Below are 55,788 nucleotides of genomic sequence, written 5' to 3'. Positions count from 1 at the left end.
AAGATGGCATCGATGACCTTCTGGTTGAGCACCGATTCTTCTAGAGTGAAGACGCGGTCCTTGCCGCCCTGCGCAGCCCGCGCGAAGGCCTCGACTTCCAGCCGGTATTGCTGCGTGCCGGGAAAGCGGAACACCTGCGCCTCGCTGTGGTTCTGGTTGTGCAGCTCGACGCGGTGATGGTCGTAGAGCCCGGCGTTGAACGGTGAGAACACCTCGATGAAGCCCTTCTCGCCGTGGAAGACCATCACCTGGCGTGCCGCCATTTGCGTCGACAGGTAAAACGACAGCTCGAAGTCGCCGAAATCGGCGCGGATCGAGGAATAGATGTCGGTGCCGAACGTCTTGTCGCGCTCGATCGTCGCCTGGACGCGCAGCGGCTCCTTGCCGGTCGAAAAGCGTGTCGACACTGTCGGGTAGACACCGATGTCGGGCAGCGCGCCGCCGCCGAGATCGAGCTTGTTGCGCATGTTGTTGGGGTCGACATTGTAATAGGAGAACGCGCCCTGGACATGGCGCAGCCGGCCGATGGCGCCGTTGGCGATCAGCTCGCGCACCTTGATCCACTGCGGATGGTAGACGACCATGAAGGCTTCGCAGACCAGCACCTTCCTGGCATCGCGCAGCTTGATCAGCGGCGGAATGTCCCCGGCATCGAGCGCCAGCGGTTTTTCGACCAGAACATGCTTGCCGGCCTCGATCGCCTTGGCCGTCCATTCGACATGCTGCGAGGTCGGCAGCGGAATGTAGACGCCGTCGATGTCGCTGGAGGCGAGCAGCTCCTCATAGGAGCCGAACGCGTGGCGCGCACCGAAGCGTTCGCCCAGCGCCCGCGCTTTCGACAGATCGCGGCTGGCAATCGCGGACAGCACGCCGTTCTCCGCCTCGACGATTGCCGGCAAAAGCTGCTCGCGGCCGATCTTGGCCGTCGACAAAACACCCCATCGGAACATCAAATTTCTCCTCTCGATTGCAGGCCTGGAGGTTTGCCCTAATTCAGGAGAAAAGCCAATGCGGGAGCATGGCGGCGAACAGGGCGATCATCTGCGGCTTGTCCGGATGCCCGCGCTGCCCTGGCGGAACCTGCAAAGGCTATCCCCTTCTACCCGTCAGCGTCATGTCGAAGTCGACGACGTTGGAATAAATCGGCGTGCCGACATCCATGCCGTAGCGCGACCGCAGCACCTTGCCGGTGACGTGGAATTTTATCGTGCCCGCCTTGAGGCCACCGAGATCGGCCGTGAACTTTTCCTGAAAGGTCTTGCCGCGCGCCGTCAGCCTGCCGGTAACCAGGGCTGACGTGTCGCCGGTGCGTTTGACGCTGGTCGAACGGAACTGGATCTCCGGATTGTCGGCGGCGTCGAAGACCGCGTCCGAGCGAAGAAAGGCATCGATGCGGCTTTGGCCGGTGCCGACGCTTTCGGGGAAGATGGTGAAATTGACCTGGGACCGGCCGACATCGCTGTTGTCGATGAGGATACTGCCCTTGAAGCGGGCGAAGGCACCGTCGAGCCCGCCGCCGCCGAGCTTGCCGATGGAGAAGTGGATGCTGGAACTCCCCGGGCGGATGATGTAGCTGCCGGCCGCGTCGCCGAGGGCAACGGCGGCGAAAACAGGCATGGCAATACAAGCGGCGGCGGCCGCAAATCCGAAGATGCGCGCGTACATGGAAATGGTCCTCTTGGCAGGCAACGCTTTCTTGCGTCCTCGCCCCATCAACGAATGAGCCGTCCGCTCTATTCCCTGTCGTGATGTGACGAAGCCGTGATCATGCGCGTCAGCACGGTATCCCTCAGCCAGAAATGATGGCGCAGCGCTGCGGCGAGATGCAAAGCGACAAGTCCGATGCCGGCATAGGCGAGATACCAGTGCGTCGCTGCCCAGAAGCTTTCTGCCGTGTCCGATTCACCGAGCGGCAGATTGGGCATGACGAACAGATTGAACGGCACGGTCGGGATCTCCAGCACCGAGACCGAGACCAGCGCCCAGCCGGACAACGGCAGAGCGAGCTGAAACGCATAAAGCGCGAGATGGACCAGCGGCGCCGCACGGCGCTCGAAAGGCCCGACCGAGCGCGGCAGCGATGGGGCCGGTCTGCCTAGGCGCCAGGCGATGCGCAGGATGACCAGTCCAAGCAGCAGGAAGCCGAAGGATTTATGCAGCTGGATCAGCTCGAAGGCGGTGCGCTGGCTGGACAGCCGCACCATGACGAAGCCGAGCACGAACTGGCCGATAAAGAGCGCCGCGATCAGCCAGTGAAGGATGATCGCCGTCCAGCCGTAGCCGGCCGTCTGGTTTTTGGGCAGTGCTGACATGGTCGGTGAACGAATGCCAGGTCGGCTTTCTTCCACCTCTCCCTTGTGGGGAGGGTTGGCTTACTCGCCGACCTTGAAAAAATCGACAAAGGCCCTGAGCGCCGGCCGCATCTGGCGGCGGCTGGGGTAATAGACGAAGAAGCCGTCGAAGCGCGGGCACCAGTCCTCCAGCACGCGAACGAGCTTGCCGGCGGCGAGCGCGGCGCGGACATAGTCCTCGAACACGAAGGCGAGCCCGGCGCCGTCAACCGCGGCATTGGCAATCAGATGGTCCTCGTCGAGGATCAGCGGCCCTTGCACCGCTATCTCGATCTCCTCGCCGTTTTGCTCGAATTCCCAGCGGTAGAGAATGCCGCTGGAGAAGCGGAAGCGGATGCAGCGGTAAGCGGCGAGATCGCGCGGATGCTGCGGCTTGGGCACGGTCTCGAAGTAGGCTGGCGCGCCGACCACGGCGCCGCGAAGGTCTGGTCCGATGCGCACCGCGATCATGTCGCGCTGCAGGCTCTCGCCCAGTCGCACACCGGCATCGAAGCCGCCCTCGACGACGTCGGTGAAGCGGTCCTCGATGACGATCTCCAGCACGATGTCGGGATAGGCAGCCGCAAAGGCGCTGAGCCTCGGCGTCAGCGCCAGGTGGGCCGCGGTGCGCGGCACGGTCAGCCGGAGATTGCCGGCCGGCCGGTCGCGCGCCTCGATCGCCGATTCCAGCGCCAGGTCGATTTCCGACAGCGCCGGCCTGAGGCGCTCGAGCAGTTGCGCGCCCTCCTCGGTCGGAGCGACGCTGCGCGTGCTGCGCGCCAGCAGGCGAACGCCAAGACACGCTTCCAGGCTGGACACCGCATAGCTGACCGCCGATGGCGCGATCGCCAGCTCCTTGGCGGCGCCGCGAAAACTGCCGCATTGGGCGACCGTTGCCAGTACCGCGAGCTGTGAAAGATGGGTTCGCTTCATTGATCTATTTCTTGGAACAGCCCGTGCAAATGAGAGCCGATTATCGAACGCAGGGCAAGACGCTATCTCTGCGGCATCACAACCATCACAACAAGGAGACACGTGATGCAAACCCGCAAGCTTGGCAATGAACTTGACGTCTACCCGGTCGGCCTCGGCTGCATGGGGATGAGCTTTGCCTATGGTGGCCAGCCGGAGGCGGAGGCGATTGCCACGCTGCGCCATGCCGTCGAGATCGGGGTCAATTTCTTCGACACGGCCGAGGTCTATGGCCCTTACGAGAACGAAATCCTGGTCGGCAAGGCGCTGAAGCCGGTGCGTGACAAGGTGACGATCGCAACCAAATTCGGCTTCAAGATCCTCGAAGAAGGCAGCGGCATGGAGCGCATGGCCGGTGTCGATAGCCGCCCGGAGCATGTCAAGGCGGTGGCCGAAGCGTCATTGAAGCGGTTGGATACGGAGGTGATCGATCTCTATTACCAGCACCGCGTCGACCCCAACGTGCCGATCGAGGATACGGTCGGCGCCATGGCCGAGCTGGTGCGCGAGGGCAAGGTGCGGGCGCTCGGCCTGTCGGAGGCGAGTGCGGCGACCATCCGCCGGGCGCATGCCGTGCACCCGATCGCCGCCGTGCAGAGCGAGTATTCACTGTGGAGCCGCGATCCGGAGGGGGAAGTGTTTGCCGTCTGCCGCGAGCTCGGCATCGGCTTTGTCCCGTATAGCCCGCTCGGCCGCGGCCTGCTCACCGGCACGATCGCCAAGCCCGATGTTCTCGGCGCCGACGACTGGCGCCGCGGGTTGCCGCGCTTCCAGGCCGACGCCATGGCGGCCAATGCGGCGGTCGTCGCCGTGCTGGAAAAGATGGCCGCCGGGAAGGGCGTGACGCCGGCGCAGCTGGCGCTCGCCTGGGTGCTGCATCAGGGCGACTTCATTGTCCCGATCCCTGGTGCCCGCAAGATCCGACATCTCGAACAGAATACGGCGGCAGCCGATATCGTACTGAGCCAGGCCGAGGTGGCATCCATCGGCGACGCCCTGTCGCCGGAAAAGGTGGTCGGCAAGCGCTATACCGAGGAGCTGCTGGCGCTGGTCAACGGGTGAACGGCAATCGACGGCGCAATCGAAACGGGGCGTTTCGGCACCCCTTTTTGACTAATACGGTGCGATGCAAAGCGTTGTGAGACCTCGGCGCGAGGCACCCCCTCTGTCCTGCCGGACATCTCCCCCTCAAGGGGGGAGATTGGCAGTTCCCGCGCCCTCCCCGCCCTTCCGGCGCCGGTGATTGGCGAAAGCCGAGGCGACATCCGATCTCCCCCCTTGAGGGGGAGATGCCCGGCAGGGCAGAGGGGGGGTGCCTCGCGCCGACATTTCCTACCAAGGCACGACACTGATCTCCGGCCAGTTCTCCCTGGCACGCGCGCCCTTCATCTCGTGCGTCTGCCGATTATCCAGTGCACGGTTCGGGGTAACGCGAAACGAGAAGATGTCGTCGAGCCCGAACGGCGCCACGAGCGCGAGTTGCCCATCGATGCCGAATCTAACGCCGACCGCATGGGTTTTCGAAGCGAAATAGGACAGCGCCTCGGCGGACGACGACAGTCTGGGATAGGAACCGCCAAAGCGCGCCTCAAACCACAGATGCACCCGCGCCTGGTTGCGCACTTCGACCGGCAGCGTCAGTCCTTCGAACTGCTTCGCCGCCCGGCGGATGACCGTGTCCTCGGCTTCATAGGACAGATCGCTCTCATCGAAATAGAACAGGTCGACATCCCGGATGCCGTACCCCGAGGGCTTTCCGGTCAGATGATTCCAGACGCTGTTGTAAAGCGCGCCTGAGACGACCAGCCAGTCCGGCAGGCCTAGCACCCGTACCCGCGACAGCGTCTCACCGACCAGCGGATCGGCTGAGACGATATCGAGAAAGACTGCACGCTGTTCCTCGAAGGGCAGCCCTGAATAGCGCAGATGGTCCATCGCCCTTTGGAGGGCGATTCGTCACCTGCCGGCAACCCCTCTAGATCCTCAGCGCGCCATCCGTTGTGCAATTATCGGAAAGGGCGTCGTGACGCCCATTTCTGCAGGCTAGTTTCCCTCTCGCCCAAGGCTCATTGTTCGGTCGGTCTCGGACCAGAAGACTGGCTCCTCGATTGGCGGCCATTCTTCGCCGTACACAAAGCCTTCGATCGCATCTAGCTTTCCTTCAATCTCATCGAAGAACAGCACCATGCCGCAAAGAAGCTGGTCAGGTCCAACGCACGCTACCCGAAGCGAACTGAACACTCGACTCTCAAAGCGCAATTCCGGGGGAACCGATGAGGCAACGATTGTGGTCATGAACCCTACAGGATCGCGGCTGCGGTCTTTGACTTTCAGCGCACGCATCATGTCAGGAGAAACGCCGGCGGAACGGCAGAACTCCTTGACGAAAAACACTTCCAGCGGGGTCAGGTGCATTTAGCTCAGCGGCAGAACGGACAGCGTTTCATTGGCGCTTGTACATCACGTCCGTTCGGATGACGTACTTGCGCCCCGACAGCACCTCGTCGCCGCGATGCTCGATCGGATGGTAGAACGCCAGTGCCATTCCTTTCTTCGGCTTCACCAGAAGACTGCTACCGGCATAGCCCGGCACCTCGCCGCGAAACGAGGTTCCTCCCCCTTCAAATCCATCTGATAGATAAATCATGAACGTGAACTGACTGCGCTCCAAGGCGTGGCGCTCGAAATAGCCGTCATGGTGCCAATCGAACTTCTGGCCCGGCCCATAGCGATAGAAACGGAAACGCTCATTCAGCCCGGTCAAGCGCCAGTCGCCGAGACCACGATAGAGCAGAGGCCGCGCCCGTGCGAAGAGCAAATCCGCAAGGTCCTCGTCATCGAAGACAACCCGGTCGTTATTGCGAAGCTCCTTCAGGACGGTGGCGCCGCCGGAGCTGTTCACCTTGGCCGCCTCGAAACCGTGCCGTTCACTGTCAGCGATCAGATCGGCGCATTCCTGGTCATCCAAGAAGCCGTCGATCGTCCCGATGTGAGTTGCCAGCCAGGTGATGGAGAGTTTGCTGGTGTGAACCATCATCGCATCCGTTCTAGGTTCTGAGCACGCCGCCGGTCTGCTTGCCGACATTCTCGACGATGCGCTTGGCCAGCGCCTCGAAATCGTCGTCGGTCAGCGTCTTTTCGACCGGCTGGATCGACACTTCGATAGCGATCGATTTCTTCGCCGCGCCGAGCGCTGCACCCTCGAAAACATCGAACACCGAGACGCCGGAAATCAGCTTTCGGTCGGCGGCAAGGGCGGCGCGAACGAGTGTGCCGGCTTCGACCGCCTTGTCGACGACGAAGGCGAAATCGCGCTTGACCGCCTGGAAGGCGGACAGATCCAGCCTCGGCTTTGTTCGCGTCGGCTTGGCCTTCGGCTCAGGCACGGTATCGATGAACACTTCGAAGCCGCAGAGCGGGCCGGAGACGTCCAGCCCCTCCAGCGTCTTCGGGTGGAACTCGCCAAACGTGCCAAGGATTACCTTCGGCCCAAGCTTGATCGTGCCGGAGCGGCCGGGATGATACCAGGCCGGGCCGCCAGCCTCGATCTGCAGCCGCTCGACCGGCGCGCCGCAGGCTTCGAGTGCTGCGATCGCATCGGCCTTGGCATCGAAGACGCCGACGGCGCCGGCATTGCCGGCCCAATGGCGGCCGGAGCCCTCGAGCCTGGCGGTGCCGCGCCGCACGCCGGCGGCAACACGCCGCTGCTGGTCGGCGCCGTCGCCCTCGTAAGTGCCCGACACTTCGAACAGCGCGACATCGCCGATGCCCCTGTCGGCATTGCGCTGTGCTGCCGCAATCAGCCCCGGCAGCAGCGACGGCCGCATGTCCGACATATCGGCGGCGATCGGGTTGGCAAGCTTCAGCGCCTGCTGGCCGCCGCCGAACAATTCGGCGTGTTTTGCCGGAACGAACGACCAGGTGACGGCCTCCATCATGCCGCGCACGGCAAGCGCCCGCTTGGCGGCGCGGGTGCGGATCTGCAGCACAGTCAGGATCCTGGCGTTGACCGCATCGTGCGAACCAAGCGGCTGCGGCGCGATATTGTCGACGCCGTGGATGCGCATGACCTCCTCGACCAGGTCGGCCTTGCCGTCGACATCCGGCCGCCAGGACGGGACCGCCACATTGACGACATCGCCCGTGCCCTCCGGCTTGAAGCCGAGGCGGGCTAGAATGTCGAGGCTCGTCGCGCGCGGCACTTCGATGCCGGTCAGCCGCTTCACTTCCGACAATGGGAACGAGACGATCTTCGGCTGATGGCCGGCATAGCCGACGACTTCGGTTTGCGCCGGCGTACCGCCGCAGAAATCGAGCACCAGCTTCGTCGCCAGCTCCAAGCCGGGAACCATCATTTCCGGGTCGACGCCGCGCTCAAACCGATAGCGCGCGTCGGTGATGATGCCGAGCGTGCGGCCGGTGCGGGCGGTGGTGATCGGGTCCCAAAGCGCCGACTCGATCAGCACGTCGGTGGTGTTCTCGTCGCAGCCGGAATGCTCGCCGCCCATGATGCCGGCAATCGATTCGATGCCGTCCTGGTCGGCGATGACGCACATCTCCGGCGTCAGCGTGTATTCGCGGCCGTCGAGCGACAGCACCTTTTCGCCATCACGCGCCCGGCGCACGGCGAGATTGCCGGTGACCTTCGCAGCGTCGAAGACATGCAGCGGCCGGCCGCGGTCGAAGGTGACGTAATTGGTGATATCGACGAGCGCGCTGATCGGCCTCAAGCCGATGGCGAGAAGCCTTTGCTGCAGCCATTTCGGCGACGGTCCGTTCTTGACGCCGCGCACCAGGCGCAGCGCAAAGCCGGGACAGAGCTCCGGCGCTTCGATCGTCACCTTGACCGGCGTCTCGCCCTTGCCGGGGATCGGCTCTATCGGCGCGCTCTTCAGCGTGCCGAGCCCGCTCGCCGCCAGATCGCGGGCGATGCCATGGACACTGGTCGCATCCGGCCGGTTCGGCGTCAGATTGATCTCGATCAGCGGATCATCGAGATGGGCATAGGCGGCGAAGCTGGTGCCGACCGGCGCATCGGCCGGAAGGTCGATGATGCCGTCATGCTCCTCGGACAATTCGAGCTCGCGCTCGGAGCACATCATGCCGTGGCTTTCAACGCCGCGGATCTTGCCGACGGTCAGCGTCACGTCGATGCCGGGAATATAAGTGCCCGGTGCTGCAAAGGCGCCGATCAGGCCCGCGCGGGCGTTCGGCGCTCCACACACGACCTGCACCGGCGGCTTGCCGTCGCCGGTGTCGACGGTCAGCACGCGAAGCCGGTCGGCGTCGGGATGCTGGACCGCCGTCAGCACCTTGGCAATGACGAAGGGGGCCAGGCTCGCCCGGTCGTCGACATGCTCGACCTCGAGGCCGATCGAGGTGAGACGCTCGACGATTTCCGCCAGCGAGGCGTCGGTCTCGAGATGATCCTTGAGCCAGGAGAGGGTGAGTTTCATGACTGTGTTCCGTCTGGTCTGGGCACGCTGCACTTGAAGCTATGCGGCCGCGCGTCGGACATGTGCAGGAAGGCGAGCTGCCCGCGGATTTGCTGCGGCCCGGTCGTCACGCGCTCAAGCCCCCGAACAGCGTCGGCATGTCAAGCGGCCTAAAACCGTAATGCGACAGCCAGCGCACATCGGCGTCGAAGAAGGTGCGCAGATCCGGCATGCCGTATTTCAACATGGCGATGCGGTCGATGCCCATGCCCCAGGCGAAGCCCTGGTATTCGTCGGGATCGAGCCCGCCGTAACGGAGCACATTGGGGTGGACCATGCCGCAGCCGAGGATCTCCATCCAGTCCGAGCCCTCGCCGAAGCGCACCTCGCCGGGCCGCGAACGGTCGCACTGGATGTCGACCTCGAGGCTGGGCTCGGTGAACGGGAAGAAGGACGGCCGGAAGCGCATCTTGACGCTCGGCACTTCGAAGAAGGCCTTGCAGAACTCCTCCAGCACCCATTTCATGTTGGCGACGTTGGCCGATTTGTCGATCACCAGCCCCTCGACCTGATGGAACATCGGCGAGTGGGTGGCATCGGAATCCTGCCGGTAGGTCTTGCCGGGAATGACGATGCGGATCGGCGGCTTCTGCATCTCCATGGTGCGGATCTGCACCGGCGAGGTGTGGGTGCGCAAAAGCTTGCGCTCGCCCTGCGCGTCCGGCTGGAAGAAGAAGGTGTCGTGCATCTCGCGCGCCGGGTGGCCTTCCGGGAAGTTCAGCGAGGTGAAATTGTAATAGTCGGTCTCGATGTCCGGACCTTCGGCGATGGCAAAGCCGAGATCGCCGAAAATCGCCGCGATCTCGTCGATAACCTGGCTGATCGGATGGATGCGGCCGCGCTCGGCCGGCGATTGCCTGACCGGCAAGCTGACGTCGACCTTCTCGGCGGCAAGCCGTGCCGTGATCGCCACATCTTTCAGCTCGGCGCGGCGCGCCGAAAGTGCCTCGGTGACGCGGTTCTTGAGGCCGTTGATTGCCGGGCCTTTGACCTGTCGCTCCTCGGCGCTCATCGAGCCGAGTGTCTTCAGCATCTCGGAAACCGAGCCCTTCTTGCCAAGGGCAGAGACACGCACCGCCTCGATCGCCTGCTCGTCGGCGGCCGAGGCGATCTCGGCCATCAGGGAATTTTCGAGAGTTTCCATGTCACTCATGTTCCAGATCCGATTGGAAGCAAAGAAAAACCCGCGCCAGCCCTGCCAGCGCGGGTTTCCCAAATCAAGTGTCGAATAGCTTGGGAAGCGCTGGTCTTAAGCGACAGCGCTTTCAAAAGCATTCGGCGTGGTATTCTTCAGGTATTCGAGCGCGACCTTGGCCTTGGCCACGAGTGCGGCGAAGGCCTGCGGCTCGTGGATGGCCATGTCCGACAGGATCTTGCGATCGATCTCGATGCCGGCCTTGTTGAGACCGTCGATGAAACGGCCGTAGGTCAGGCCATGCTCATGCGTCGCCGCATTGATGCGCTGGATCCACAGCGCGCGGAACGAGCGCTTGCGGTTCTTGCGGTCGCGATAGGCGTACTGCAGCGACTTTTCCACCGCCTGCTTGGCGATGCGGATGGTGTTCTTGCGACGGCCGTAAAAACCCTTGGCGGCTTTCAGGACCTTCTTGTGCTTGGCGTGCGAGGTGACGCCTCTCTTTACGCGTGCCATGTCATGATCTCCTTAAAAGCAATTCCAGGAAAAGTGCCTGGCGGTTTTCCGTTCGGAATTGCGTAAAACAAATGCGTGCCCAGACCGAATGCTCTTATTTTGGCGCATGATGTTTCCAAAAAGTCTGCAACTTTTTGGCATCATGCCCTAGAGGCCGTTCGGCAGAAAATTCTTGATGACCTTCTTGCCATCCGGTTCAGCCAGAACCATCGTGCCGCGGGCATTTCGAATGAACTTGTTGGAACGCTTGATCATGCCGTGACGCTTGCCGGCCGCAGCCGACAGAACTTTACCCGTACCTGTGATCTTGAACCGCTTCTTGGCGGCCGATTTGGTCTTCATCTTGGGCATTTTGCTACTCCGTTTATATGCGCACCAATGCGCTTTTTGTTCGCTTCAGGCCGACCAAAGCCCGAAAAGCAAATGAAACCGCCACGGCATGCCCTGCCGGGCGGTTTTTTGGGAACGGCGGTCCTATACGTCAAAGCGGGCTGGCGCGCAACACCCCGTGCCGAGCAACACTGTAGTGCTCAGGGGAAACGGAACAGCACCGGCAATATGCCGGACTGCTGGGCGCCGTCGATCAGTTCGAAAGCCGGCAAGGCAACGAGGAACACCAGCCCGTCCAGTAACGTGGTTCGCAGCAGGCGCGGCTTGAAGCTGCCGGTGTCGCCTTCCTGATACAGCGACAGTTTCGGGAAGAAGCGCGGCACTTTCGCCAGGTAGGCCTGGTATGGCGCGCCGAGAGCCTGCTTGAGGAATTTCTCCTCGCGCAGGATAACGATGTAAAAGGCACCCGCGCAGAGCGCTCCAAAGCCGATCGTGGCGGTGATGGAGCCGATCTGTGCGCCGACACCGGCGGCAGCTAAAGTAGAGAAGACATAGAGCGGGTTGCGGGTGATCGAATAGGGTCCGCCGGTCACCACTTCGGAGGATTTGCGACCGCCGATATAGAGCGTCGACCACAAGCGTCCGACGATGCCGAGAAAGATCAGCACGACGCCGACCATCTCGATCGTTTCATGCACAGGCGTATCGGGCGGAAAAACCGACTGCCCGAACAAAAGCATCGCGAACAGGACGACGACGACGACGGCAAGCACCATCCTGCGCGTGTGCTGGTAGCTGCCCAGCCCATATTTGGCTTCCGAATGCTTGACGTCATTGACCATGTCGGGAATCCGATCGTCGAGGGAACCAGAGCGTCTTTGCTCTCGCCGGCGATCGCAGCGTCTGGCCAAGAAAACAGGCGCCCCGCCGATCGCCGGGACGCCTTGCAACATGATTCAGGCGGATTTTATGCACGTCGCCCAACAGTGCGCAGCGGTTTTGCGACAACGACATGCACAAAACAGAACTAAAGCGCAACGCGCTTTAGCGGGGCGCCAGCACCATCATCATCTGACGGCCTTCGAGCTTCGGTTCGGCTTCGACCTTGGCGATGGGCGCCACTTCCTCGCGAACCTTGTTCAGAAGCTGCATGCCGAGTTCCATATGCGCCATCTCGCGACCGCGGAAGCGCAATGTCAGCTTGACCTTGTCGCCTTCCTCGAAAAAGCGCCGGACGGCCTTCATCTTGGTCTCATAGTCGTGGCTGTCGATGTTCGGGCGCATCTTGATCTCCTTGATCTCGATGACCTTCTGGTTCTTGCGCGCCTCGGCCGCCTTCTTCTGGTTGGCGTATTTCAGCTTGCCGAGATCGAGGATCTTTACGACGGGCGGCACTGCATTGGGCGATATCTCGACCAGATCGAGCCCCGCCTCTTCGGCGAGCAGCAATGCATCGTTGATGGAGACATCGCCGCGGTTCTGGCCTTCGGCGTCGATTAGCTGGACCCGGGGAACCCGGATGTCACGGTTGGAGCGCGGGCCTTCCTTGGTGGGCGCCGCTGCTTTGAAAGGTCTGCGAATGGTCGTGGTCTCCTTGAGCCGTTTCGTTAAGGGGTTCTTCAGTTCAGAATTGCGAACGCGCAATGTGGTGAGCGCGCGGTCGGAGTCAATAGCACAGCATTCTCAGGAAATCACCTGCTCGATGGAATGCTCCTCTGCACCAAGCGAAGAAAGTGGCGGAGCACTTTTCGTTGAACCCCCGCTTGTGCCAAAAGACCGGCGTGAGGGAATACACCATGACCACCACCCCGATCTTCCTGGACGTCGACGGGACGAGCATCGCCGTCAGGCATGCGGCAGGTGCCGAGCCCGGCATCGTCTGGCTCGGCGGCTACAAATCCGACATGCTGGGCACCAAGGCCGAAACGCTGTCGGAATGGGCGCGCAAAGAAGGTCGCGCCTTTCTGCGCCACGATTATTCCGGCCACGGCGAATCGGGTGGCGCCTTTGCCGACGGCACCATCTCGAAATGGCTGGGCGAGAGCCTGGCGGTTTTCCGCCGCTTCACCCAGGGCAGGCAGATCCTGGTCGGCTCCTCGATGGGCGCCTGGATCGCGCTGCGCATGGTGCAGGAATTGCGCAAGGCGGGCGAAAACAGCATCGCAGGTCTTGTGCTGCTGGCCCCGGCGCCCGATTTCACCGCTGAACTGATCGAGCCGGTGCTGACCGGAGCGCAAAAGCGCGACCTCAGGAAAAAGGGCTTTTTCGAGGAGCCGTCGGACTATTCAGCCGAGCCTTACATCTACACGCGCGCGCTGATCGAGGACGGCCGCAACAACCGGGTGATGACCGGGCCGATCGACACGCACTGTCCGGTCCACATCCTGCAAGGCCTTGCCGATCCCGACGTGCCGTCGAGCCATGCGTTGAAGCTGGTCAGCCTGCTGCCGGCCGACGACGTCACGCTGTCGCTCATTCCCGACGGCGACCACCGCCTGTCGCGGCCGCAGGATCTCGACATGCTGGTGCGGGCGGTGGACGCCATGGTGCGGCAGGCGGGATAGATTCAGCCGTTGCGGAACGCATAAGCATATCCGTTGATGGCCGGAGCGCCGCCAAGGTGGGCGTAGAGCACTTTCGATCCCTTGGGAAAATAACCCTTGCTCACGAGATCGATCGTGCCCTGCATGGATTTTCCCTCATAGACCGGATCCGTGATCATGCCTTCAAGACGCGCGCAGAGACGGATTGCTTCCTTCGTCTCCTGCGAGGGGACGCCGTAGACCGGATAGGCATAATCTTCGATCAGGACGACATCGTTCTCATCGAGCTCCTTGCCGAGTTCGACCAGCGTCGCGGTGCTCTGCGCGATCTTGAGCACTTGCGCCTTGGTCTGCGCCGGGGTGCAGGATGCGTCGATGCCGATCACCTTGCGCTCGCGGCCGTCCTTGGCGAAGCCGACCAGCATGCCGGCGTGAGTCGAACCGGTGACGGTACAAACGACGATGTAGTCGAAGGCAAAGCCGAGCTCCTTCTCCTGCGCGCGGACCTCCTCGGCAAAGCCGACATAGCCCAGGCCGCCATATTTGTGTACCGAAGCCCCGGCCGGAATTGGATAGGGTTTGCCACCCTTGGCCTTCACATCCGCGATTGCCTGTTCCCAGCTTTCCCTAATCCCGATGTCGAAACCCTCATCGACCATCTGGACATCAGCGCCCATGATCCGGCTCAAAAGGATATTGCCGACGCGATCGTAGACGGCGTCCTCGTGGGGCACCCAGCTTTCCTGCACGAGGCGGCACTTCATGCCGATCTTCGCCGCGACGGCCGCCACCATGCGCGTATGGTTGGATTGGACGCCGCCGATCGACACCAGTGTGTCGGCGTTTGAGGCGATCGCGTCCGGGACGATATATTCGAGCTTGCGCAGTTTATTGCCACCGAAGGCAAGGCCGGAATTGCAATCCTCCCGCTTGGCATAGAGATCGACCTTCCCGCCGAGATGACCACCAAGCCGCTCCAGTTTCTCGATATGGGTCGGCCCGAATGTGAGCGGATAACGTTCGAATTTCTCGAGCATGAGAGTGCCCTCGCTTGTTCCATTCATTGCGGTGTGGTGCGATGAACACTATCAGCTCTGCCTTGAAATGTGCTCTCAAAGATCGAGCCCAGAATATCCAAAATATCGCTTCATGGCATTGAAATGTCATATATATTCGATTCTTAATCCGAATAACGGAAGAATCTTTCATGCGCGCAGCGCTCGACCGGATCGACCTGAAAATGTTGCGCCTGCTCCAGGGCAATGGGCGACTGACCAATGCGGAGCTGGCGCAGTCGGTCGCTGTTAGCCCGGCGACGTGCCACCGCCGGACGCAACGCCTGTTCGATGAAGGCTACATCAGCCATGTCAGGTCGATGGTGACCCCGCAGAAGGTCGACAGAGGCGCGTTGGTGATGGTTGGCGTCGTACTCGACCGTTCGACCCCGGAGAGTTTCGCGGAATTCGAAAAGGCCGTCGCCAAGCTGAAATTCATCCTCGACTGCCATCTGGTGGCAGGCGACTTCGATTATTTTCTGAAGATCAGGGTTGGTGACATGGCGGATTTCAACCGAATCCACGGGGACCAATTGATCGCACTGCCTGGCGTTCGCCAGACCAGAACCTTCTTCGTGATGAAAGAGGTCGTCGACAATGCGCCTCTGGATTTTTGAACGGACGGCTTCGAAGCGTCAAACCATTGCACTCAGCCAGCAGACGCGATCGGCGCTGGATTTTCACTACAGAACCGTCGGCGGCATTGCCCCCTTACGGGGCCTGACTGCTCTTTTCCTCGAAATGCTCAAAAAGCGATAATCATTTCAGCCGCTTGTCCGGTTTTGGCGGTCGCTGTCTTGAATCGCCGTTTTCTCCATCCCATTTCGATTTCACGCAGCCGGATTTGGCTGTCTCCAACTGAAGGATTGGGAGAAATGAACACATCTGCATTGATCCGTCCGGCCTGGACGCCGGCGACCATCGCGTTGATGGTGATCGGGTTCATGGTGTTCTGGCCGCTCGGCTTCGCCATGCTCGCCTACATCATCTGGGGCGACCGGCTCGAGGGCTTCAAGCGTGACGTCAATCGCGCCACAGACGGCATCTTCGCCGGCTGCCGCCGCGGCTCCGACAAGGCCGCGCGCTGGGGCCATGGCTCCGCCCGCACCGGCAACGTCGCTTTCGACGACTGGCGCGAAAAGGAACTCGAGCGGCTTGCCGAGGAACGCCGCAAGCTCGACGAGATGCTGAGCGAGTTCGACGAATATGCCCGCGAATTGCGCCGCGCCAAGGACCAGGAAGAGTTCGACCGCTTCATGGCCAACCGCAACAAGTCGACGTCGCCCACGACCGGTGGGTCAACCGGCTCGACGACGAACAACAAACGCGGCGGTAATTCCACGCCAGGCCTGCTCGACGAGTAAAGGTCCTTGCCCCGATAAATAATTCAAAAACGGCGTCGCGTCAGCGGCGCCGTTTCTTTTTTGTTCTATTCGTTTCCCTCGAATCGCGTATCGTCCCGGAATGTCATTCGGCTTCTTCCGCACCCCGGCGAAACCCAAGCCCACGCCCGTCGTGGAGCGCGAGCATTGCGTTGCCGGCCGCACGCTGCCGCTCAAGATCGTCGAGAACGACCGCGCCCGCCGCCTGACGCTGCGCATCGACTCCGGCGGCCGCGGCCTGCGCATCACCGTGCCGCCGGGGCTGCGCCGCGGCGAGGTGGAAAAATTCCTCGACCGCCATCAGGACTGGCTGGAGCAAAGGCTGGCCAAGGTACCCAACCGGCCACAGGTGCGGCCCGGCATCAAGGTACCGGTGCGCGGTGTGCCGCATCGCATCGTCCATGAACCGTCGAAACGCGGAACCGTCACGCTGTCGCGCGACGAGCGCGGACCGCTGATGATCGTGCATGGCGAACGCGTGCATCTGCCGCGCCGCATCGCCGATTTCCTGAAGCGCGAAGCCAAGCGCGAGATCGAGGCGCTGGTGACGAAGCACAGCGCGGCGATTGGCAAGCGGGCCAAGGCGATCCGCTTCAAGGATACGTCGAGCCGCTGGGGGTCCTGCACGTCGGACGGCAATCTGTCGTTTTCCTGGCGCATCATGATGGCGCCGCGGCCGGTGATAAACTACCTCGTCGCGCATGAGGTGGCGCACCTCAAGGAGATGAACCACGGCCCGAAATTCTGGAAATTATGCGAGCAGCTTTGCCCGGACACCGAGCGCTGCAAGGACTGGCTCAAGCGCAATGGCGGCGCGCTGCAGGCGATCGCGTTCGAGTGATTGATGCCTGCGCGGATGGAATACCGGCTGATTGGAGCGGGCTGGGCGATGTGCGATGTCACGGTTGGGGACCTTCAGGCGACCGTGGCGGCGTCTTATCTGGGCGATGCCCTCAACGAGTTGCTTGGCGCCACGCTGAACGCGCTGAAAGGCACCAGGTATTCGGTCGCACGCTTCTGTGATGAGCCCGGTGAGTATCGCTTCGTCCTGGTGCCAGAAGGCGCTTTTGTCAGAGTGCAGATACTGGAATTTTCAGAAATCTGGTCTGACGAGCCAGACGACTTCGGCGAGGTGAAACTTGAAGCCACATGCGGGTTGCGAGAGTTCGCAGAAGCAGTTCTCAGTGCCGCGCGTGAGGTTTTGAACACACATGGCCTCAAAGGTTACAAGGAAAACTGGCGCAAACATGACTTTCCGTTGGAGGCCATGAACAACCTAAGTTGCGCGTTGAGAGGAGGAACACTCCATTGACAGAGTGCGCTTTTGATCAGGGCTTAATTGCTCAATCGTCATTGGCCGCGTTCAACTCCTCCGGCCGCAGCCCCTCGTCGGCGTGGCGCGGCCAGGGCAGGAAATCCTTCTCGAAGCCATCGTTGCTGAAATAAGCCAGCGCCCGGTGCGCCTCGGCGCCGTTGAAGGCGGCCTTGTCCATCAAATGAGCGATGACCTCATGGGCCTGCGCCAGCTTTTGCCTGAGTTCCGCGACGGTCTTTTCCGGCATGATCTTTGTTCTCCCGCCTTTGTGCCTGAGCAAGGCAGCGCGTTGCGTTCTTAGATTAGCAAGGTAGCGCGTTGCGCTCTTACATTAGCAAGGTAGCGCGTTCCGCGCTGGCGGCAAACAGGATGCTTTTTCTCGACTCTTTGGCCGTTTCGTGCCAATCCCGCGCCATGGCGCTCGACATCAAGATATGCGGGTTGAAGACCGACAAGGCACTGGCCGCGGCATTGGCCGGCGGCGCCAGCCATGTCGGCTTCATTTTCTTTGCCAAAAGCCCGCGCTATGTCGAGCCGGCGGAAGCTGGCCGCCTGCGCGAAGCGGCGCGCGGCAGGGCCAAGGCGGTTGCGGTGACGGTCGACGCCGGCGACGCGTTTCTGGATGAGATCGTCGAAAAAATGCAGCCCGACATGCTGCAGCTTCACGGCGCCGAAACCCCTGAGCGGGTGGCCGAGGTGAAGGCGCGCTACGGCTTGCCGGTGATGAAGGCGCTGCCGGTCAGCGAGGCTGCCGATCTCGAGCAGGTAAAACCCTTCGTCGGCATTGCCGACCGCTTTCTGTTCGATGCCAAGCCGCCTAGGAATTCGGAATTGCCGGGCGGCAACGGTCTTGCCTTCGACTGGCGCATTCTTGCCGGCCTTGACGCCGGCGTCGATTACATGCTTTCCGGTGGGCTCAATGCTGGAAATATCGGCGACGCCGTTCGGCTCGTGAACCCGCCCGGAATAGATATTTCTTCGGGCGTGGAAAGCGCGCCGGGCGTCAAGGAACCGGCGCTGATCGAACAATTTTTCCGGGCCGTCGGGGCAGCACGCGACAACCGCGCCGCCTGACCACGCTTCAAACCGCAGACCAGGAGATCGGCGATGGATAAGCCGGCGATACCGAATTCCTTCCGCACCGGCCCCGACGAGCAGGGCATGTTCGGCATTTTTGGCGGTCGTTTCGTTGCCGAAACGCTGATGCCGCTGATCCTCGAGCTGGAGCGGCACTGGAACGAGGTCAAGAACGACCCGGATTTCAAGGCCGAGCTGACCGATCTCTCGACGCATTACGCCGGGCGGCCTTCGAAGCTCTATTTCGCCGAAGGCCTTACCCGGCATCTTCGCGGGGTTTCCGCGGCTAAGGGCCTCGGGGGCGGCGCAAAAGTCTATTTCAAGCGCGAGGACCTGAACCACACTGGCTCGCACAAGATCAACAACTGCCTCGGCCAGATCCTGCTCGCCAAGCGCATGGGCAAGACGCGGATCATCGCCGAGACCGGCGCCGGCCAGCATGGCGTCGCGTCCGCTACAGTGGCGGCGCGCTTCGGGCTTCCTTGTATCGTCTATATGGGTGCAACCGATGTCGCCCGGCAAAGCCCCAACGTCTTTCGCATGAAGCTTCTGGGCGCCGAGGTGCGGCCGGTGACCGCCGGCCACGGCACGCTGAAGGACGCCATGAACGAGGCGCTGCGCGACTGGGTGACCAATGTCGAGGATACCTATTACCTGATCGGCACCGCCGCCGGCCCGCACCCCTATCCGGAGCTGGTGCGCGACTTCCAGTCGGTGATCGGCACCGAGGCGCGTGCCCAGATCCTCGAGCAGGAAGGCCGGCTGCCGGACACCATCATCGCTTGTGTCGGCGGCGGCTCGAACGCCATCGGCCTGTTCCATCCCTTCCTGGATGACAGGCAGGTGCGCATCATCGGCGTCGAAGCCGGCGGCCGCGGGCTCGACGGCATCGAGCATTGCGCCTCGATGAGTGCCGGCGCGCCCGGCGTGCTGCATGGCAACCGCACCTACCTCCTGCAGAACGCCGACGGCCAGATCATGGACGGCCACTCGATCTCGGCCGGCCTCGACTATCCCGGCGTCGGGCCGGAGCACTCATGGCTGCGCGATTCCGGCCGCGTCGACTATGTGCCGATCCTCGACGACGAGGCGCTGGAGGCGTTCCAGCTGACGACACGCGTCGAGGGCATCATTCCGGCGCTGGAATCGGCCCATGCCATCGCGCAGGCGGTGAAGATCGTGCCTGATATGGACAAGGACCAGATCGTCATCGTCAACCTGTCCGGCCGTGGCGACAAGGACGTGCACACAGTGGCCAATATGCTGGGCATGGAGATCTGATCATGGCCACTCGCATCGACCGCCGCATGGCAAAGCTGAAGGCCGAAGGTCGACCGGCACTCGTCACCTATTTCATGGGCGGCGACCCGGACTACGACACCTCCCTGTCGATCATGAAGGCGCTGCCCGGCGCCGGCAGCGACATCATCGAGCTCGGCATGCCGTTTTCCGATCCAATGGCCGACGGCCCGGCGATCCAGGCGGCCGGCCTGCGGGCGCTGAAGGGCGGCCAGACACTGGTCAAAACGCTGAAGATGGCCTCGGAATTCCGCGCCGGCGACAGTGAAACCCCGATCGTCTTGATGGGCTATTACAATCCGATCTACATCTACGGCGTCGAGCGCTTCCTGAGCGATGCGCTGGCCAGCGGTATAGACGGGCTGATCGTCGTCGACCTGCCGCCTGAGATGGACGAGGAGCTTTGCATCCCGGCACTCAAGGCCGGCATCAATTTCATCCGGCTGGCGACGCCGACCACCGACGACAAGCGCCTGCCCAAGGTGCTGCAGAACACGTCGGGTTTCGTCTACTACGTCTCGATGACCGGCATTACCGGTTCGGCGCTGGCCGACACCGGCAAGGTGGCGGCAGCAGTCAAGCGCATCAAGAGCCATACCGACCTGCCGGTCTGCGTCGGCTTCGGCGTCAAGACCGCCGAGCAGGCGCGCACCATCGGCGCGTCGGCCGACGGCGTCGTTGTCGGCACCGCGATTGTCAATGCCGTCGCCAACGTGCTCGGGCCGAAGGGCGAAAAGACCGCCGATCCGGCCGAGGCCGTCGCCACGCTGGTCAGCGGGCTTTCGCAAGGGGTTCGCGCGGCTCGCCTTGCTGCCGCCGAATAATCTTCCTACGTCTTCTTAAGGGACAGGAGCCGAAGCGATGAACTGGATCACCAATTACGTCCGTCCGAAGATCAATTCGATGCTCGGCCGCCGCACCGACATGCCGGAAAACCTGTGGATCAAGGATCCCGAGACCGGTGAAATGGTGTTCCATAAGGATCTGGAGCAGAACCAGTTCGTCATTCCGTCCTCCGGCCATCATATGAAGATATCGGCAAAGGAACGGCTGAAATTCTTCCTCGACGACGGCAAATACGAGACGCTGGAAAACCCCAAGGTCGTTCAGGATCCACTCAAGTTCCGCGACGAAAAGCGCTACATTGACCGGCTGAAGGATGCCAAGGCCAAGACCGGCATGGAAGATGCCATCATCAATGCGCTGGGCACGGTCGAGGGCCTGCCGGTGGTGGTGACGGTGCAGGATTTTGCCTTCATGGGCGGCTCGCTCGGCATGGCGGCCGGCGACGCCATCGTGCATGGTTTCGAGGTCGCCTTGCAGCGCAAGCGGCCGCTGATCCTGTTTGCGGCCTCCGGCGGCGCCCGCATGCAGGAAGGCATCCTGTCGCTCATGCAGCTGCCGCGGACCACGATTGGCGTCGACAGGCTGAAGGAGGCCGGCCTTCCCTACATCGTCGTCCTGACCAACCCGACGACCGGCGGCGTCACCGCCTCCTACGCCATGCTGGGCGACGTGCACATTGCCGAGCCCGGGGCGCTGATCGGCTTTGCCGGACCGCGCGTCATCGAGCAGACCATCCGCGAAAAGCTGCCCGACGGCTTCCAGCGCGCCGAATATCTGATGGAACACGGCATGGTCGACATGGTGGTGTCGCGGCTGGAGATGCGCCAGACGGTTGCGCGGCTGCTGAGAATGCTGCTCAAGCTGCCGGAAGAGCAAAACCCGCGGGAGCCGGAAATCCTGCCGCCGGTGGCGATACCGGCCGAAGCCCGGCCGCAAGCCTGACGCGACATCACGCGGCGCGAGCGGCTGTTGTGTGCCGTTGTGCGCGCGCGTAGGATTCCTTCATGACCACGCTTGCCGCCGACCGCGAAATCGAAAGCCTGATGGCGCTTCACCCGAAGGGCTTCGACCTTTCGCTCGACCGCATTTCGCGGCTGCTCGAGCGCCTCGGCAATCCGCAAGACCAGTTGCCGCCGGTCATCCACATCGCCGGCACCAACGGCAAGGGCTCCTGTGCTGCTTTTTCACGGGCGCTGCTCGAAGCCGCCGGCTACCGCGTCCACGTCCACACCTCGCCACATCTGGTGAACTGGCACGAGCGCTACCGGCTGGCCGCAGATGGCGGCGGCAGGCTGGTGGACGACAAGGTCTTCGCCGAAGCCATCGCCCGCGTCGCCAAAGCCAATCAAGGCCAGAAGATCACCGTCTTCGAAATCCTCACCGCCGTCACCTTCCTGCTGTTTTCCGAACATCCGGCCGATGCCGTCATCCTCGAGGTTGGCCTTGGCGGCCGCTTCGACGCCACCAATGTCATCGCCGAACCGGCCGTGTCGGTGATCATGCCGGTGTCGCTCGACCACGAAGCCTATCTCGGCGACCGCGTCGAGCTGATCGCCGCCGAAAAGGCCGGCATCATCAAGCGCGGATGCCCGGTCGTCATCGGCGCGCAGGAAAGCGAGACGGCCCAGCAGGTGCTCATCGAAACCGCCGAGCGGCTCGACTGCCCCGCCTTCGTCTATGGCCAGGATTTCCTTGCCTATGAGGAAAACGGCCGCATGGTCTATCAGGACGAAGACGGATTGATGGACCTGCCGCCGCCGCGCCTGCCGGGGCGCCATCAATTCGCCAATGCGGCGGCGGCGATCGCGGCGGTCAAGGCGGCGGGCTTCGAGATCAGCCACCGCGCTGCCGAGAAGGCGATGGCGAATGTTGCCTGGCCGGGCCGCATGCAAAAGCTGCCGCAAGGACGGCTGAGCGAACTGGCGCCGAAGGGCGCCGACATCTGGCTCGACGGCGGCCATAATCCCGGCGCCGGCGTGGTCGTCGCTGAGGCCCTGGCCGAGCAGGAGGAAAAGAACCCGCGGCCGCTGTTCCTGATCTCGGGCATGATCAACACCAAGGACCAAAGCGGCTATTTCCGCGCCTTCAAAGGGCTGGTGCGGCACGTCTACACCGTGCCGGTGAGCCTGAGCGACGCCGGCGTGCCGAACGACGAACTGGCGACCCGCGCCATCGAGGCAGGCTTGTCGGCCGAACCGGTTAGTTCCGTTGCAAACGCACTGATGCTGCTGCGCGACACATGGGACGGACCGCCGCCGCGCATCCTGATTGGCGGGTCACTTTACCTGGCCGGCGCGGTATTGGCCGAAAACGGCACGCCGCCGGCTTGAGGCGTGCTTCAGCCGGGCCACGGTGACGCCACACTTATCAGACCACCGCCAGGAGCCAATCATGATCAAGGTAAAGCAGCTCGCTCACGTTTGCATTTTCGCGAATGACCTGGAGATGACGCGAAGCTTCTATCGGGACGTCCTCGGCATGGACACCCAGTTCAATTTCCTGCGCGACGGGAAGATTTTCGGCTTCTACCTCAATTGCGGCAGCCGCAGCCATGTCGAGGTGTTCCAGAAAGACGGCGCGAGCTATAGCGACTGGAACCAGATCAACCACTTCTGCCTCGAAGTGGAAAACATCGATGCCGCGATCGCCCAACTGAGGTCAAAGGGCGTTGATGTCACTTCAAAGAAACGCGCGTGCGATGACACCTACCAGGCTTGGATCCGCGACCCCAACGGCGTGAAGATCGAACTGTTTGAATATACTGAGAAAAGCGCACAATTCGTCGGCGGCGATCGTATCGCGGATTGGTGATCGCGTCTCGCCGGACAATTGTGGCGGCGCAGCCGATGCGTTGGTGGACTACTTCAGCTCGACCTCGATGAAGGCGAATTCGCCATCGTTTGCGCTGATGACGTCATGTTCGACGCCCTCGTTGCGGAAATACGGCGAGCCCTTCTTCATTTCGGCAAAGGATTCTCCATCCTTGGTCAGGAGCTTCACCTTGCCGTCGGTCAACGGCACGATCACATAGTCGTGGCCATGGCGGTGCCAGCCGGTGTTGTCTCCCGGGGCGAAGCGGTATTCGGTGACGATGACGCGCTCATTTTCGATGAAGACGGTGGCCTTGGCGGATCCGGTCATATCGCTTCTCCTTTGAATTCAGAAGAGAAGAATACCGGGCGGCAAGCCGCGAGTGCCAGAGCGGCCCACCAATGACGCCAGCAAAAGAAGGCCCGGCGCGAGGCCGGGCTTTTCTGCAAAATTTTGATCGGATCAGGCGAGGCTGCCGTTGATCCAGTGCGACAATGCCGTTTTCGGCGCAGCACCGACCTTCATGTCGGCGACTTCGCCGCCCTTGAAGATCATCAGCGTCGGGATCGAGCGTACGCCGAACTGCGCGGCCAGCTCAGGATTCTCGTCGATGTTGAGCTTGGCGATCTTTATCTTACTGCCGAGTTCGATGGCGATGTCCTCGAGCGCCGGGGCGATCATCTTGCACGGGCCGCACCATTCCGCCCAGAAATCGACCACGACCGGCTCCTTGGCGTTGAGCACGTCGGCCTGGAAATTGCTCTTGTCGACCTTGACGGTGGCCATGCTGAGATCCTTTCGATTTGTTCGTCGCACCAAATGTGGTGGTGGTCGCGTCCGTCTTCAAGCAAGTGTTGTGTCACGCTCCCGTGAGTCTAGCAAGCGCATCGTCCAAGGCCGCCGCCGGCAGCTCGATCAGCCGCGGCGCCTCGGTGAACAGCAGCGCCGCCGAGACCTCGCGTCCCGGATAGAGCGGCTGAAGCAGCGCGCGATAAAGTGCGAGCTGCAGAACATAGGCTTGCGGCACTTCGGCGAGCGTAGCTGGCGCTGGCCGATTGGTCTTGTAGTCGACGATCGAAACCTTGTCCGGCGTTACTGCCAGCCGGTCGATCTTGCCGGAAATCGAGCGCAGTTTGCCCCTTACCTCCAGGCTGCCCATGATGGCGACTTCGGCGCGCGAGTTTGGCGCAAACAGCGGCGCGAAGCGGCTGTCGGCAAGAATTCTGAAAACGCCAGCCAAGGCCTTGTCGTGCTCGTCGTCGAGCCATTCCGCGCCGGCTCTTGCCAGATAGCGTTCGGCGGCATCCCGGCGTTTTCCCTCGGCGATGCCGGGCAGCATCTGCAGCAATTTGTGCAGCGCCAGACCGCGCATGACGGCAAAGCCGGGCTCGGCGTCGGCATCCAGTACCGGCGAACGCGTGTCGGCCACCGCTTGCCGCGCCTCGTCGATCAGCACCGAGGCGCCGGACGGCGAGAGCGGCCGCGGCAATTCCTCGAAGGGCGGCAGAGGCCGGAACAGGGTTTCAGGCAGTGGTGCAAAGCGTTCCGCCTGTCGTGCCTCATTCACTGCCGCCAGTGGCATGGGCGGCAGTTTCGTCACCTGGAAACGATGCACGGTCTCGCCAGTGGCGGGATGCCGGCGTTCTTCGCTCTCCGCGGCACCGACCAGTGCGCGGCTGACGATCGAATGCCAGGTGCCGGTATTCGGCGCCCGCTTGCCATGGTAGCCGCAGACGATCAGCCGATCCTCGGCGCGGGTCATGCCGACATAGAGCAGCCGGCGGTATTCGTCGTCGGCGAGCTCGCGGGCGCGGGCCGATGCGGCGCGTGAAAACCCATTGGCGACATCGCTGGCCGAACGCCAGAGATAGCCCTTGCCCTCCCAGCAGTCGCCCGAGCCTTCGAACGGCATCAATCTCGGCAGATGCTGGTCGCTGAACGGCGCGGAGCCGCCATCGACAAGGAATACCACCGGCGCTTCCAGGCCTTTGGCGGCATGCACGGTCATGACGCGAACCTCGTCGCGGGTCTGGTCCATTTCGCGCTTGATCTCGGGGCCGGCGTTTTCCAGCGTCGACAGGAAGGATTCCAGCCCTGGCAGGCCGGTTCGCTCCTCGGCCAGGCAGAAATTCAGGAATTCGTCGAGGATATCGCCGGCCTCCGGACCGAGCCGCGCGATCATCTTCTTGCGCAGGCCGTCGCGGGCGAGAGCTGCGGCATAGAATTCGAACACCGGCTTGAATGCGGCCTCGTTCGACCATTTGTCGAGCCGGCTGACGACGGCGGCCAACGCCTCGCTTTCGCCGGCATGCCGGCGCAGCGAGGCGATCAGCGAGACGCCCGACGGCCTCTCGGCAGCAAGCGCGAAAAGCTGCTCTTCCGAAACATCGAAGATCGGGCTGCGCAGCACGGCGGCCAGCGACAGATCGTCCTCGGGCTGGATGAGAAAATGGCCAAGTGCGATCAGGTCTTTCACCGCGACGTGGCCGGGCAGGCTGAGCCGGTCGGCGCCGGCCACCGGAATGTCGCGGCGCTTCAGCGCCCGCGTCAGCGCATGGACGAAGCGATCGCGCTTGCGCACCAGCACCAGCACGTCGCCGGGGCGGAGTTTCTTGCCGCGGCCTTCGATGACCTCACCGTTGCCGATCCAGCCGGCAATCGTTGCGGCGACGTTTTCAGCGACGCGGACTGCCGGCGCGTGGGCATGGTCGACCGCTTGCGTCCAATCGTCTGGTTCGTCGACGACGTCGGCGCCGATCGACGGCCAGACCTCGACATGACCCGGCGCATCGGTGCGGATCGCCTTGTGGTCGAGCGGATCAGGATCGTGGCTGATGCCGCGCCGCACGTTCGGGTCGGCAAAGACCCGGTCGACGGCGGCAAGAACATCTTCGGTCGAGCGGAACGACCAGGTCAGCTTGAGATCGGCGAAGGCGGCGGCGGCGGATCTAACTTTGCCGGCAAACAAAAGCCGGCTGTCGGCAAAGGAATCCGGGGCGGCTCCCTGGAAGGAATAGATCGACTGCTTTTCGTCGCCGACAGCAAAGATGGTGCGGTGGACCGCGTCGCGTGCGCCGAGCCCGGCAAAGAACTCCTCTGCCAGCCGCTTGACCACCTCCCACTGGTCGGGACTGGTGTCCTGCGCCTCGTCGAGCAGGATGTGGTCGATGCCCTGGTCGAGCTTGTACTGCACCCAAGGGCCGGCATCGGGCCGTGCCAAAAGGTTGACCGTGCGGGTGATCAGGTCGTTAAAGTCGAGGAAGCCGCGGGCGCGCTTCAATTGCTCGTAACGGGCGATCAGCCAGTCGGCGATGGTCAGCGCCGCACGCGTGCCTTCCAGCATCCTGAACAAGGCCAGCCGGTCGGAGATTTCGAGAATGGCGTCGACCGCCGCCAGATAACGTTCGGCAAGATCGGGCAGCCGGTCAAGCAATGCCCTTTTAAATGTCTTTGCCGGATCGTAAGGCTCGCCGTCGGCCCTCAGGAAAGCCTTGGAGAGCAAATTCAGGCGACGTACCGGATCCTCCTCGGCAAAGGCAAGGCGGGCGTATGGCAGCAGATTGTTCAGCACGATGCGCGCATCGGCGGCCTCGGCCGCCCGTGAAAAGGTGACGAGATAATCCGGCAGGAAGCCGGGCAGCGGCCAGACCGAGGCGGCTATACCTTCGGCCGTCTGGCCGGCGCGGAAATGGAACTCGTCGAACAGCGCCTGAAAACCATCGCCGCCGGCCGCGGTGATGAACGCACGCAAACCATCGCGCTTGCGCACGATCTCGGCCAGCAGTGCGTCGAGCCCATGCTCGCCGCCGCGCTCCAGCACGGTGGCGAAGGCGTCGGACAATGCCGCATCGCCTGCAACGCCGCCCGAAATCATGTCGCGGCGGGCGGCGGCAAACAGCGATGCCTCCATTTGCGGATCGAGCATTTCGAAATGCGCAGGGATATTGGCTTCCAGCGGGAACTGATGCAGCACCGATTCGCAGAAGGCGTGGATGGTCTGGATCTTCAGCCCGCCCGGTGTTTCCAGAGCCTCGGCAAACAACCGCCGCGCCCGGCGCATGGTTTCGCGGTCGGGCTGGCGGCCGTCCAGCGCCTCTATCCGTGTCGAGAGCTCGGCATCGCCCAGGGCCGTCCATTGCGACAGGGTCGAAAACACCCGGTTCGACATGTTGGCGGCGGCGGCACGCGTATAGGTCAGGCACAGGATCTTGGACGGATCGGTGCCGCGCAGCAACAGCCGGATAACGCGCTGGGCGAGTACATGGGTCTTGCCGGATCCGGCATTGGCCGACACCCATGCGGAATTGCGCGGATCGGAGGCGCTTGCCTGACTGGCGACAGTGTCGCTTGGAATGGGATAGGCCTTTTTCATGCCTCCCCTCCCTCGTCGTCGGCATCGCCGCCGGCCGACCATTCGAGCACGCGGGCGAGATGGTCGTAATCGCCGTCGGTCTCACCCTCGCGGAACGGCAACGCCCGCGACAAATACCCGGTCGTCGGGTCGGCATAGTGGATCAGCAGCTTTTCCAACCTCGCCCAGGCCTCTTCGGCGAGATCGGCGGCGGTTCGCGGCTTGCGGTTGTATTCGAGGATCGATTCTTCGAACACCTCGCCATTCGGCCTCAGCCGCAAGAAAGCCAGTTGCGACGGCTCACAGGCGCCAAGCTCCTTGAAGGCGCCGCGACGCAGCAGCGCGCCCTCCAGCGCCAGTTGCGGCGCGAGCAGCGTGTGCGCCTGCGCTTTGGATGGCGAGGAGCCGGTCTTGTAGTCGAGGATGTCGGCCATGCCGCCAGCCAGCAGATCGATTCGATCAGCGTAGCCGGACAGGGTCACGCCGGATCGGCCGACACCGGTCTTTTCGGCGCGTTCCTCGGCGTGCCGCCGTGCCACGGCGGCGGCCCGGCCGCGCTCCCATTCGATGATGCCGGCGGCAAGCTTTTCAAAACGCGGCCACCACACCGCCTCGACATCGGCCGGCAGGGCCGCCTCGGCAAAGCAGGAGCGGCCTGCGGCGATGAGCCCGTCCAGCGCCTCCGGCGCGCGCGGGTCGGCCACCCTCGCCGAGAAGAGGTGCAGAATGGCGTGAAACAGCGTGCCACGCTCGGCGGCGCCCGGATCGCGAATGACCGGATCGAGCGGCATCAGGCCGAGTATCCTTCTGGCATAGACCGCATAGGGATCGCGGCGTAGCGTTTCGATCTCGGTGACCGAGAAGTGGTGCGGCCGCGCGGCGAGCGGCGGTTTCGGCTGCGGCCTCGTCGCAAAGTCCTGCTTTTCGCCGGCATCGAGCGCACGCGCCCAGGCAAGCAGTTCGTCGCCGCGCCGGCGAAGTGCAGCAGCGTGGTCCTCGCCGACGAATGTAAGGATGCGCTGCAGCCAGCGCGAAGGTACCGACGGTGCGTCGCCGGAGCGGCCGGAGCGAGCCAGCACCACTTTTTTGGCGCCCATGGCCATCTGGAAATCATGGGCGGCAAGGCCGATGCGCCGCTCGGGCGGTTCAAGATCGATGCCGGTCTTCATCAGCCGCGACATGAAGCGGTCGCTCTCCGGCTTGCGCGGCCACACGCCTTCGTTGAGCCCGCCGACGACCAGCGTGTCGACATCCTGAAGCCGCGCTTCCAGCACACCCCAGATGGCGATGTTCCTGTCGCTGCCCTGCGCCGGCTTGACCGTCTCGGGCGCGATCAGCGCCTCCATCACGTCAGGCCATTCGTCAGCGGCGAAGGAGAACGACACCGAGGCCGCGACCAGCCCGCGCAAGAGCTCGGCGAGCTTTTCGCCGGCATCGCCCGCATAGAGTTCGCTCAGGCTGCCATCAGCGGCGCGGCCGAGACTTTCGAGCGCAACGACGCTGGCGCGCACAAGGGTGGCAAGATCGGCATTCTCGTCGCCGCGAAAAGCAACCAGCGGCGCCAGCGCGGCCGTTAGCCGGATCAGCAGGTCGCGCGCCTGTTCGATGCGCCTGACCGAAAGCCGCGGCCACCAGAAGGGTGGACGGCGATTGCCGCCGCCGTCGAATTCGAGGAGCCGGGTGTCGAAGAGCTGCGGCAGCGACGCCACGTCCGGACGCCCTGTGCCGCCGCGCAGCCCCACGAGTTCGACGATTTCGGCCGCATAGCGCACGCTTGCCCGCTCCAGGCCGAGGCCAAGCAGGGGATGCTTGAGCAGCGACAGCAGGGCGACGGGGTCGCCCGGGCGGAAGGCTGCCTGCAGCGCCAGCCTGAGCAGGCTGGCGGCTGGTGTGTTGATCAGCGGCGTGCCGCCGGAATCGTCGGCGGCAACGCCGAAGCGCAGCAGCTCGACTGAGACCCGCCGCGCCAGAGCGCGGTCGCCGGTGACGAGTGCGGCGCGCTGGCCGGGCCGTTCGACGGCCTGTTTGAGCGCGACGGCGATCGCCACGGCTTCGTCGCGTTCGCTGGCGGCTTCGAGAAGCGTCACATCGGCGAAGGCCTCGGCAATATCGCCGGCCCTAAAGCGGGCGCGCGTCTCGGCCCAGAGCTCGGTGGTCTCCGCCGGGCGCAGCGCTTCGCCGACAAGTGCGGCGCGCAGCGCAAGCGGTCGCGGCGCAACAGCAATCTCCTCGACATCGGCGCGCGGCACGCCGATCTTGCCGATCAACTTTGCCAGGCCGTATTGCGGGTGGCCAAGCACGGCTGGGCGCGCGCCCGGTGTGGTGATCGCGGCAAAGGACGGCTCGTCCAACGCCCGGTCGAGCCCGGGCAGCACAACGGCGCCATTGGGCAGACCGGCGATCACGGCAAGCAGCTCGGCCGTGGCGGGAATGGAGCCGGTGGAACCGGCGGCGATCACCGGTCCGGCTGGCGGATTACGCTTCAGCCGCGCCGCCTCCAGCCTTATCAGGGCATTACGATGCGCGGCCTGATTGGAACGATGGCGTTCCTCGAGCAGGTTCGGCCAGTTCTCCGTCACGATGGTCAGGAAGTCGAGTGTCACCTGCCACCAGCCTGCAAGATTGCCGGTTACAAGGTCGGCGAGCCTTGCCCAATCCGTGCCTTCGGTGTCGATCTCATCCATCAGGCGTGCAAGGTCGCGCGCCAGCCAGATGGCGTCGGCGGCGGAGGCCGGTATGACGATCTCCTCGTCGAACAATGCCGCGACATGTGCCGGCAGGCGGCGTTTCCACGCCCGCACCAGCGGCGCAAGCAGCAGAAGACGCTCGACCGCGGCGATCGGCGGCGCAAGGTCGATGGCGACCGAAGCTCCTGCCTCGAAGGCGGCTTCATCTTCATCGAACTCACCAAGCGGGCGGATGACCGGCAGGATCGCCGAGCGGCTTCCCGAGCGCGAGAGAGCATCGACGAAGACGCCGCGAAGCGCCCGCGCCGCACGGCGCGTCGGCACATAGATGGTGAGATCGGCCAGCGCCAGCGGATCGCCGTCATAGGCGAAGCCGGGAACCAAGCGCCCCGCAAGCAGCGCCTCGGCCAGCGTCGGCAGGAACGGCGCTCCGGGCGGGATCGAGAAAACGCGGCGGGAGCCGCTCATTTCGCCTCGGTAAAAGCGCCGGGTGCCTCAGCAACAGCATTGGGCGTGCCGGCAAGCGCGGCGGCGACGGCCGCTTCCGCAAGCGGAATGGCGTCGGGCGTGCCGACAGTAATCCAGTGACCCTGCATTTTCATGCCGAACAGGCGCCCAGTAGCGATGGCCGCATCGAAATAGGCATTGAGCGAGTGCGGCCCGGTCGGAGCGTCCTTGAAAAGGCGCGGATGGGCGATTGCGGCGCCGGCATAGATCAGACCGGCGGGATCGTTGTTCGCACGCCGCAAGGCGCCGTCCGGCGCCACCAGGAAATCGGTGCCGCCGCTATGTCCGGTTGCCGACTGGAGATCCGCAAGCATCAGCAGAATGTCCATTGTCGCGCCCTCCCATGCAAGCGCAAGACGCCTGAGATTGGAGACGCCGCTGTCGATCCAGAAGGTGTCGGCGTTGAGCACGTAGAAGGGCACCCCTAAACTGGGCAATGCCTTGACGATACCACCGGCGGAGTCAAGCAAGCCCCTACTCTCATCCGAGATGACGATTCTCGGCGCACTGCGGCGGGCTACATGGTCCACGATCTGTTGCGGGAGGTAATGGACGTTGACGACGGCCTTGGCGACGCCGGCTTCGGCTAGGCAGTCCAGCCCCCAGTCGAGCAATGTCTTGCCGGCGACCTTGACCAGCGGCTTCGGCATGGTGTCGGTGATCGGCCGCATGCGCTTGCCGAGCCCGGCGGCGAGCACCATGGCGGTCGTCGGCATCGGCTGCTCATCCGACGCCTTCGGGCCCAAATCCTTAGCCGTCAAATCGAGCGTTCCTCCAGCAAGCCGTGGGCGATGTAGAAATCCTGCAGCCCGGCCAGCGCCGGATGCGCCAGTGCCCGGCGAAGATAGTCGCGGATGCGCGGCAGATGCTTCAGATAATAAGGCTTGCCGTCGCGTTTTTCGAGCCGCACGAAGATGCCGAGGATCTTGGAATTGCGCTGTGCGGCCATGATTGCATAGGTTTCGCGGAATTCGTTCTCATCGAAGGCACCGGCAGCGCGTCGCGCGGCGATGTAGGCGGCGAGCGTGTGCTTTTCGATTTCGGGTGAGATAGTGACGCGCGCGTCCATGGCGAGCGAGGCGACGTCGTAGGCGGACGGCCCGATCAGCGCGTCCTGGACATCGACGACGCCGAGGCGATCGTGACCGGAACGGTCAGCGCGCCAGATCAGGTTGGGTGAATGGAAATCGCGCAGCATCAGCGTGTATTCGCGCCCCTCCAGCCGATCGAGCACCGCACTCCATTCGCTGCGGTAACCGGCGCGCAGCGCCTCTCTAGGCGGAGCGCCTGATATCGCCGGGACATACCAGTCGACCAACAATTCGGCCTCGATCATCATGGCGTCGCGGTCGAAAGGCGGCACCTCATGGAAGACGCCGGGGCCGGCCTGCATGCGGGCCGGCCATGTTTTGCCGTGCATCATGGCAAGCAGTTCGGCCGCCGCAGCGTAGCGCTCGGCCACCGGCTGGCCGCGCTTGTCGAGAAACCCTTGGGAACCGAGATGCTCCAGCAGGAGAAAACCCTGGTCGAGATCCTGGGCATAGATTTCCGGGACGCTGACGCCGCCGGCCCGCAAGGCCCGGTCGATGGCGACGAACGCCGAAACGGATTGCGCGGTGTGAGCGATCTCGGCATAGGGTTTGCCGTCGCGGACTGGCGGTCCGAGCACCAGCCTTGGCGAGTTCATCAGCACCCGCGGCGGAAATCTGGCGAGCGTGACGATCTCGTAGGAGCGAGCCGAGGCATCACCGATGAAATGTCGTCGCTGCGCTTCGCCCCAACCGGCCTGCCCGAGAAAATCGCGCATTGCCAGCGATCGCGCCGCGCGCTCGAAGGCGGCGCCCTCTCCCGATAGTCTCGCCAGTCGGCCGTCGCCCTGCTGGAGAAGTTCGACCAGCACCGAGGTTTTCGGCAGATATGCCTCTGCCCGCTCCGGCCATTCGACCAGCGCGGCGCCTTGCGTCAGCGCCTCGTCGAAGCCCAGCTCGTCCAGCTCGGATGCCGTGCCCAAGCGGTAGAGATCGAAATGATGAACCGGCACACGCGTGTCGTAGCTCTGGACCAGCGTGAAGGTCGGGCTCGGCACGTCGAGTCCGGCATCGTCGGCCAGTGCCTTGATCAGCGCCCGTGCCAAGGTCGATTTGCCGGCGCCGAGATCGCCCTTGAGGGCGAGCACGTCGCCAATGCGCAGCGACATGGCGAGATCCTCGCCGAACCTTGCCGTCGCAGCCTCGTCGGCGAGAAAACGCTCCAGCACCAATACCGCCATCGAACGCGCTACTCGGCCGCCGCGCGGATGCCGGACGGCGTGTCGGGAAAGGCGCAAACAACCGTGGTGCCCTTATCCCTGCCGGTCTCGATGCGGACGCTGCCGCCATGCAGTTCGACAAAGCTCTTGACGATCGACAGGCCGAGCCCGGCGCCACGGCGGCGGCCGCCATTGGTGCGCGGCTCGAAGCGCCGGAACACTGAGTCAAGCAGGTCCGGCGGCATGCCGGGGCCGTCATCGTGAACGGAAAATTCCACGCCGTCGGCAAGTTGGCGGCAGGCGAGCGTTATGGTGCTCGCCTCCGGCGCGTAATTGGCGGCATTGCTGAGCAGATTGTAGAGGATCTGGCGGACGCGGATCTCGTCGCCGTGGAAGGTTTTCGGCGCGGCCGCCGCGTCGATCCTAAGCTTGATCGCATGTTCCTCCAGCCGGTCGGCGACCAGTTCGGCGGCAGCCGTAATGGTTCGATCGATGTGAACTTCGGAAATGTCGAGTTCCATGATGCCGGCATCCACCGTCGCCAGGTCGAGGATGTCGTTGACGATGGTGAGCAGGACCGAGGAAGACGAGCCGACATGCCCGATATATTCGCGTTGCTTCTGGTTCAGCGGACCAGTCGACGGCAGTGAAAGAAGCTCGGTAAAGCCGATGATGTTGGTGAGTGGCGAGCGCAGCTCATAGGAGACGTGCTGCACGAATTCGTTCTTGATCTGGTCGGACTTTTGCAACGCCTCATTCTTGTCCTTCAGCGCCCGCTCGACATTGACGCTGTCGGTAACGTCGACGAAGGTCATCATCACCTGGCCGTTGGGCAAAGGGATGACGGCGTAGCGCAAAACGGTGCCGTTGTTCAATTCGGTTTGGCCGTGGCGGTCGCGGCGCTCGTCGTCGAAGCCGGTGATGGCGGCAACGAACCCGCCCCACGGACTGTCGACGGCACGGCGGTCGCAAAGGTTGCGGATCGTCGAGACATGGACGTTGGGTTTTGAGGCATCGGCATCCAGCCCCCACAATGCCGCGAACGCCGGGTTCGACAATCTCAGCTTGCCGTCGGGGCCGAACACAGCGACGCCTTCGGCGAGGTTGTCGAGCGTCTCGCCCTGGACCCGGACGGCGGTCTGGTAGCGGCTTTCAAGGTCCATCTTCTCGGTCAGGTTCTCGAACACCCAGGTGACGCCGCCCTTGGGCTGCGGATTGGCGACGACGCGAATGGTCTTGCCGTCCGGCAGATGCCACCAATGCTCCTGCGATTCAACCGCGCGGTAAGCGCCGAGCAGGCTCTCTTTCCAGCGCCGCCATTCGGGCTGCTCGGCGATCCTGCCTTCGCTGCGCAGGCGGTCAAGCAGCAAGGCGTTGTCCGGCGCGCTGTGCAGGAAGCCGCTGTCGAGGCCCCATAGCTTCTGGAACGCCTGATTGAAAAACCGCAATTTCTCGTCGGTGTCGAAAATCGCCACGGCGGTGTTGAGCTGATCGAGCGTGTCGGCGTGGCTCTGCATGGTCCGCTCATATTCGGCGCGAATGGCCTCGATAGCGCTGATGTCGCAGGCAAGACCAGCCGAACCATCCGCCCCGGCAAAATCGGTCACGGCAAACATACGGCGGTCGCCTTCGATGACCGTGGAGAGCGTCTGTTCAAAGACCGCGCGCGACTTGTGCTGCGCAGCGATCGTGTCGCGCGCCTGGCCGCCGAGGAATTCCTTGCCATCGCGGACCGCCGCTTCGGCATTCTCGGCCTCGACCGCTTCGGCATAGGCGCGGTTGACCCATTTCAGCCGCCCGTCGACAGTACGCAGCCATGACGGCATCTTGAGCGCATCCAGAAGACCGATCAGCGTCTCATGGTCGGCGGCTAAGCGTTGGTTCTCGATCTTCAGCCTGGCCTGGCTTCGCTGTGTCTCCGAAAGCGAGACGAAGCGAACCAGCACATGCGCCGCACTCTTGCGGCCGTGAACCTCGAGCGGCTGGCCGGCCTGCGATTCGATGACCAGATCGAACGGCTTTGCCTTGTCCCGCAGTGCCGCTACGGCATGTTCGAGTGCGGCCGCCGAACGCGGCATCAGCCAGCGGCCGAAAGCCAGGAAGGCCGCCCGGTCCTCCGGCGCGCCGCTCTCGATCGGCAATGTCCCGACAAGTTCGGGCTTCTTGTTCTCGGCCGCCCATACCACCACGCGCTGATCGCGAGAATGGAGCAGCGCCTCCGAGCGCTGCAGCGCGGCATTGACGTCGGCGATGCGGGTCCTGAGCTCGGCATTTTCCGCCGCGGTGCGCGCCCGTTCGCGGATCAGAAAGATGGCCGACAGCAATGCCGCCCCCATGACGCCGACGAACATGGCGAGTTGCATGACCTCGACCGTGCTGACCGACAGCCCGGCCTTTTGCGCCACGCGGGTTTGGGCATGTGCAGTAAAGCCAAGCAGCGGACCAACCAGCGCGGAAGAAGCAAGCAGCACACCGACACGGCTGCCGGCGCGCCATAGAAGGCTGCCGCCTCTGGCAGCGGAGCCCGTGATCGAATCGTTATGGCCGCCGGAAACGGCCTGTCCCGCGCAAGGCGGGTTATCCCCCGGCATGTCTTGGTCCTCTTCGCCGCCTGAATGCAAGACCGCCCTGATGCGTGCGCCCGGGCCTCGTCCCCGGACCGCGAATCAGCACCATAGCGCTTGCGCGAATCGGCGTGAAGAATCAATCAGCGCAAAAATAAAGCCGGGCGAAAAGTCAATTGCCCGGCTTCAATATCTAGTGGCAAGTTTCGCCGTGGTTAATAGCGGTAGTGTTCCGGCTTGAACGGTCCCTGCGGAGTGACGCCGATATAGGCGGCCTGTTCGCCGGACAGTTCGGTCAGGCGGGCACCGAGCTTGTCGAGATGCAGGCGCGCGACCTTTTCGTCGAGATGCTTCGGCAGGACATAGACCTGGTTCTCGTACTGACCGGGCTTGGTGTACAACTCGATCTGGGCCAACACCTGGTTGGTGAAGGACGCCGACATGACGAAGCTCGGATGGCCGGTGGCGTTGCCGAGGTTGAGCAGACGGCCCTCCGACAAAAGGATCATCCGCTTGCCGTCCGGGAAGGTGATCATGTCCACCTGAGGCTTGATGTTGGTCCACTTCAGATTGCGCAGCGAGGCCACCTGGATCTCGTTGTCGAAGTGACCGATGTTGCCGACGATCACCATGTCCTTCATCAGGCGCATGTGGTCGAGGGTAACGACGTCCTTGTTGCCGGTGGTGGTGATGACGATGTCGGCCGTCGGCGCCGCGTCCTCGAGCGTGACCACCTCGAAACCGTCCATCGCCGCCTGCAGCGCGCAGATCGGATCGACCTCGGTGACCTTGACGCGGGCGCCGGCGCCCTTGAGCGAAGCCGACGAGCCTTTGCCGACGTCGCCATAGCCGCAGACAACCGCGACCTTGCCGGCCATCATCGTGTCGGTGCCGCGGCGAATGCCGTCGACAAGCGATTCCTTGCAGCCATATTTGTTGTCGAATTTCGACTTGGTGACGGAATCATTGACGTTGATCGCCGGGAACGGCAGCAAGCCTTTTTTCTGCAGCTGATAGAGCCGGTTGACGCCGGTCGTCGTCTCTTCAGTGACGCCGCGGATCGCTTCCTTCTGCTTGGTGAAGAAGCCGGGCGATGCCTGCATGCGCTTTTTGATCTGGGCAAACAGGATCTCTTCCTCTTCGCTGCCCGGATTGGACAGCACATCCTCGCCGGCCTCCGCGCGGGCGCCGATCAGGATGTACATGGTGGCATCGCCACCGTCGTCGAGGATCATGTTGGAGGTGCCGCCATCGGCCCACTGGAAGATCTTGTCGGTGTAGACCCAATAGTCCTCCAGCGTCTCGCCCTTGACGGCAAACACCGGAATTCCGGCCTCGGCAATGGCCGCGGCGGCGTGGTCCTGGGTCGAGAAGATGTTGCAGGAAGCCCAGCGGATATCGGCGCCGAGCGCCTTAAGCGTTTCGATCAGCACCGCCGTCTGGATGGTCATGTGCAGCGAGCCGGTGATGCGCGCGCCCTTGAGCGGCTTCTTGTCGCCGAATTCTTCGCGGCAGGCCATCAGGCCCGGCATTTCGGTTTCGGCGATCTCGATCTCCTTGCGGCCCCAGCCGGCAAGCGCGATGTCTGCGACCACATAGTCCTTGCTACCCGTCATGGCAGTGCTCCGATGCGAATTGATTGCGGGACGCGCCCGCCCCGAAAGCGTGTCGGAGGGCGCGAGGTGCCGGCCTGACTAGCAGATCGGGAGTCGGACGACAATGGGATATAAAGAAATCTTTATCCGTGCATGTCTTCAGAAGCGATCAGCACGTCAGCATTCCTCGCCAAAACGGGAAGCAACCAGTTGCTCCAGCGCATCGATGACCTCTTCGGCCTCCGGGCCGGTGGCGGTGACGCGGATCGAATAACCGGGGCTCGCCGCCAGCATCATCAGGCCCATGATCGAGGTGCCGCCGACCTTGACGCCGTCCTTCTCGACCTGGACCGTGGCGTTGAAGCCGCTGGCGATTTGAACGAACTTGGCCGAGGCGCGTGCGTGCAGGCCGCGCTGGTTGACGATCGGAAAGTCGCGAACGATCTTGTCCTTTTCCGGCAACAGCGCGCTCATTTGCTGCTCAGGAGTTGACTGGCGACATTGATGTATTTACGGCCGGCAGCCTGCGCCTCATCCAGCGCGGCCGTCATGTTGTCGCCCTTGCGAACGCTGGACAGCTTGATCAGCATCGGCAGGTTCATGCCGGCAATGACCTCGATACGCCCGGATTCCATCACGGAAATGGCGAGGTTAGAGGGCGTGCCGCCGAACATGTCGGTCAAAACGATGACGCCTGATCCCGTATCGACGCGGCCGACTGCCTCGATAATGTCGCGGCGGCGCTGTTCCATATCGTCGTCGGCACCGATCGCCACGGTCTCGAAATTGTCTTGTGGCCCAACGACATGTTCCACGGCATTGCGGAACTCGGCGGCCAGTTGACCGTGCGTTACAAGCACGAGTCCGATCATTCTTTGGTGGCTCCCGTCATCGCCGCTTCACAGGCGCATTTTATGCTCGCCGACCGTTCCAGGTGGCGGGAGCGCTATCTTGTCGACGCAAGGCCCGTTGACAAGCCCAAAATTGCGCCGGCCCAAGCCAATTTGACGCATTGCAGCAAAAAATCGAAATCGGATCACAGGAAAGGCGCAATCGACAGGCGCGACATCAATGCCGGCAAGGCCGCCGCTACATTGCGCTCGGCAAGATCGATGCGCGGCACTGGTACGCCGACAACGAGTTCGCTGCAGTCTTCCTGGAAGCGGGCCATTTTGCCGGCTGGCACCAGCCGGATAATGAGGTCGATCACACAGCTTGGCTCGAACTGTATCGGTTTGGGGCCGAATCCCGGCACCTCGACGAGGCCGGCTATGCTGGCTGGTGCGCGGCAGACCAGCCGCCCGTCGCAATCTGCAGCATAGAGCTGGTCATCGCCGATCAGCCGGGAAAACAGCCCACGCTGGCTGCAATGATCGATCAAGGCGAGCGCCAGCGTCGTCTTGCCCAAGCCGGACGGTCCGGTGATGAGAATGCCGCGATCACCTATCAGGATCGCGGTGCCGTGAATATTTTCAGGCTGCACAATAGGACCAGGCGTGATTGGAATTCATCCGTCAGCCTTCCGCCGGCAGCGTCACCACGAAGCGCGCGCCCTTGATCTCGCCAGGCTTGGTGCCCGGGATGTTCTCGGCGCTCAGCGTGCCGCCATGGGCTTCAACGATCTGCCTGGATATCGACAGGCCAAGGCCCGAGTTCTGACCGAACGCCTCGCCGGCCGGCCGATCGGTATAGAACCGCTCGAAAATGCGATCGATGTTATCGGCCCGGATACCGGGTCCATTGTCGTCGATGGTGACGATGTTGAACTTGCCGGCGCGCGCCAGCGATATGGTGATGTGGCCACGTTCCTCGGGAACGAACGAGCGGGCATTCTCGATCAGGTTGGTGATCACCTGGCCGATCCTCAGATCATGACCGACGACGAAGTAGCCTTTCACGCCCTGTGGCAGTTTGGCGACCTTGAATTCGATCTCGACCGCCTTCTTGTTGCGCGTGGCCTCGCGCGAGACGGCGACCAGATCGGTGATGAACTTCTTGAGGTCGACGGTTCCCGCATCTTCCCGCGCCAGCTCGGCATCGAGACGGGAGGCATCGGAAATATCGGTGATGAGACGGTCAAGCCGCCTCACATCGTGCTGAATGATATCCATCAGCCGGCTGCGCGAATTGTCGTTCCTGGCCAGCGGCAATGTCTCCACCGCGCTGCGCAGCGAGGTAAGCGGGTTCTTCAACTCGTGCGAGACATCCGCGGCAAAACTTTCGATCGCCTCGATGCGGGCGTACAGCGCATTGGTCATGTCGCGCACGGCGATCGACAGATTGCCGATCTCGTCCTGCCGATCGGAGAAGTCGGGGATTTCCTCGCGGTTCTTGACACCGCGGCGAACCCTGACGGCTGCCGCGGAAAGCCGGCGCAGCGGATTGGCGATGGTGGAGGCCAGCAGCATCGACAGGATGGCGGTAACCAGGGCGGCAATGCCGAACACGCGCAGGATGGCCTTCCGCTCGGCCGCGACGATCTTGTCGATGTCGCCGCCTTCGGTCGACAGCATCAGCACGCCGAGAACGGCACGGAAGCGCTGGATCGGCACCGCCACAGAAACGATCTGCTCGCCTTGCTCCGAGATCCGCACGATCGTCGACGGGCTGCCGGTAAGCGCCTTGACCACTTCCGGAAACGCGGCGCCGTTGCCACCCGGCTGCTCGCGATAGACGGGCAGCTGCTTGTTGCGGAAGAAATCGAAGACGAATTTCTGGATGCGCTCCAGAAGGTCCGGCTGTTCCTCTTCGACCGGCGGCAGGTCGTAGCGAAGGATCTGGCCGCGCGAATAGAGATGGCGGGAATCGAGCAGCAGGTTGGCGTCGCGGTCGTAAATGCGGGCGCGGGTCCGCGTCGGCGAGATCAACCGCCTGAGCACCGGCGCCACGCGCTCCGGATTGATCGGGAAATCGAGGTTATCGAGCTGATCGGAGCCCGGGCCGAGGCTTTCGCCGGCCTGCAACTCGAGCAGCTTCTCCGGATCGATGCTGATCGAATCGGTCTCGACCGTCGCCGAGGCGGCGATCGCGCCGGCGATGATCTCGCCTTGAGTCATCAGGCTCTCGACACGGGCGTCGATCAGCCCGTCGCGAAAGGTATTGAGATAGAGAATGCCGGTGACCAGGACGGCAAGGCCGGCAAGGTTGAGAAAGAGGATACGCCGCGTCAGGCTGGAAAAGATGTGATGGCCGAGAAACCGGCGCATCGGCACCGTAATTTTCGACACGAAGGCGGGCAGAATCCGCGGCGGGCGCCTGGCGGCGCCCGACCGTCTCACTCGCTCTACTTGCACTGCCATCGAATAGCAGCTCCCGCTCGACTCAAGCTTCGCGGAACCGATATCCGACTCCGTAAAGGGTTTCGATCATTTCGAAGTCATCATCGACGGCCTTGAACTTTTTGCGTAGCCGCTTGATGTGACTGTCGATGGTGCGGTCATCGACATAAACCTGCTCATCATAAGCCGAATCCATCAGCGCATCACGGCTTTTTACAACGCCCGGACGCTGGGCCAGCGAATGCAGGATGAGGAACTCGGTGACGGTCAGCGTCACCGGCTCGCCCTTCCAGGTGCAGGTGTGGCGCTCCTGGTCCATGACAAGCTGGCCGCGCTCAAGCGACCGAGCCTGCTGGTTGGGCGCCTTGGCAGCCGCCTCGCGGGTGCTGGCGCGGCGCAGCACGGCGCGGACGCGTTCGACAAGAAGACGCTGCGAGAAGGGTTTGCGGATGAAGTCGTCGGCGCCCATCTTGAGGCCGAACAGTTCATCGATCTCGTCGTCCTTGGAGGTCAGGAAGATCACCGGCAGGTCGGATTTCTGACGCATCCGGCGCAGCAACTCCATGCCGTCCATGCGCGGCATCTTGATGTCGAGGATGGCGAGGTTCGGCGGGCGCGCCGCCAGTCCCTCCAGCGCCGATGCCCCATCCGTGTAGGTTTCGACCCGATAACCCTCGGATTCGAGGGCGATCGAAACCGAAGTCAGAATGTTGCGATCGTCGTCGACAAGCGCGATTGTTGCCATTTCAAGCGGCTCCCTCATGAGCTGTCCCTTCTTTCGTCGAGAAGGGGCTTTTGCAGGACAAATTAGGTACAAAATGTGGCATAGGCTGTATCCGCTGTCACGCACGGCATGTCGACGGCCACAATTGTACCTCGATATGGATTGGACGAATGAACATCGCCAATCCTTTGGGCAACCATCAGTGTTTTTGCACATATAAACGATTTAAACAACTTTCAAAATATTTAAATCGATTAATGATTTGATATCATTCGCCTTTTCTGGTTTTGACGTTTTTAGCTCCTGCAATGGGAGTTCCGGAATTCGCCGGTAAAGACGCGGTAAATCGAAGAAGGGACACCCATGTCGGAAGCCGGCAAACGCAATCCTGCATGTGCAATCGATCGGATCGGCCTAAGAACCACGGGCGTGGTGCGCTATAATTTCGGCGCGGCCGCGCTCTACGAGGAGGCAATCCGCCGTGGCGAGGCCCGACTCACCGCGCATGGCGCGCTTGCCGCCGAGACCGGGCAGCACACCGGCCGCTCGCCCAGGGACAAATTCGTGGTGCGCGACGAAAGCACCGCGCCGCATGTATGGTGGGACAACAACAAAGCGATTTCGCCGATCCAGTTCGATACGCTGCTTGCCGATTTTCGCGCCCACGCGGCTGGAAAGGACCTTTATGTGCAGGACCTGGTCGGCGGCGCCGACGAGGAGCTGAAGCTGCCGACCAGGGTGATCACGGAGCTTGCCTGGCACTCCTTGTTCATCCGCAATCTGCTCATCCGACCGGCCGCCGCCGAACTCGAGCATTTCATGCCCGATTTGACGATCATCGACCTGCCGTCGTTCCGCGCCGATCCCACCCGCCACGGCACGCGCGGCGAAACGGTGATTGCCGTCGATCTTTCGCACATGATCGTGTTGATCGGCGGTACCTCGTATGCCGGCGAGATGAAGAAGTCGGTGTTCACCGTGCTCAACTATCTGCTGCCGGCAAAAGGTGTGATGCCGATGCACTGCTCGGCCAATGAAGGGCCCGTCGGCGACGCGGCCGTTTTCTTCGGCCTTTCCGGGACCGGCAAGACGACGTTGTCGGCCGACCCGTCGCGCACGCTGGTCGGCGACGACGAGCATGGCTGGGGACCGCACGGCATCTTCAATTTCGAGGGCGGCTGCTATGCCAAGACGATCAAGCTTTCGGCCGAAGCCGAGCCGGAGATCTTCGCCACCACCCAGCGCTTCGGCACGGTGCTGGAGAATGTGGCGCTCGACGCAGGCCGCGTGCCGGATTTCGACGACGGCGGGCTGACCGAAAACACACGCTGCGCCTACCCGCTCCACTTCATCCCCAACGCCAGCAAGACGGGGCGCGCCAGCCACCCGAAGAACATCATCATGCTGACCGCCGACGCATTCGGTGTGATGCCGCCGATCGCGCGGCTGACCCCGGCGCAGGCCATGTACCATTTCCTCTCCGGCTATACCGCCAAGGTGGCGGGGACCGAGAAGGGCGTTACGGAACCCGAAGCGACATTTTCGACATGCTTCGGCGCACCGTTCATGCCGCGGCATCCGTCGGAATACGGCAATCTGCTGCGCGAGCTCATCGCCCGCCACGGCGTCGATTGCTGGCTGGTCAACACCGGCTGGACCGGCGGCGCCTACGGCACCGGCAAGCGAATGCCGATCAAAGCAACGCGGGCGCTGCTTGCGGCGGCGCTCGACGGCTCGCTGAAAGCGGCCGACTTCCGCACCGACGCCAATTTCGGTTTCGACGTACCGGTGACGGTTGCCGGCGTCGACCGCGCCATTCTCGACCCTAGATCGACCTGGATCGACAAGCCCGCCTACGACCGGCAGGCGGCAAGGCTGGTCGGCATGTTCGTCGACAATTTCGAAAAGTTCGAAGCCCATGTCGACGCCACCGTGCTCGGCGCCGCACCACGCATGCAGATAGCGGCTGAATAGCCGTCGCCCCTGGTGATGCTTCAAGGCCCGGCTTCGATCGGGCCTTTTCTTTTTTCGCCTGCCGCGCCATGAGTGCGGCATGAACGCCGACGACAAGATCATCATTACCGACGATGCGGTGATTAATCCGGGCGACCTGCACGAGGACTTCATCCGTTCGTCCGGCCCGGGCGGCCAGAACGTCAACAAGGTGGCGACGGCAGTGCAATTGCGCTTCGATGCCGCCAATGCGGCCGGCCTGTCGGAGCGGGTGCGCGAACGGACCATCAAGCTTGCCGGCCAGCGCGCCACCAAGGACGGCGTCATCGTCATCGAAGCCGGACGCTTCCGCACCCAGGAGCAGAACCGGGCGGACGCCCGGGCGCGGCTGACGGCACTGGTCGCCAAGGCCGCCGAACCACCACCACCGCCGCGCAAGAAGACAAGGCCGTCCAAAGGCGCGGTCGAAAGACGGCTCAAGAGCAAGGCCGGGCGCGGCTCGATCAAGAAACTGCGCGGCCGGGTCGGGGATGAGTGACAGCCAAAGCGGCTTCGGATCTCAGATCGCCGGTTAAAGCGCGCAGCCACCGTCGGAGGCGGCTTTCGGGTCGCCGTTTTCATTTGACGGTGGCATTCTGATTTCTCCAGACCAACGGATTAAGCGACGCGATGCTCGTACTGCCCAAAGGCGTCCGCCATATGCCCGGCTACCTGTCGCGCGCCATGCAGGAAGTGCTGGTGGAAGATATCCGGCAGGTCGTGCAGAAGGCGCCGCTGTTCGTGCCGGCGATGCCGCGTACCGGCAAGGAGATGAGCGTGCGCATGACCAATTGCGGTCCGCTGGGCTGGGTCACCGACAAGGAGCACGGCTATCGCTACCAGCCGACCCACCCGGTGACCGGAAGGCCTTGGCCGCCGATCCCGGAGATGCTGCTCGAACTGTGGCGGGATGTATCTGCCTATGCGCACCCGCCGGAAGCCTGCCTGGTCAATTTCTATTCGCAGGATGCCAAGATGGGTCTTCACCAGGACCGCGACGAGAGCGATTTCTCCGCGCCTGTCGTCTCGGTGTCGCTCGGCGACGATTGCCTGTTCCGGGTCGGCCAGACGACGCGCGACGGCGCCACCAAATCGTTCAGGCTGAGGAGCGGCGACGTCGTCGTGCTTGGCGGCGAAGGGCGGCTCTGCTTTCACGGCGTCGACCGTATCTACCCGTCGACCTCGGCATTGCTCAGGAGTGGCGGCCGCATCAATCTGACGCTGCGACGGGTGACGATGCCGAAATAGGCTGTTCGGGTGGCCGGTGGCCCGGGCGGACATAATCGTCGCGCAGATAGATGCGCTCGGTCTCGTCCTCGATAAGAATGCGGTAGTGCGCCAGGATGGCGTCAAAGCCAAAACGCCCCATCAGTTGGCTTGTCCACATTGTGTTGTTTTTCTTGAAGACGACGATATCCGGGCGCAGACGCGCGAACTCTTCGCGTTTGCTTTCGACGTAGCGCGCCATGATGGCTCGGTAACGCGTGGCTTCGGCGGTGTCACCCGAGAGAGCTGCCTGCCGGGACAGGGAAAGTGCGAACGCTCCAAGCCAATCGCTGACGTGGGTCGAAACGAACTGCCCATCGATCATACGGTTCAACGGATGTCCCGAGGAAATATCCGAACTGACCAACGCTACGGTCGGCCGATCGGTGGCGGCGCGAATTGCGGCAACCAGTGCCGGCCCTGGTTTCTGGGTGCTCCAATAGGGCAAGAAAGCGATTGCCACCGCCGCCAATGCCCAAGCTCGCGAAGGAGCCGTCACGAACGTCAACAGCTTCGACGGCTGCTGCACGATCCTGGGCAGTGCCAGCAGGCAGAAAATGGCTGCCACAGCGCAAAAGATCGCGGGATAGGCATGATAAGACCAGCCTTTGGCTTGGTAGAACAGGGGAAACATGCCGGCGATCGATGCAGCCAACGCTACCGCCGCCAGCTCTGGAAACCGCCTGGCCGGCCACAGCCACCAGATCAGGAAGACAAGGAAACACCACGAGAAACCGTAGCCGATCACAATCGGCCAAAAGATGCCGATCTTTGCATAAACATCCGCCAAGAGGGGATAGATGTCGCGCACGAATTCCGGATGGATCAGCGTGACCGTGCTGAGATAGACAACGCAGATTCCGCCAATGACCCAGTGTTCCAGGGCGAAGATCGATTTCAGACTGCGCCGGCGCACTGCAACGACCAGCGCCGGCGCCAACACCATGATCGCATAGTAGGGCTTGACCAGCAGCAGAATGCTGCCCGACAGGCCGGCGAGTACGGCGAGCCCGGGGTCTGGTTGGGCAGCTGCATCTCTGCGCGCGCGCCAGGCATGAAGCGCAAGCAGCGGCATGAAAAGTGCCATGCCGATATGCTCCCGCTCGCTGAAGGCATTTCCGGGGAAGACCACCAACATTGCGCAAAACGCTGGCCCCAGTGCAAACAATGATGCAGTTTCGGTGAAACCCGCACGCTTGACGATCACGCCCGAGAGCGAAAGCCCGATAAGCACGGCAAGGTATGTCCAGGCCTCAACCAGGATTTCCGGGGCGGTGCCCAGCAATCTGGCCGCAGCCACTGGCGGCAGATAGAGCCAGACGCTGAATGGGGGATTGGTCTCGTAGATTTGCGAGTAAAGCCGCTCACCGGACAGCATACGCTCGCAGACCGTGATCAGCCAGCTAGTGTCGGGAACAGTCCCCCAACGTCGCTGCCAGAAGATCGAGAAGACGGTGACTGCGGCAATGGCCAGGACATTGCGGCTAGGAAGCAGCGACGCCGCAATATCCCGGTCGCGCCAGCGGCTCAAGCCGCCAATGTCGTTCGAGACGCTCATGCTGTTGCACCGAGGCTCTCGAGATCGAGCCATATGTCGTCCAGCGGAGCGATTGGATCCAGCCGTGTCATGGGTTTCCGGGGGCTCCTGCTCAATCGGTTTGGAGCGGCGCAGGCGCCGTGTAACGCAGATAGACAGTGATTTCCGGCTCGGCGTGCAGCAGACGATAGTCGGCCAAGGCGACCTGGATCCGCTTGTCCTGCAGCATCAGGGCAGTCCACGCGGGCGAGCCTGACAGCACGATATCGGGCTTCTTCGCTGATATCTCGGCGGCGTTTTCGCCGATCACCCGATCGCGGATGCTTTCAAGTTCCGGTCTCCGTTCGAGATCGCCGGTGACGCGGGCGAGCGTGTCCGCGTTGGAGACCGCCCAGGCGCTCGGATGGCGTGATGTGAACCTGCCGCCGACCAGCCTGGCGAGGGGATGGGCAACCTGCATCTGGTCGGCAATCGACATGATGGTCGGGGTTTCGACCGTTGCGCGGATCGCGGCGACAGACCGGGCGATCGGGCCGTTATCCGTCGTCAGCGCCGCGTACTGTGCCCTGACCGCTATTTGCAGCACCAGCACGCAGCCGAAGATCAGGGCGGCCTTGCGAACGAAGCCTGCACTGCCGAATGTGCCGAACCGCACAAGCTGGATGCCAAATGCAAGTGTCGCAACAACGACCATCGGCAGCGCGTGATTGGGCCAACCCTTGCCCATGACGATGAAGGCCGGAATGAACCCCAGGGCGGTCAGGAGCGGAATCCTGACGTCCCAGTTCGTCTTTCTCAGGCCGCCGGCCGCAAGCACGGTGGCGGCGGCCAGAAGCAGCACCACTTTCGGCCAGTTTGCCAGCATATCGGCGGCAGAGGCCCTCAACGGAAGATAGACCTCCCTGACCAAGGGCAGGACGTCGCTGACGTAAGCGCGGTCGAAGAGCGCGATGGACGCGATATAGGCGGCCACGATCGCAGCGCCCACCAGGTTCTCTGCGACGAAGAGCGGTCTCAGCGACCGCCTTTCAAGCGCAAGACAGAGCGACGGCAACATGAAGGCCAGCACAAAATAGGGCGGCTTGACCATGACCACGACCGCCGCGCCGAAGCCCGCGACCATGTGCTCCAGGCGCGAGCCCGCGCTGAAATCCAGGTTCCGCTGACGTGTGCATTGCAACGCCACCCAAGGCAGAATGGCAACCAATGCGAAGTGCTCGCGTTGGCCGAATTGATCCGGCATGAAACACAGGATCAAAAACAGGGCCGCCGCTGCCGCCCACAGCGCATGGGGCTGCCGACAGACCGGTTCATCGCGCGCGAGAATGTGGACGGAAACGGAAAGACTGGCCAGGCTCAGGCAAACGACGCCAAGCGTCAGCCAGAATTCCGCACGCATGCCAGTGAGCTTTTCCAGGAGCATGAACGGCATGTAGAGCCAGATCGAGAAAGGGGGGTTGGTCTCCACGATGTCGGTGTTGAGCCGCTCTCCGCCAAGCAGGCGGTCGCAGACGACCAGAAGCCACGACACGTCAACATTGGTCGGAATTGCAACGGTCGATAGCCAGACGGCGTATGTGACGACCAGACTGGCCAGCAGCAACGGAGCACCCGCTACGCCCACAAAGGGCGAGAAGCGGTTGGCGCCGGGCAGCAGTTCACTGAGGGATCGCGCGCTAGAGACCACGAAACACCCACCGCCCGAGGACGACATAGTTGATGACCGGCACGGCAATGCAGGTGAGCAGGATCGGGATTGCGGCAGGGACGCCGAGCATCTGGGTCAAAAGCCCCGGCAGGGCGATCGCGACGGCGAGGCCGGAAGCGGTGAGCAGGAGGAAGCGGGGCAATTCCATAGCGTGGCTGCCGCCCGAGGTGAACGTGAAATATTTATGCCCGGTGTAGGAGAACAGCGCGGCGACGGCGTAGGCCGCAAACGATGTGAGCGCCGCCGGCAGGGCCGCCGTTGCCTGTCCACGCGACAGCAGAAAAGCGCAAACGGCGTAGATCAGCGTCGACGCGATGCCAATCAGCGCAAAGCGCGATAGTCGACGATACGAGCCGGTGCCCATGACGCGGTCAAGCTGCCAATTTCTCGTCGAGGCGAGCGGTTTCGACGGCGCTGTCCTCGCGGAATACCGCCAGCAGCGAAACCCCGAAGGGCAAGCTTGCATTTGGTATGATGCGGCCTTCCGCCGAAAAGACTGCCTTCATCGCCGCATTCAGTGGTTTTGGCGGCGTGGCATGGCCGGCTGGCAAGGCCGACTTGCGCAACCTGTCCACCAGTCGTGCCAGCGCCGCTACCGGGAAGAGCGCGGCATTTGTGTAGCTCAGCCGGTCGATCGCGAAACCAGCCCTTTCGATTCGTTCACGCAGCAGATTGCGTGAATAGCGCCGCATATGATGCAGCCCCACATCATGCGTGCTCCACAACCATTGGTGTGCGGGCACAGTGAGGACGACGCTGCCGCCCGGTTTCAGCACTTGGCGGATCGCGGCAAGCGACGCCTCGTCTTCGGCGACATGCTCCAGCACGTCGAACAGGCAGACGAGGTCGCAGCTTTGCGGCGCGACAGGAATGTTGTCCGGCAGATGTCCGGCGAGGAAGTCGCGGCCGGTCTTTTCCCAGGCAATCCTGCGCGCGAGATCGCTCATCTCGACTGCCGTCACTGCGCCGAACTGCTCCAGCATCCGGATGTTGCCGCCGGTGCCGGCGCCGATCTCGACGATGCGCGCGTTTTCAGGCAGGCCGATGCTGCGAATGACCGCCTCGGCGATGGCGCGACGCCCGCAGAACCACCAATGCTCGTCTTCGGTGGCGGCCATCTGTCGGTAGGCGTCGATCTCCATCAGCTCATTCCCTCATATTTGCGGCGCACGATGTAGATCGGACGCTGCTTGATCTCGGCGTAGACCCTGCCGAGGTATTGTCCGATGATGCCGATGCCGAGTAACTGGATGCCGCCAAGGAAAAGAACACTGACCAGCAGGGAGGCGTAGCCGGGCACATCAACGCCAAAGATCATTGTCTTGGCGACGATCAGCAGGCCGTAGAGGAACGACAGCGCGGAAATCGTCGCGCCGACATAGGTCCAGATTTCAAGCGGAGCGGTGGAGAAGCTGGTGATGCCTTCGAGCGCGAAGTTCCACAGCTTCCAGCCGGAGAATTTCGACTGGCCGGCGATGCGCTGATCGCGGACATATTCGACGCTTGCGGTGCGGAACCCGACCCAGGCGAACAGGCCCTTCATGAAACGACGGCGTTCGGGCAAAGACCGCAGCGCCTGGATGACCTGGCGGTCGATCAAACGGAAGTCGCCGACATCGTGCGGGATCTTCTGCTGCGCGATCCAGTTGTGAACGCGGTAGAACATCGAGGCGGAGCGCTGCTTGAGAAAGCTGTCGCTCGACCGATTGGCTCGCTTGGCCAGAACAACCTCAAAACCCTCGCGCCACTTTTCCACAAGCAGCGGAATGACATGCGGCGGATCCTGCATATCGACATCCATCGGAATCGCTGCATCGGCATCGCAGCTGTCGAGCCCCGCGGTCATCGCGGCTTCCTTGCCGAAATTGCGTGAAAGGTCGATTACGTGGATGCGTGGATCGGTTTGTTGGGCTTCGATCAGCTTTTCGAGCGTCGTATCGCTGCTGCCGTCGTTGACGAAGATGAACTCGAGGGCAACGCCTTTGTCCTTCAGCGGCGCGGTGCTTTCGCATACCGCCTTCAGGAATGGAGCAATTGCGCCTTCCTCATTGTGGACAGGCACGATCAGGGCAATCGTTGCGCCGCCGCTGCCCGGACGTGCGATGCGGTCAGCTGCCGGCTGATCGATGTTTAGGAATGGCGCATTCATTTGTTTGCCGAGCCCGCAGATCAGGCCCGACAATAGAAAGACTGGGTTAAGATGACTTTAAGGAATGTCCCGGGATTTCACAGTTTCCTAAGCGCCACTTCCTCGACCAGATGGTTGGCGCCCTTGCGCAGGATGAGATCGGCACGGGCGCGGGTCGGCAATATATTCTCGCGCAGATTCTTCAGGTTGATGTTGGTCCACAGGCCCTCGGCGATGGCGCGGGCCGCATCCTCGGAAAGTTGCGAATAGCGGTGGAAGAAGGAGGCCGGGTCGCGGAAGGCGGTTTCGCGCAGCCGCATGAAGCGGGCGATATACCAGTGATGGATCAGCGCCTCCTCGGCATCGATATAGATGGCGAAGTCGAAGAAATCCGACAGGAAAGGCACGATCTTGCCGTCCTTGGGCAGCTTGCCCGGCTGCAGGACATTAATGCCTTCGAAGATCAGGATGTCGGGCCGGTCGATGGTCTGGAACTCGCCCGGAATGACGTCATAGGTCAGGTGCGAATAGACCGGCGCGCGGACGTTGCGCTGCGCCGATTTGATGCCAGACAGGAAGCGCAGCAGCGCGCCGACGTCGTAGCTGTCCGGAAAGCCCTTGCGCTCCATCAAATTGTTGCGGCGCAGGATTTCGTTCGGCAGCAGGAAACCGTCGGTGGTGACCAGGTCGACCTTGGGACTCGACGGCCAGCGCGCCAGCAGCTCCTTTAGCACGCGCGCCGTGGTCGATTTGCCGACCGCCACGGAACCTGCAATGCCGATGATGAACGGTGTCTTGGCCGCGTCCAGCGCGTTGAAGAAGGCCTGGCGTTGCCTGAACAGGAGTTGACTGGCTTCGACATGAGCCGACAACAGCCGTGACATCGAAAGATAGATGCGCTCGACCTCGTGGAGATCGACCGGATCGTTCAGCGACCGCAGACGACGGACCTCGTCCTCGGTGAGCGTCATCGGCGTATCGGCGCGGAACCGCGACCATTGCTCGGCCGAGAAGAAACGATAGGGTGAATACTTCTCGGTAGGAGCGAGCTGGTCCATCGAGTTCCTCCGCAGCGATCAGCCCCGGTCCAGCCGAGACGCCTTTTCGGCGATGCCCGAACGACCGGTGCGGCGTTCAAGCTCGTTGAGCACATCGCTCAGCGGAATGTCCGCTATGCCGAGAACGACAAGCCAATGATAGATGAGATCGGCGCTTTCCGAAACAAGCGCGTCCCGGTCGGCGCTGACGGCTGCGATCACCGTTTCGACCGCCTCTTCGCCGAGTTTCTGCGCTGCCTTGCTCATGCCGCGCTGAAAGAGCTTGGCCGTCCACGAATCCGGATCGCCGGAACGTGCGCGTTCGCCAATAATCTTCTCCAGTTCGGAGAGCGAGAACTCGGTCATGACGGCGTTTACAGCCTCTTCTTAGCCGGAAAGGCTCTAGGACCGATTACCCAGCGAGTCCAGCCGCATCGGCAGTCCGGCCTGAGCCATGTGCAGCTTGGCTTCGGCGATGCTGTAGGTGCCGAAATGGAAGATCGACGCCGCCAGCACCGCGCCGGCATGGCCGTCGCGAATGCCTTCGACAAGGTGGTCGAGCGTGCCGACGCCACCGGAAGCGATGACCGGCACGCGTACGGCATCGGCGACCGCGCGGGTAAGGGCTATGTCGTAGCCGGCCTTGGTGCCGTCGCGGTCCATCGATGTTAGCAGGATCTCGCCGGCGCCGAGATCGACCACTCGCCGAGCGAACTCGACGGCGTCGATGCCGGTCTTCTCGCGGCCGCCATGGGTGAATATCTCCCAGCGATCAGCCTCGCTCGCAGCGGACACTTTCTTGGCATCGATGGCGACGACGATGCACTGGTTGCCGAATTTGTCGGCAGCCTCGGCGACAAAATTTGGGGTCTTCACCGCCGCCGTGTTGATCGACACCTTGTCGGCGCCGGCCAGTAGCAGCTTCCTGATGTCGGCGACCTGACGGACGCCACCGCCAACGGTCAGCGGCATGAAACATTGTTCGGCGGTGCGGGCGATGACATCGAAAATGGTCTCGCGGTTTTCCGACGAGGCGGTGATGTCGAGAAAGCAGAGCTCGTCGGCGCCGGCCGCGTCATAGGCTTTTGCCGCTTCGACGGGATCGCCGGCATCGACCAGGTCGACGAAATTGACGCCCTTGACGACACGGCCGTTCTTGACGTCGAGACAGGGGATGACGCGGGCTTTCAGCATCAGATCCTCTCGATCGCCGCAAGAAAGTCGACAAGCAGCTGGCCGACGACGGGCGGAACTTCGGACTGGGAATCAAAGGCCGGGTCGTAGGCCGAGAGCGTCACGCCGACGATTGGGATTGACCTGGCCAGTCCGCAGGCAAGCTGCCGTAGCTGTTCCGGACTCGGGCCGCCCGGGTGCGCGTAGCGGTTCACCTGCAACACATCCGGATCGAGGACATCCAGGTCGAGATGCAGATGCGCCCGCACAGTCCCTGTCGCCGTGAGCTTTCCGATCATATCGAGTGCACCGGCACATTCGGTGCGCACGATCGGCAAAGTTTCCAGCAGTCGCTTTTCGTCGGGATCGAGGTCGCGGGCATCGACCAGCATGCAGCGCGCCGGGTCTATCGGCCGGAACGCCGGAATTGCTGCCGCCATCGGATGCCGCCAGAGCCCGAGCGTCGCCGCCAGCGCCATGCCGTCGAGAAAGCCGTAGGAGGACGTCTCCGGCGTGTTGAGATCGCCATGCTGGTCGATCCAGATGATCGAATCCGCAACTTCACCGGCGACCGCACCGGCGGCGGCCAGGCAATTTCCAGCAAGGATAATGGGGAAGCGTCCTCCATCGCGGGCGAGGTTAACCCTGGTCGCGACGGCGTTGCAGACGGCGAAGCCGGTTGCAATTTCGCGCCCCTGCTCGTCTCCGACCTTGCCGATATCTTCGACGGCGACGTCATGGCCAGCCACGGTCAGGGCTTCGACCAGCCCACCGCCGATGATGGCGTCCGGCCCCTGGCCGCACCCTTCGTGATAGTGCCCGCTGTCGTAGGGAGCAACGATAATCGAGACCTTCACGTTTCACACCCCTGCCATCGGTTTGCCACGCAGGATCGCCAATGCCTCGGCCGGGTCGATGCGGCCGTCGTAGAGGGCGCGTCCGGAGATCGCGCCTTCGAGCTTGCGGGCATCGGGCAGGGTCATGCGCACGATGTCGGCGATCGAGGCGAGCCCGCCCGAGGCGATAACCGGGATCGACACCGCGTCGGCGAGATCGATGGTGGCGTCCCAGTTGATGCCGGTCAGCACACCGTCGCGGTCGATATCGGTGTAGATGATGGCGGCGACGCCGGCACCCTCGAATTTCCTCGCCAGTTCAATGACGCCGAGGCTCGAGGCTTCAGCCCAGCCTTCGACCGCGACCTTGCCGCCCTTGGCGTCGATGCCGACGGCGATCTTGCCCGGGAATGCCTTGCAGGCCTGCCTGACCAGATCCGGATCGCGCACCGCCACGGTGCCAAGAATGACGCGGGCCAGCCCACGGTCGAGCCAGTCCTCGATCTGCGCCAGGGTGCGGATGCCGCCGCCGAGCTGCACCGGATTGCTCGTCGCCTTCAGGATGGCGCCGACCGCGGCGCTGTTGACGCTCTGGCCCTTGAAGGCGCCGTTGAGGTCGACGACGTGCAACCATTCGAAGCCCTGCTCTGCGAAGGCGCGCGCCTGAGCGGCGGGATCGTCATTGTAGATGGTGGCGGTCGCCATGTCGCCATGCCTGAGGCGCACGCATTTGCCGTCCTTGAGGTCTATCGCCGGAAACAGAAACACCTTCAGGCGCCTTCGACGATGACAAAGTGGCCGGTCGAGCCGGCGAGCCTGTACTTCAAGGCCTCCTGGTATTCAGGCGAGCCGTAGCATTCCAGCGCCTTTTCATAGGATTCGAATTCCACCAGCACGTGGCGATTGCCTGCCGGTCCTTCCGGGCTGGTGTACCGCCCGGCGCGCACCGGGAACTTCGCGCCGTATTTCGCGAAAGCCGCGGCATTGGCCTCGATGTACTGCTTGTAGATCTCGGGATCGTGGACATCGACCATTGCCATCCAATAGCCCTTCTTGCTCATGGTTCAGGGCCTCCAGCCTAGGAAATTGGTGATCAGCGCCAGGCCCAGCGCCTGGCTCTTCTCGGGGTGGAATTGCGTTCCGGCTAGGTTGTCGCGGGCGACAGCGGCCGTTACCGGGCCGCCATAGTCGGCAACCGCCAGCACCTCATCCTCCTTCCGTGCATCGAGATGGTAGGAGTGGACGAAATAGGCGTGCAGTCCCTTGCCACCCGTCGCAATGCCGGAAAACAGCGGATGCTTGCGCTTCAGGTCAATCGTGTTCCAGCCGATCTGCGGGATCTTCAGTGTCGGATCGGCCGGCGTGATCTCCTTGACGTCGCCGGCGACCCAGCCAAAGCCCTTTGTGACGGTCTTTTCCAGGCCTCGCTCCGACATCAGCTGCATGCCGACGCAGATGCCGAGGAACGGCCGAGCCTTGGCGATCGCCACCTCCTCGACCGCTTCCCACATGCCGGCGACCGCACGCAGTCCAGCGGCGCAATCGGCATAGGCACCGACGCCGGGCAGGACGATGCGGTCGGCGGTCCTGACCCGCTCGGCATCGGCGGTGAGTTCGATCGCGGCGGCAATGCCGGCTTCATGCGCAGCACGCTCGAAGGCCTTGGTGGCCGAGCGCAGATTGCCCGACCCGTAATCGATGATCGCCACCCTCATCTCAGGGCTTTCCCGGAATATGGTTCAGCCCCAGCGCCAGGCCCATCTGCGCCGACCGGGCATGTGCTGCGTCTGGGACGATGCGTTGCACCGTCGGTTGTTCATCCGACTGAGCATCGGCTTCCAATGCATAGCGGACGTCTGCGTCGTCGAGCCTGTCGGCCTCGACCACGCCCCATTCATGCCAGCCGCGACGGCGCAGGGCTGCGATCCGCAAGCCCTGCCCTTCCAGTCCGACAAAGAGCATGACAAGCAGGGATAAAAGCGAGCCGGCTGTTTCCAGGTCCAGCCTTTCGCCCAGCATCGAGAGCAGGCCCATGGCGACAAACGCCAATGCCGCCTCGACCCACAGCCGGTGCCAGGCCAGCCACAGCGGCGGCACTAGGAAGCCGAGCCAGGCAAAGCCGTCACGGATAAAGGTAGTGTCCACGCTTTCGCTGCGGCCTGGCGGCTCCATTACGACATAGATGGCCATGGCGTTACCCTTTCAGGGATCCCTTGGTGGAGGGAACCGCGTCCGGCTGGCGCAGGTCGCGCTCAAGTGCCGAACGCAACACACGCGCCACGGCCTTGAAGCAGGTCTCGGCGACGTGGTGGTTGTTGGCGCCGTAATGATTGGTGACATGCAGCGTGATGCCGGCATTCTGCGCCAGCGCGTGGAAGAATTCGCGCACCAGCTCGGTGTCGAACGTACCGATCTTCGGCGACGAGAATGAAACATTCCAGACCAGAAAAGGCCGGCCGGAGACATCGATTGCCGCCCGCGTCAGTGTCTCGTCCATGGCGAGATCGATCGAGGCGTAGCGCATGATGCCGCGCCGCTCGCCCAATGCCTTGGCCAGCGCCTGGCCGAGCGCAATGCCCGTATCCTCGACCGTGTGGTGGTCGTCTATGTGCAGGTCGCCCTTGGCCTTCACGGTCATGTCGATCAGCGAATGGCGCGACAACTGGTCCAGCATATGGTCGAAGAAGCCGACGCCCGTCGAAATGTCGGATTTGCCCGAGCCGTCGACCTGAACCGATACGGCGATGTCGGTTTCCCTGGTCTTGCGGCTTATCTCGGCGGAACGGGGCGCCATGACCTCATCCTTGTCTCAGATTTTGCACGATTCAGGCGTTCACATGCCTGAAAACGAAAGCCTTCTAGCAGCATGATCCGGCGATTGCCAGTTACCGCTGCGGAGCACAGTCCGGCCCGGCGGATGGCCGGTTTGCAATCGTCCGGCCTATGCATACATATGGCCGATCAAGTCACTCGTAACGCGCCGATCGCCTCGATGGGATCGGTGCTTATCGGAGCAGAAAATGTCGAATGAACTGACCATGCATGCCACGA

General features: G+C 62.9%; 58 protein-coding genes (2 of these 58 running past the window's edge). 16 read left to right on the top strand and 42 right to left on the bottom strand.

Annotated features, from left to right (window positions below; all coding sequences use genetic code 11):
- From NKI67_RS11200 to NKI67_RS11185, 4 genes are all read right to left on the bottom strand, one after another.
- Positions 1-950 carry the 5' portion of a Gfo/Idh/MocA family protein gene (locus NKI67_RS11200; protein ID WP_023677585.1) on the bottom strand. Its footprint begins 37 nt before the window's first position, so the window shows 950 of its 987 coding nt (coding positions 1-950); it begins with the start codon at positions 948-950; its stop codon lies off the left edge, out of view.
- Between the two features lie 139 nt (positions 951-1,089).
- Positions 1,090-1,665: a YceI family protein gene (locus NKI67_RS11195; RefSeq protein WP_023677583.1), complete on the bottom strand. Its 576-nt coding sequence runs from the start codon at positions 1,663-1,665 to the stop codon at positions 1,090-1,092.
- Positions 1,666-1,733: 68 nt separating this feature from the next.
- The gene (locus NKI67_RS11190) at positions 1,734-2,312 is read right to left on the bottom strand and encodes a cytochrome b (protein WP_023677582.1); all 579 of its coding nucleotides are present in this window, start codon (positions 2,310-2,312) and stop codon (positions 1,734-1,736) included.
- Positions 2,313-2,372: 60 nt separating this feature from the next.
- Entirely contained in the window at positions 2,373-3,263 is an 891-nt protein-coding gene (locus NKI67_RS11185; RefSeq protein ID WP_023677581.1) for a LysR family transcriptional regulator, read from the bottom strand.
- Positions 3,264-3,368: 105 nt separating this feature from the next.
- Between NKI67_RS11185 and NKI67_RS11180 the strand changes: the two genes are divergently transcribed.
- Positions 3,369-4,364: an aldo/keto reductase gene (locus NKI67_RS11180; protein WP_023677580.1), complete on the top strand. Its 996-nt coding sequence runs from the start codon at positions 3,369-3,371 to the stop codon at positions 4,362-4,364.
- 270 nt (positions 4,365-4,634) lie between these two features.
- Here the strand turns inward: NKI67_RS11180 and NKI67_RS11175 are convergent, their stop codons facing one another.
- The 9 genes from NKI67_RS11175 to infC all read right to left on the bottom strand — a co-directional run bounded on the left by NKI67_RS11175 (position 4,635) and on the right by infC (position 12,359).
- The gene (locus tag NKI67_RS11175; protein WP_023677579.1) at positions 4,635-5,237 is read right to left on the bottom strand and encodes a nucleotidyltransferase family protein; all 603 of its coding nucleotides are present in this window, start codon (positions 5,235-5,237) and stop codon (positions 4,635-4,637) included.
- A 108-nt stretch (positions 5,238-5,345) separates the two neighbouring features.
- A complete protein-coding gene (locus NKI67_RS11170) occupies positions 5,346-5,717 on the bottom strand; it encodes a hypothetical protein (RefSeq protein WP_023677578.1) in 372 nt (123 codons plus the stop codon).
- Positions 5,718-5,745: 28 nt separating this feature from the next.
- Positions 5,746-6,339, bottom strand: a complete 594-nt coding sequence (locus NKI67_RS11165; protein ID WP_245274729.1) for a prolyl hydroxylase family protein — start codon at positions 6,337-6,339, stop codon at positions 5,746-5,748.
- 10 nt (positions 6,340-6,349) lie between these two features.
- On the bottom strand, positions 6,350-8,758 hold the full coding sequence (gene pheT, locus NKI67_RS11160) for a phenylalanine--tRNA ligase subunit beta (protein WP_023677576.1): 2,409 nt from the start codon (positions 8,756-8,758) through the stop codon (positions 6,350-6,352).
- A 106-nt stretch (positions 8,759-8,864) separates the two neighbouring features.
- Entirely contained in the window at positions 8,865-9,950 is a 1,086-nt protein-coding gene (gene pheS / locus NKI67_RS11155) for a phenylalanine--tRNA ligase subunit alpha (RefSeq protein ID WP_023677575.1), read from the bottom strand.
- 96 nt (positions 9,951-10,046) lie between these two features.
- Entirely contained in the window at positions 10,047-10,448 is a 402-nt protein-coding gene (gene rplT / locus NKI67_RS11150; RefSeq protein ID WP_006201247.1) for a 50S ribosomal protein L20, read from the bottom strand.
- A gap of 147 nt (positions 10,449-10,595) precedes the next feature.
- Entirely contained in the window at positions 10,596-10,799 is a 204-nt protein-coding gene (gene rpmI / locus NKI67_RS11145) for a 50S ribosomal protein L35 (RefSeq protein ID WP_006201248.1), read from the bottom strand.
- A gap of 179 nt (positions 10,800-10,978) precedes the next feature.
- Positions 10,979-11,620: a methyltransferase family protein gene (locus tag NKI67_RS11140; protein ID WP_023677574.1), complete on the bottom strand. Its 642-nt coding sequence runs from the start codon at positions 11,618-11,620 to the stop codon at positions 10,979-10,981.
- Positions 11,621-11,822: 202 nt separating this feature from the next.
- Positions 11,823-12,359 (bottom strand): translation initiation factor IF-3, encoded by a 537-nt coding sequence (gene infC / locus NKI67_RS11135; RefSeq protein WP_023677573.1) that lies wholly within the window; start codon positions 12,357-12,359, stop codon positions 11,823-11,825.
- Positions 12,360-12,574: 215 nt separating this feature from the next.
- On the opposite strand from infC, the gene NKI67_RS11130 reads away from it, so the two are divergent.
- Positions 12,575-13,342 (top strand): alpha/beta hydrolase, encoded by a 768-nt coding sequence (locus NKI67_RS11130; protein WP_023677572.1) that lies wholly within the window; start codon positions 12,575-12,577, stop codon positions 13,340-13,342.
- A gap of 2 nt (positions 13,343-13,344) precedes the next feature.
- Here NKI67_RS11130 and NKI67_RS11125 read toward each other — a convergent pair whose 3' ends face one another.
- Positions 13,345-14,358 (bottom strand): 1-aminocyclopropane-1-carboxylate deaminase, encoded by a 1,014-nt coding sequence (locus tag NKI67_RS11125; RefSeq protein ID WP_352645306.1) that lies wholly within the window; start codon positions 14,356-14,358, stop codon positions 13,345-13,347.
- Positions 14,359-14,528: 170 nt separating this feature from the next.
- Here NKI67_RS11125 and NKI67_RS11120 point away from each other — a divergent pair, with 170 nt between their 5' ends.
- The 4 genes from NKI67_RS11120 to NKI67_RS11105 all read left to right on the top strand — a co-directional run bounded on the left by NKI67_RS11120 (position 14,529) and on the right by NKI67_RS11105 (position 17,070).
- Complete coding sequence (locus NKI67_RS11120; RefSeq protein ID WP_023677570.1) at positions 14,529-14,993, top strand: Lrp/AsnC ligand binding domain-containing protein; 465 nt, start codon at positions 14,529-14,531, stop codon at positions 14,991-14,993.
- A 258-nt stretch (positions 14,994-15,251) separates the two neighbouring features.
- The gene (locus NKI67_RS11115) at positions 15,252-15,740 is read left to right on the top strand and encodes a DUF2852 domain-containing protein (RefSeq protein ID WP_023677569.1); all 489 of its coding nucleotides are present in this window, start codon (positions 15,252-15,254) and stop codon (positions 15,738-15,740) included.
- A 100-nt stretch (positions 15,741-15,840) separates the two neighbouring features.
- The gene (locus NKI67_RS11110; protein WP_023677568.1) at positions 15,841-16,599 is read left to right on the top strand and encodes a M48 family metallopeptidase; all 759 of its coding nucleotides are present in this window, start codon (positions 15,841-15,843) and stop codon (positions 16,597-16,599) included.
- Positions 16,600-16,602: 3 nt separating this feature from the next.
- Entirely contained in the window at positions 16,603-17,070 is a 468-nt protein-coding gene (locus tag NKI67_RS11105) for a hypothetical protein (protein ID WP_031211993.1), read from the top strand.
- A 31-nt stretch (positions 17,071-17,101) separates the two neighbouring features.
- Here the strand turns inward: NKI67_RS11105 and NKI67_RS11100 are convergent, their stop codons facing one another.
- On the bottom strand, positions 17,102-17,320 hold the full coding sequence (locus NKI67_RS11100) for a hypothetical protein (protein ID WP_023677566.1): 219 nt from the start codon (positions 17,318-17,320) through the stop codon (positions 17,102-17,104).
- Between the two features lie 167 nt (positions 17,321-17,487).
- Between NKI67_RS11100 and NKI67_RS11095 the strand changes: the two genes are divergently transcribed.
- From NKI67_RS11095 to NKI67_RS11070, 6 genes are all read left to right on the top strand, one after another.
- Positions 17,488-18,147, top strand: a complete 660-nt coding sequence (locus NKI67_RS11095) for a phosphoribosylanthranilate isomerase (RefSeq protein ID WP_023677565.1) — start codon at positions 17,488-17,490, stop codon at positions 18,145-18,147.
- Between the two features lie 33 nt (positions 18,148-18,180).
- On the top strand, positions 18,181-19,431 hold the full coding sequence (gene trpB, locus NKI67_RS11090; protein WP_352576311.1) for a tryptophan synthase subunit beta: 1,251 nt from the start codon (positions 18,181-18,183) through the stop codon (positions 19,429-19,431).
- A gap of 2 nt (positions 19,432-19,433) precedes the next feature.
- The gene (trpA, locus tag NKI67_RS11085; RefSeq protein ID WP_023677563.1) at positions 19,434-20,273 is read left to right on the top strand and encodes a tryptophan synthase subunit alpha; all 840 of its coding nucleotides are present in this window, start codon (positions 19,434-19,436) and stop codon (positions 20,271-20,273) included.
- 37 nt (positions 20,274-20,310) lie between these two features.
- Complete coding sequence (accD, locus tag NKI67_RS11080) at positions 20,311-21,237, top strand: acetyl-CoA carboxylase, carboxyltransferase subunit beta (RefSeq protein ID WP_023677562.1); 927 nt, start codon at positions 20,311-20,313, stop codon at positions 21,235-21,237.
- Between the two features lie 62 nt (positions 21,238-21,299).
- Positions 21,300-22,625 carry a bifunctional folylpolyglutamate synthase/dihydrofolate synthase gene (locus NKI67_RS11075; RefSeq protein ID WP_023677561.1) on the top strand — a complete coding sequence of 442 codons (1,326 nt, stop codon included), beginning with the start codon at positions 21,300-21,302 and terminating at the stop codon, positions 22,623-22,625.
- Between the two features lie 61 nt (positions 22,626-22,686).
- Positions 22,687-23,106 (top strand): VOC family protein, encoded by a 420-nt coding sequence (locus NKI67_RS11070; protein ID WP_023677560.1) that lies wholly within the window; start codon positions 22,687-22,689, stop codon positions 23,104-23,106.
- Between the two features lie 48 nt (positions 23,107-23,154).
- On the opposite strand, the gene NKI67_RS11065 is transcribed toward NKI67_RS11070, so the two are convergent.
- From NKI67_RS11065 to NKI67_RS11005, 13 genes are all read right to left on the bottom strand, one after another.
- On the bottom strand, positions 23,155-23,436 hold the full coding sequence (locus tag NKI67_RS11065) for a cupin domain-containing protein (RefSeq protein WP_023677559.1): 282 nt from the start codon (positions 23,434-23,436) through the stop codon (positions 23,155-23,157).
- A gap of 132 nt (positions 23,437-23,568) precedes the next feature.
- Positions 23,569-23,892 (bottom strand): thioredoxin, encoded by a 324-nt coding sequence (gene trxA, locus NKI67_RS11060; protein ID WP_023677558.1) that lies wholly within the window; start codon positions 23,890-23,892, stop codon positions 23,569-23,571.
- A gap of 73 nt (positions 23,893-23,965) precedes the next feature.
- Complete coding sequence (gene addA, locus NKI67_RS11055) at positions 23,966-27,478, bottom strand: double-strand break repair helicase AddA (protein WP_023677557.1); 3,513 nt, start codon at positions 27,476-27,478, stop codon at positions 23,966-23,968.
- On the bottom strand, positions 27,475-30,612 hold the full coding sequence (gene addB / locus NKI67_RS11050) for a double-strand break repair protein AddB (protein ID WP_023677556.1): 3,138 nt from the start codon (positions 30,610-30,612) through the stop codon (positions 27,475-27,477). Before addB ends, addA begins: the two co-directional genes overlap by 4 nt.
- Positions 30,609-31,367, bottom strand: coding sequence for a nucleotidyltransferase family protein (locus NKI67_RS11045; RefSeq protein ID WP_023677555.1), 759 nt, complete (start codon positions 31,365-31,367; stop codon positions 30,609-30,611). Before NKI67_RS11045 ends, addB begins: the two co-directional genes overlap by 4 nt.
- A gap of 41 nt (positions 31,368-31,408) precedes the next feature.
- Positions 31,409-32,920 carry a tRNA (adenosine(37)-N6)-threonylcarbamoyltransferase complex ATPase subunit type 1 TsaE gene (tsaE, locus tag NKI67_RS11040; RefSeq protein WP_023677554.1) on the bottom strand — a complete coding sequence of 504 codons (1,512 nt, stop codon included), beginning with the start codon at positions 32,918-32,920 and terminating at the stop codon, positions 31,409-31,411.
- An 8-nt stretch (positions 32,921-32,928) separates the two neighbouring features.
- On the bottom strand, positions 32,929-35,490 hold the full coding sequence (locus tag NKI67_RS11035; protein ID WP_023677553.1) for a sensor histidine kinase: 2,562 nt from the start codon (positions 35,488-35,490) through the stop codon (positions 32,929-32,931).
- Positions 35,491-35,678: 188 nt separating this feature from the next.
- The gene (gene ahcY / locus NKI67_RS11030; RefSeq protein ID WP_023677552.1) at positions 35,679-37,079 is read right to left on the bottom strand and encodes an adenosylhomocysteinase; all 1,401 of its coding nucleotides are present in this window, start codon (positions 37,077-37,079) and stop codon (positions 35,679-35,681) included.
- Positions 37,080-37,235: 156 nt separating this feature from the next.
- The gene (locus NKI67_RS11025) at positions 37,236-37,532 is read right to left on the bottom strand and encodes an HPr family phosphocarrier protein (protein WP_023677551.1); all 297 of its coding nucleotides are present in this window, start codon (positions 37,530-37,532) and stop codon (positions 37,236-37,238) included.
- Positions 37,529-37,930, bottom strand: a complete 402-nt coding sequence (locus NKI67_RS11020; RefSeq protein ID WP_023677550.1) for a PTS sugar transporter subunit IIA — start codon at positions 37,928-37,930, stop codon at positions 37,529-37,531. Before NKI67_RS11020 ends, NKI67_RS11025 begins: the two co-directional genes overlap by 4 nt.
- Positions 37,931-38,094: 164 nt before the next feature.
- Positions 38,095-38,541 (bottom strand): HPr kinase/phosphorylase, encoded by a 447-nt coding sequence (locus NKI67_RS11015; RefSeq protein WP_023677549.1) that lies wholly within the window; start codon positions 38,539-38,541, stop codon positions 38,095-38,097.
- Positions 38,542-38,572: 31 nt separating this feature from the next.
- Positions 38,573-40,357, bottom strand: coding sequence for a sensor histidine kinase (locus NKI67_RS11010; RefSeq protein WP_023677548.1), 1,785 nt, complete (start codon positions 40,355-40,357; stop codon positions 38,573-38,575).
- Between the two features lie 22 nt (positions 40,358-40,379).
- On the bottom strand, positions 40,380-41,081 hold the full coding sequence (locus NKI67_RS11005) for a response regulator transcription factor (RefSeq protein ID WP_023677547.1): 702 nt from the start codon (positions 41,079-41,081) through the stop codon (positions 40,380-40,382).
- A 342-nt stretch (positions 41,082-41,423) separates the two neighbouring features.
- On the opposite strand from NKI67_RS11005, the gene NKI67_RS11000 reads away from it, so the two are divergent.
- From NKI67_RS11000 to NKI67_RS10990, 3 genes are all read left to right on the top strand, one after another.
- Complete coding sequence (locus NKI67_RS11000; RefSeq protein ID WP_023677546.1) at positions 41,424-43,034, top strand: phosphoenolpyruvate carboxykinase; 1,611 nt, start codon at positions 41,424-41,426, stop codon at positions 43,032-43,034.
- Between the two features lie 79 nt (positions 43,035-43,113).
- Positions 43,114-43,551 (top strand): alternative ribosome rescue aminoacyl-tRNA hydrolase ArfB, encoded by a 438-nt coding sequence (gene arfB / locus NKI67_RS10995; protein ID WP_023677545.1) that lies wholly within the window; start codon positions 43,114-43,116, stop codon positions 43,549-43,551.
- 131 nt (positions 43,552-43,682) lie between these two features.
- The gene (locus NKI67_RS10990) at positions 43,683-44,300 is read left to right on the top strand and encodes an alpha-ketoglutarate-dependent dioxygenase AlkB family protein (protein ID WP_023677544.1); all 618 of its coding nucleotides are present in this window, start codon (positions 43,683-43,685) and stop codon (positions 44,298-44,300) included.
- Here NKI67_RS10990 and NKI67_RS10985 read toward each other — a convergent pair.
- The 14 genes from NKI67_RS10985 to hisB form a co-directional block, all read right to left on the bottom strand.
- Positions 44,263-45,876, bottom strand: coding sequence for a hypothetical protein (locus NKI67_RS10985; RefSeq protein WP_023677543.1), 1,614 nt, complete (start codon positions 45,874-45,876; stop codon positions 44,263-44,265). The two genes, NKI67_RS10990 and NKI67_RS10985, sit on opposite strands and share 38 nt — an antisense overlap.
- Positions 45,877-45,967: 91 nt before the next feature.
- Positions 45,968-47,542, bottom strand: coding sequence for a hypothetical protein (locus NKI67_RS10980; RefSeq protein ID WP_352645301.1), 1,575 nt, complete (start codon positions 47,540-47,542; stop codon positions 45,968-45,970).
- A complete protein-coding gene (locus tag NKI67_RS10975; RefSeq protein WP_023677541.1) occupies positions 47,532-47,927 on the bottom strand; it encodes a GtrA family protein in 396 nt (131 codons plus the stop codon). Before NKI67_RS10975 ends, NKI67_RS10980 begins: the two co-directional genes overlap by 11 nt.
- Positions 47,928-47,934: 7 nt before the next feature.
- The gene (locus NKI67_RS10970) at positions 47,935-48,705 is read right to left on the bottom strand and encodes a class I SAM-dependent methyltransferase (protein ID WP_023677540.1); all 771 of its coding nucleotides are present in this window, start codon (positions 48,703-48,705) and stop codon (positions 47,935-47,937) included.
- A complete protein-coding gene (locus NKI67_RS10965; protein WP_051406152.1) occupies positions 48,705-49,712 on the bottom strand; it encodes a glycosyltransferase family 2 protein in 1,008 nt (335 codons plus the stop codon). The genes NKI67_RS10970 and NKI67_RS10965 overlap by 1 nt, the downstream gene beginning before the upstream one ends.
- Positions 49,713-49,789: 77 nt before the next feature.
- The gene (gene coaA / locus NKI67_RS10960; protein WP_023677538.1) at positions 49,790-50,749 is read right to left on the bottom strand and encodes a type I pantothenate kinase; all 960 of its coding nucleotides are present in this window, start codon (positions 50,747-50,749) and stop codon (positions 49,790-49,792) included.
- Positions 50,750-50,767: 18 nt separating this feature from the next.
- A complete protein-coding gene (locus tag NKI67_RS10955; RefSeq protein ID WP_352645299.1) occupies positions 50,768-51,094 on the bottom strand; it encodes a phosphoribosyl-ATP diphosphatase in 327 nt (108 codons plus the stop codon).
- A gap of 36 nt (positions 51,095-51,130) precedes the next feature.
- Entirely contained in the window at positions 51,131-51,925 is a 795-nt protein-coding gene (hisF, locus tag NKI67_RS10950; RefSeq protein ID WP_352645324.1) for an imidazole glycerol phosphate synthase subunit HisF, read from the bottom strand.
- Positions 51,922-52,758, bottom strand: coding sequence for an arginase family protein (locus NKI67_RS10945; protein ID WP_352645297.1), 837 nt, complete (start codon positions 52,756-52,758; stop codon positions 51,922-51,924). Before NKI67_RS10945 ends, hisF begins: the two co-directional genes overlap by 4 nt.
- 3 nt (positions 52,759-52,761) lie before the next feature.
- Complete coding sequence (hisA, locus tag NKI67_RS10940; RefSeq protein WP_023677535.1) at positions 52,762-53,505, bottom strand: 1-(5-phosphoribosyl)-5-[(5-phosphoribosylamino)methylideneamino]imidazole-4-carboxamide isomerase; 744 nt, start codon at positions 53,503-53,505, stop codon at positions 52,762-52,764.
- A 2-nt stretch (positions 53,506-53,507) separates the two neighbouring features.
- Entirely contained in the window at positions 53,508-53,798 is a 291-nt protein-coding gene (locus tag NKI67_RS10935) for a DUF1330 domain-containing protein (RefSeq protein ID WP_023677534.1), read from the bottom strand.
- A gap of 3 nt (positions 53,799-53,801) precedes the next feature.
- On the bottom strand, positions 53,802-54,452 hold the full coding sequence (hisH, locus tag NKI67_RS10930; RefSeq protein ID WP_023677533.1) for an imidazole glycerol phosphate synthase subunit HisH: 651 nt from the start codon (positions 54,450-54,452) through the stop codon (positions 53,802-53,804).
- 1 nt (position 54,453) lies between these two features.
- Positions 54,454-54,927, bottom strand: coding sequence for a DUF2628 domain-containing protein (locus tag NKI67_RS10925; RefSeq protein WP_023677532.1), 474 nt, complete (start codon positions 54,925-54,927; stop codon positions 54,454-54,456).
- A gap of 4 nt (positions 54,928-54,931) precedes the next feature.
- The gene (gene hisB / locus NKI67_RS10920; RefSeq protein ID WP_023677531.1) at positions 54,932-55,531 is read right to left on the bottom strand and encodes an imidazoleglycerol-phosphate dehydratase HisB; all 600 of its coding nucleotides are present in this window, start codon (positions 55,529-55,531) and stop codon (positions 54,932-54,934) included.
- Between the two features lie 226 nt (positions 55,532-55,757).
- Between hisB and hslV the strand changes: the two genes are divergently transcribed.
- Positions 55,758-55,788, top strand: partial view of an ATP-dependent protease subunit HslV gene (gene hslV / locus NKI67_RS10915; protein ID WP_023677530.1) — the 5' end (the start) only. The gene runs 521 nt beyond the window's last position; only the first 31 of its 552 coding nucleotides appear in the window; it begins with the start codon at positions 55,758-55,760; the stop codon falls past the right edge of the window.

Origin of the sequence: Mesorhizobium sp. M0408 (assembly GCF_040321495.1) — a bacterium.
Lineage (GTDB): Bacteria > Pseudomonadota > Alphaproteobacteria > Rhizobiales > Rhizobiaceae > Mesorhizobium.
This window is presented reverse-complemented; position numbering and strand designations above follow the sequence as displayed.

Coding starts and splice junctions, on each gene's coding strand:
- NKI67_RS11195 (WP_023677583.1), bottom strand. CDS start 1,665: ATGTACGCGCGCATCTTCGGATTTGCGGCCGCCGCCGCTTGTATTGCC.
- NKI67_RS11190 (WP_023677582.1), bottom strand. CDS start 2,312: ATGTCAGCACTGCCCAAAAACCAGACGGCCGGCTACGGCTGGACGGCG.
- NKI67_RS11185 (WP_023677581.1), bottom strand. CDS start 3,263: ATGAAGCGAACCCATCTTTCACAGCTCGCGGTACTGGCAACGGTCGCC.
- NKI67_RS11180 (WP_023677580.1), top strand. CDS start 3,369: ATGCAAACCCGCAAGCTTGGCAATGAACTTGACGTCTACCCGGTCGGC.
- NKI67_RS11175 (WP_023677579.1), bottom strand. CDS start 5,237: ATGGACCATCTGCGCTATTCAGGGCTGCCCTTCGAGGAACAGCGTGCA.
- NKI67_RS11170 (WP_023677578.1), bottom strand. CDS start 5,717: ATGCACCTGACCCCGCTGGAAGTGTTTTTCGTCAAGGAGTTCTGCCGT.
- NKI67_RS11165 (WP_245274729.1), bottom strand. CDS start 6,339: ATGATGGTTCACACCAGCAAACTCTCCATCACCTGGCTGGCAACTCAC.
- pheT (WP_023677576.1), bottom strand. CDS start 8,758: ATGAAACTCACCCTCTCCTGGCTCAAGGATCATCTCGAGACCGACGCC.
- pheS (WP_023677575.1), bottom strand. CDS start 9,950: ATGAGTGACATGGAAACTCTCGAAAATTCCCTGATGGCCGAGATCGCC.
- rplT (WP_006201247.1), bottom strand. CDS start 10,448: ATGGCACGCGTAAAGAGAGGCGTCACCTCGCACGCCAAGCACAAGAAG.
- rpmI (WP_006201248.1), bottom strand. CDS start 10,799: ATGCCCAAGATGAAGACCAAATCGGCCGCCAAGAAGCGGTTCAAGATC.
- NKI67_RS11140 (WP_023677574.1), bottom strand. CDS start 11,620: ATGGTCAATGACGTCAAGCATTCGGAAGCCAAATATGGGCTGGGCAGC.
- NKI67_RS11130 (WP_023677572.1), top strand. CDS start 12,575: ATGACCACCACCCCGATCTTCCTGGACGTCGACGGGACGAGCATCGCC.
- NKI67_RS11125 (WP_352645306.1), bottom strand. CDS start 14,358: ATGCTCGAGAAATTCGAACGTTATCCGCTCACATTCGGGCCGACCCAT.
- NKI67_RS11120 (WP_023677570.1), top strand. CDS start 14,529: ATGCGCGCAGCGCTCGACCGGATCGACCTGAAAATGTTGCGCCTGCTC.
- NKI67_RS11115 (WP_023677569.1), top strand. CDS start 15,252: ATGAACACATCTGCATTGATCCGTCCGGCCTGGACGCCGGCGACCATC.
- NKI67_RS11110 (WP_023677568.1), top strand. CDS start 15,841: ATGTCATTCGGCTTCTTCCGCACCCCGGCGAAACCCAAGCCCACGCCC.
- NKI67_RS11105 (WP_031211993.1), top strand. CDS start 16,603: ATGCCTGCGCGGATGGAATACCGGCTGATTGGAGCGGGCTGGGCGATG.
- NKI67_RS11100 (WP_023677566.1), bottom strand. CDS start 17,320: ATGCCGGAAAAGACCGTCGCGGAACTCAGGCAAAAGCTGGCGCAGGCC.
- NKI67_RS11095 (WP_023677565.1), top strand. CDS start 17,488: ATGGCGCTCGACATCAAGATATGCGGGTTGAAGACCGACAAGGCACTG.
- trpB (WP_352576311.1), top strand. CDS start 18,181: ATGGATAAGCCGGCGATACCGAATTCCTTCCGCACCGGCCCCGACGAG.
- trpA (WP_023677563.1), top strand. CDS start 19,434: ATGGCCACTCGCATCGACCGCCGCATGGCAAAGCTGAAGGCCGAAGGT.
- accD (WP_023677562.1), top strand. CDS start 20,311: ATGAACTGGATCACCAATTACGTCCGTCCGAAGATCAATTCGATGCTC.
- NKI67_RS11075 (WP_023677561.1), top strand. CDS start 21,300: ATGACCACGCTTGCCGCCGACCGCGAAATCGAAAGCCTGATGGCGCTT.
- NKI67_RS11070 (WP_023677560.1), top strand. CDS start 22,687: ATGATCAAGGTAAAGCAGCTCGCTCACGTTTGCATTTTCGCGAATGAC.
- NKI67_RS11065 (WP_023677559.1), bottom strand. CDS start 23,436: ATGACCGGATCCGCCAAGGCCACCGTCTTCATCGAAAATGAGCGCGTC.
- trxA (WP_023677558.1), bottom strand. CDS start 23,892: ATGGCCACCGTCAAGGTCGACAAGAGCAATTTCCAGGCCGACGTGCTC.
- addA (WP_023677557.1), bottom strand. CDS start 27,478: ATGAAAAAGGCCTATCCCATTCCAAGCGACACTGTCGCCAGTCAGGCA.
- addB (WP_023677556.1), bottom strand. CDS start 30,612: ATGAGCGGCTCCCGCCGCGTTTTCTCGATCCCGCCCGGAGCGCCGTTC.
- NKI67_RS11045 (WP_023677555.1), bottom strand. CDS start 31,367: ATGCCGACGACCGCCATGGTGCTCGCCGCCGGGCTCGGCAAGCGCATG.
- tsaE (WP_023677554.1), bottom strand. CDS start 32,920: ATGGCGGTATTGGTGCTGGAGCGTTTTCTCGCCGACGAGGCTGCGACG.
- NKI67_RS11035 (WP_023677553.1), bottom strand. CDS start 35,490: ATGCCGGGGGATAACCCGCCTTGCGCGGGACAGGCCGTTTCCGGCGGC.
- ahcY (WP_023677552.1), bottom strand. CDS start 37,079: ATGACGGGTAGCAAGGACTATGTGGTCGCAGACATCGCGCTTGCCGGC.
- NKI67_RS11025 (WP_023677551.1), bottom strand. CDS start 37,532: ATGAGCGCGCTGTTGCCGGAAAAGGACAAGATCGTTCGCGACTTTCCG.
- NKI67_RS11020 (WP_023677550.1), bottom strand. CDS start 37,930: ATGATCGGACTCGTGCTTGTAACGCACGGTCAACTGGCCGCCGAGTTC.
- NKI67_RS11010 (WP_023677548.1), bottom strand. CDS start 40,357: ATGGCAGTGCAAGTAGAGCGAGTGAGACGGTCGGGCGCCGCCAGGCGC.
- NKI67_RS11005 (WP_023677547.1), bottom strand. CDS start 41,081: ATGGCAACAATCGCGCTTGTCGACGACGATCGCAACATTCTGACTTCG.
- NKI67_RS11000 (WP_023677546.1), top strand. CDS start 41,424: ATGTCGGAAGCCGGCAAACGCAATCCTGCATGTGCAATCGATCGGATC.
- arfB (WP_023677545.1), top strand. CDS start 43,114: ATGAACGCCGACGACAAGATCATCATTACCGACGATGCGGTGATTAAT.
- NKI67_RS10990 (WP_023677544.1), top strand. CDS start 43,683: ATGCTCGTACTGCCCAAAGGCGTCCGCCATATGCCCGGCTACCTGTCG.
- NKI67_RS10985 (WP_023677543.1), bottom strand. CDS start 45,876: ATGAGCGTCTCGAACGACATTGGCGGCTTGAGCCGCTGGCGCGACCGG.
- NKI67_RS10975 (WP_023677541.1), bottom strand. CDS start 47,927: ATGGGCACCGGCTCGTATCGTCGACTATCGCGCTTTGCGCTGATTGGC.
- NKI67_RS10970 (WP_023677540.1), bottom strand. CDS start 48,705: ATGGAGATCGACGCCTACCGACAGATGGCCGCCACCGAAGACGAGCAT.
- NKI67_RS10965 (WP_051406152.1), bottom strand. CDS start 49,712: ATGAATGCGCCATTCCTAAACATCGATCAGCCGGCAGCTGACCGCATC.
- coaA (WP_023677538.1), bottom strand. CDS start 50,749: ATGGACCAGCTCGCTCCTACCGAGAAGTATTCACCCTATCGTTTCTTC.
- NKI67_RS10955 (WP_352645299.1), bottom strand. CDS start 51,094: ATGACCGAGTTCTCGCTCTCCGAACTGGAGAAGATTATTGGCGAACGC.
- NKI67_RS10935 (WP_023677534.1), bottom strand. CDS start 53,798: ATGAGCAAGAAGGGCTATTGGATGGCAATGGTCGATGTCCACGATCCC.
- hisH (WP_023677533.1), bottom strand. CDS start 54,452: ATGAGGGTGGCGATCATCGATTACGGGTCGGGCAATCTGCGCTCGGCC.
- NKI67_RS10925 (WP_023677532.1), bottom strand. CDS start 54,927: ATGGCCATCTATGTCGTAATGGAGCCGCCAGGCCGCAGCGAAAGCGTG.
- hisB (WP_023677531.1), bottom strand. CDS start 55,531: ATGGCGCCCCGTTCCGCCGAGATAAGCCGCAAGACCAGGGAAACCGAC.